This is a genomic window from Rahnella sp. NRRL B-41462, from assembly GCF_003263525.1.
GTDB classification, from domain to species: domain Bacteria; phylum Pseudomonadota; class Gammaproteobacteria; order Enterobacterales; family Enterobacteriaceae; genus Rahnella; species Rahnella aceris.
In genome coordinates, this window is record NZ_JYDF01000036.1 from 1 (window position 1) to 57671 (window position 57671).

Sequence of the window (57671 nt, forward strand, 5' to 3'; positions counted from 1 at the left end):
TAAGTGACCGGCATTACGCCATTTGGCGTCTTTTTTATGAACATCTCAGGCTGTTAATAAATAACTTTATGCCCGTAACTGGCAAGAATATTTTTCACTCTTTCCATGATCTCTTTGGTGGGCGGATTTACGCCATCCAGACCGTATTTCTCACCCATTGCCGTCCATTTATGTTTGCCCAACTCATGGTATGGCAGCAGTTCGATCTTCTCGATGTTAGTCATATCTTTGGTGAACTCACCCAGCTTATGCGCGGAGTCATCATCATCAGACCAGCCCGGCACCACGACATAACGGATCCAGGTGCGCTGATTACGTTTTGCCAGATAGCGGGCAAAGTCCAGAGTGCGGTGGTTGGACACGCCCACCAGATTCTGGTGAATGTCATCATTCATCTGCTTGAGATCAAGCATGACCAGATCAGAGACATCCAATAATTCGTCGATCACCGGATCATAACGGCGGACAAAACCGTTGGTATCCAGGCAAGTGTTGATCCCTTCTTTCTGGCAGGCGCGGAACCAGTCACGCACAAACTCTGCCTGAAGAATGGCTTCGCCACCAGAGGCTGTTACACCACCGCCGGAAGCATTCATGAAGTGACGATACGTCACGACTTCTTTCATTAAATCATCAACATTGATCTCTTTTCCGCCATGTGTATCCCAGGTATCGCGGTTGTGGCAATACATGCAACGCATCAGGCAACCCTGGAAGAAAACAATGAAACGGATACCTGGGCCGTCAACGGTGCCACAGGATTCATATGAGTGGATGCGACCTTGAACTGACATTGCGGGTTATTCTCCATAGTGACCAATAAATAGCAGTCTACATGTGCGGATGCTGGCCTGGCAGAGATAAACTGGAAACCACAGGTTTATGATACCAGACAATCAATAAGGTTGATTGTCAGCAATGGCGGTACTGCTTTGCCAGAAGTCCACAACGTATAGCGCTCTGGCAAAACAGACTGTCGTACAGACAGTGCGGGCAGGGAGGGATGAAACAAAGGCTCCACATTGTGGAGCCTTTTTTATCAGACCAGATTACAAGGTTGAATTATTACAGGGACTTGGTGAAAGTACGGGTAATAACGTCTTGTTGCTGTTCTTTAGTCAGTGAGTTGAAACGCACTGCGTAGCCAGAAACACGAATGGTCAGCTGAGGATAGTTTTCAGGATGTTCCATCGCATCTAACAGCATTTCACGGTTCATGACGTTCACGTTCAGGTGTTGACCACCTTCGATGGACGCTTCGTGGTGGAAGTAACCATCCATCAGACCCGCAAGGTTGGCTTTACGCACATCATCGTCTTTACCCAGCGCATTTGGCACGATAGAGAAGGTATAAGAAATACCATCTTTCGCGTAAGCAAACGGCAGTTTAGCAACGGAGGTCAGAGAGGCAACCGCACCTTTCTGGTCACGACCGTGCATTGGGTTAGCACCCGGCCCAAACGGAGCACCAGCACGACGACCATCTGGAGTGTTACCTGTTTTCTTACCATAAACCACGTTAGAGGTGATGGTCAGAACAGACTGAGTTGCTACAGCGCCACGGTAGGTACGCAGTTTCTGAATTTTCTTCATGAAACGTTCTACCAGGTCACAAGCGATGTCATCTACGCGAGAATCGTTGTTACCGAACTGTGGATACTCACCTTCAATTTTGAAGTCTACAGCCAGGCCGTCTTCGTCACGGATGGTGCTAACTTTTGCATATTTGATAGCAGACAGGGAGTCAGCAGCAACAGACAAACCTGCGATACCACATGCCATGGTGCGATAAACATCGCGGTCATGCAGAGCCATCAGCGATGCTTCGTAGCTGTATTTGTCATGCATGTAGTGAATGATATTCAGCGCAGTCACGTACTGTTTAGCCAACCAGTCCATGAAGTGATCCATGCGATCCATGACTTTATCAAAGGTCAGCACTTCATCCATCATTGGTGCTTCTTTAGGACCAACCTGGATTTTCATTTTTTCATCAACGCCGCCGTTGATTGCGTACAACATGGTTTTCGCCAGGTTTGCACGAGCGCCGAAGAACTGCATTTGTTTACCCACAACCATTGGGCTCACACAACAAGCGATAGCATAGTCATCGTTGTTGAAATCAGGACGCATCAGATCATCGTTCTCATACTGTACAGATGAGGTATCGATAGACACTTTCGCTGCGTACTTTTTGAAGTTCATTGGCAGCTTTTCTGACCACAGAATGGTCATATTTGGCTCTGGTGAAGGTCCCATGGTGTACAGGGTATTCAGGAAGCGGAAGCTGTTTTTGGTAACCAGAGTACGACCATCAACACCCATACCTGCCAGGGATTCTGTCGCCCAGATTGGGTCACCGGAGAACAATTCATCATATTCAGGGGTACGCAGGAAACGCACCATACGCAGTTTCATAACCAGATGGTCAATCAGTTCCTGAGCTTGTTCTTCGTTCAGTTTGCCTGCTTTGATATCACGTTCGATGTACACGTCAAGGAAAGTAGAGACGCGGCCAAAGGACATCGCAGCACCGTTCTGAGATTTAACGGCAGCCAGGTAACCGAAGTAAGTCCACTGAACAGCTTCTTGTGCAGTTGTTGCAGGACCAGAGATATCGCAGCCATATTTAGCCGCCATTTCTTTAATCTGACCCAGAGCACGGTGTTGTTCTGAGATTTCTTCACGCAACTGGATGGTCATTTCCAGGTTTACGCCATTTTCCAGGTCGTCTTGCAGAGACTGGAATTGTGTGTATTTGTCGGCCATCAGGAAGTCGATACCATACAGCGCGACGCGACGGTAGTCACCGATGATACGGCCACGACCATAGGCATCTGGCAGACCGGTCAGCACACCAGATTTGCGGCAGTTCAGGATGTCTTTAGTGTAAACATCGAAAACACCCTGGTTGTGGGTTTTGCGGTAATCAGTGAAGACTTTTTTCAGTGCCGGATCCAGTTCACGACCGTAAACTTTACATGAACCTTCCACCATTTTGATGCCGCCGAAAGGGATCAGGGCACGTTTCAATGGCGCGTCAGTTTGCAGACCAACGATGGTTTCCAATGATTTGTTGATGTAGCCGGCATCGTGAGAGGTGATGGTAGAGGCAACGTCGGTATCGAAATCTACTGGAGCCTTAGTACGGTTCTCCAGTTTGATACCATCCATTACTTTATCCCACAGGGTGGTTGTCGCTTGGGTAGCGCCAGCCAGGAAGGACTCATCACCTTCATACGGTGTGTAGTTCTTCTGAATGAAGTCACGGACGTTTACGCCATTCTGCCATTCACCAGCACTAAAACCCTGCCATGCGTTGGTCAATTTTTCATTGAGCTTGGACATTTTGCACCTACCTTCTAATTTGGATTTCTTTAAAAATCACGTGTAAAACTGTCGTAACAAGACTGCCACATTGTTTCAGTGGTGTTTCTCATCGCGAAGATATATGACCCAGTACGTTAACCCTACCAGCAAACCACCCCCAATGATGTTACCGATGGTCACAGGGATGAGATTGTCTATGATAAAGTTAGGGATATTCAGCTCTGCGAATTGTGCCGGTGTTGCCCCGACAGCCTGCCAGAATTCTGGTGTCGCAAAATTTTTCACTACGATGCCTAAAGGGATCATGAACATGTTAGCAATGCTGTGTTCAAAGCCGCTGGCGACAAACATGCCGACCGGTAAAATCATAGCGAACATTTTATCCATCAGACTGCGGCCGGAGTAACTCATCCATACCGCCAGGCAAACCATCAGGTTTGCGAGGATCCCCAGACATACGGCTTCGATAAATGTGTGATGCATTTTATGATCAGCAGTTTGCAGAACGTTCAGTCCCCACAAACCGTTATCAACCATGTATTCACCGGAGAACCAAATCAGAGCCACAAAGAATAAGCAGCCGACCAGGTTACCAATATAGACATTGACCCAGTTGCACGCCAATTGCCCCCAGGTGATTCGACCGCTGGCTTTCGCAATGACGATAAGTACAGTGGACGTGAACAGGTCCGCACCACATACGACAACCAGCATAAGACCCAGAGAGAAGCAGATGCCTCCAACCAGTTTTGCAAGGCCATAAGGGACGGTACCGGTGCCTGTAGTGGCGGTGATATAAAAAGCAAAAGCAATAGAAATAAAGACGCCAGCAGTAATGGCTAAAAAGAATGTTTTTAACGGCTGTTTGGTGGCTTTATAAACGCCAGCATCTTCAGCAATTTTCGCTGTCGCGGCGGGTAAAATGAGATCGAAGGGGTTGTCAGCTTTCACATTAACTCTCTTATTCAGGGCTATGCACTGCGCAACGAGATACTAGCAAAGCAGTATAACGTAAAAATTGACGTGGATCATATGAGGGGGTTTTTGGTGGTTTTTAATGGACTGCCAAAGGGGTGGTTTTATGGGTAATTAATTGAAAATAAACGAATAAAAAGATTTTAATTTTTGCAAATAAAGTTGAGAAAGCAAGCGTTTATTTTCAGATTTCAGTTAATACAAAGGATTCAGTGTTAATAAATATCGTTATTTTGATTTTATAAATTTCACTTTCAATTAACTTATAAAATAATTGCTATATTTTTCTCGCAAAAATGACAAGCGGGTATTATTTCGCGCGGAATTACACGTCATTTTGATGGTCGAGTCAAACTTTTGCGGACAAATACAGCAGCAGAAGCTTAGGATTTATAGTGAACTGATAGCGAATTTATAAACAAAAAAACCGACAGGAAATCCCGTCGGTTTTAATCGCTTCAAAGTGTCAGTGAATCAGGCTTTCGACCAGTGACGACGTTTGGCGACTTGCAGCTTTTCGTATGCACCAAGCAGCGCCTGATGGGCTGGCAAGGCCTTCAGCTCAGGGTCGACTGCAAACAGACTGTGGAAACGGACTTCTCCACTGATGGCCGCCGAAGCATCCTCAACTGCTTTCTGACCATACATTTTCACGAAAGCGTTGTAGTACTGGGCTGGCTCGCGATCTTCTTCCAGAGACAACTGGAGCAGGGTTTGCAGGCAACGGTAATAGTTGTTGCGCTCATCGCTGTACACCGAGGAATTGAACTCATGCGCCCATTCAGCCCAGGTCAGCGCCTGATCCAAATCACCACCGGCAAGAGCCAGCATAGATTTCAGCTCACCGACACGCAGCGTGTACCAGCCGTTGTCTTTGCCGCTGGCGATCCCCAGCAGTTCGCGAACGCGGGTAAAGTCATCCAGACCTTCATCGTCGAGTTGAGTGATCATCTCAAGATAGGTTTCTTTTGGCAGATCGCTGCCCGGCAACGCCAGCAGTTGATCACGCAAATGCGCGCCCATGCTGTTATTCGCCAGCAATAAATCTTCGGCAGGATAAATGTCAGACATGCCCGGAACGATAATGCGGCAGGCGTATACATCCAGATGTTCGTAATCGGCGATATACACTTCAGCATCTTCTTTATCAAAGATAGCCATCAGTGTCGCAAATTCTTCTTCAGTGGTACCGCTGAAACTCCAGTCTGCAAACGGATAGTCTGCGTCTTGTTTGAACATATCCCATGAAATCAGACCGCTTGAGTCGATGAAATGGGTTTCAAGGTTAGCGTGTTCAGCCACTTCTTCGTCGTCAAAAGTAGGCGCCGTGAAGACATCCAGGTCTTTCAGACTGCGGCCTTGCAACAGTTCCGTCACGGTACGTTCCAGTGCGACGCCAAAATCAGGGTGTGCACCAAAGGACGCGAAACAGGTCCCGTTCGCCGGGTTGAACAGAACCACGCAAATGACCGGATAATTGCCGCCCAGCGAGGCGTCATAAGAAAGAATAGGGAAACCTTCTTCTTCCAGTTTGGCAATGGCTTCAACCACTCCAGGATAGCGTGCCAGAACCTCAACAGGGATTTCAGGCAGGCTGATGGATTCTGCAATGATGCGGTTTTTGACATAACGCTCGAAGACTTCTGACAGCCCCTGAACCCGCGCTTCATTGGCGGTGTTACCCGCGGACATCCCGTTGGAAACGTACAGGTTGCCGATGATGTTCATCGGAATATAGACGGTTTGCAGATCGGACTGACGGGTAAATGGCAGAGCGCAGATACCACGATCAGGATTGCCTGATTGCAGGTCGATCAGATCACGGGCAACCAGTTCTTTATCGGCATCATAAAATGCGTGCAGGCGCTCATCCAGGATCCCGGCGGGCAGACTGTCGTCTTCCGGAAGCGGGAACCACTTCTCATTCGGATAATGAACGAAATCGCCATTAGCGATTTCTTTGCCCAGATAGAAATCAGCGAAGAAATAGTTAGTCGACAGGCGCTCAAAATATTCACCCAAAGCAGAAGCCAGTGCGGCTTTTTTGCTGGCGCCTTTACCGTTGGTGAAGCACAGCGGGCAGTCGCGATCGCGAATGTGCACTGACCAGACGTGGGGAACCGGATTCAGCCACGAAGCTTCTTCGATATTAAAGCCGAGATCGGTGAGTTTTTGTTGGAAGCGGGAAATGGAGTCTTCCAGCGCCGCGTCTTTACCAGGAATAAAAGTTTGGGTCATTGAGTTCACTTTTGAGCGTGCTAAAAACGTGCAATGATACGGGGTTTTGCACATTAGCTCCATGTATTCGTGTTAAGAATGTAATCGCTGTGTGAAGTCAAAGGCTTGAGTTTGAACACGCTGTTATACCGTGTGAAATTTGACGGTGCTTACACATATTATTCCGAAAAATCAGGGTTAAAAGGAGGAATGAACCTTGTGATCAACATCTCATCGCTGTTTATCAGGTCGTCATCAATAACCGTTGCAGACTGCTTGTCTCGGATGATAAAACCGTTAAATTAGTGACTACTATGTGACTGTCTCAGAGAAGTGGTGAGGGGAAATGACTCAGGTTTATAATTTTAGTGCAGGTCCGGCAATGATCCCGGCTGAAGTATTGCGTCGTGCGGAACAGGAACTTTGTAACTGGCACGGACTGGGTACATCGGTGATGGAAATCAGTCACCGTAGTAAGGAATTTATCCAGGTTGCTGAAGAATCCGAAAAGGATATCCGTGACCTGCTCAATATTCCCTCGAACTATAAAGTGCTGTTCTGCCATGGCGGCGCCCGTGCGCAATTTGCTGCTGTGCCAATGAACCTTTTGGGTGAAAAATCCTCCGCTGATTATATTGATGGTGGCTATTGGGCACACAGCGCAGTTAAAGAAGCCCAAAAATATTGCACGCCAAACGTGATTGATGTCACCACTACGATTGATGGTAAGCGTGGCATTCTGCCGATGAGCGAATGGAAACTGAGTGCAGATTCTGCCTACGTTCATTATTGCCCGAATGAAACTATCGATGGTATCGCTATTGATGAAATGCCTGATTTTGGCGACAAAATCGTGGTAGCAGATTATTCATCCTGCATTCTTTCCCGCCCGATTGACGTCAGCCGTTTTGGGGTGATTTATGCTGGCGCGCAGAAAAATATCGGTCCTGCGGGTCTGACCCTGGTTATCGTTCGTGATGATCTGCTGGGCAAAGCGCGCACTGAATTGCCTTCTATCCTCGATTATACCGTGCTGGCTGAGAACGACTCTATGTTCAATACCCCGCCGACCTTTGCATGGTATCTGTCAGGTATGGTATTCAAGTGGCTGAAAGAGCAGGGCGGTCTGCGCGAAATGGAAAAGCGCAATCGTGCAAAAGCCGAACTTTTGTATGGCGCAATCGATCGCACCGGCTTCTATCGTAACCCTGTGGTGGCGGCTAACCGTTCGTGGATGAACGTTCCTTTCCAGATGGCAGATGCCTCGCTGGATAAACTGTTCCTTGATCAGGCACAGGAAGCCGGTCTGCATGCACTAAAAGGCCACCGCGTGGCTGGCGGTATGCGCGCATCTATTTATAATGCAATGCCGATTGAAGGCGTAAAAGCCCTGACCGACTTTATGGCGGAGTTCGAAAAACGTCACGGTTAAGTGTGCTGGCTTTCAGGCTCGCAGAATGCTTCATTGAGAAGCCTTAAAAATGACCCCGGCGCAATGTCCGGGGTCATTTTATGAAAAGAAGAATTGGAGAAAGAGTGGAATCCCTGACATTACAACCCGTTGCGCTGGTTAACGGCAGCATCAATTTACCTGGCTCAAAAAGTGTTTCTAACCGCGCACTTTTACTGGCTGCTTTTGCACAGGGTACTACCCGCCTGACTAACCTGCTCGACAGCGATGATGTGCGTCATATGTTGACAGCACTGACTCAACTGGGTGTCACGCATCGTTTATCTGCATCCCGCACCGAGTGTGAAATCGATGGTCTGGGCACGGCTTTTTCCAATGCTAAAGGTCTGGAACTGTTTCTTGGGAATGCAGGAACCGCAATGCGTCCGCTGGCGGCAGCATTATGCCTGGGCGAACAGGATGTTGTACTGACCGGTGAGCCGCGCATGAAAGAGCGCCCGATCGGACATCTGGTTGATGCGCTTCGTCAGGGCGGTGCGCAGATTGATTATCTGGAGCAGGAAAACTATCCGCCTTTGCGCCTGCAGGGTGGATTTAGTGGCGGTGACGTCAGTGTTGATGGCAGTGTTTCCAGCCAGTTTCTGACAGCGTTATTGATGACAGCTCCGCTGGCAGATAACGATACAACCATTCAGATTAAAGGTGATCTGGTTTCCAAACCTTATATCGATATCACGCTGAACCTGATGAAAACCTTTGGTATTGAAGTGGAAAACCACGAGTACCAGAGATTTAGCATCAAAGGACGTCAGCATTATGTGTCTCCGGGAGCATATCTGGTCGAAGGTGATGCCTCTTCAGCATCCTATTTCCTGGCCGCTGCGGCGATCAAGGGCGGTACGGTTCGTGTGACCGGAATCGGCAAAAACAGCATGCAGGGCGATATTCGTTTTGCAGACGTGCTGGAAAAAATGGGTGCTACTATTCACTGGGCTGATGATTATATCGAATGTACCCGCGGTGAACTGAACGGCATTGACATGGACATGAACCATATTCCTGATGCAGCAATGACCATTGCTACCGCTGCCTTGTTTGCTGAAGGCCCGACAACGTTGCGTAATATTTACAACTGGCGTGTTAAAGAGACCGATCGCCTGACGGCGATGGCGACTGAGCTGCGTAAAGTCGGTGCAACAGTGGAAGAGGGCGAAGATTACATTCGTATTGATCCGCCTCAATCGCTGAAATTTGCCGAAATTGGCACCTATAATGATCACCGCATGGCGATGTGTTTCTCGCTGGTGGCGTTATCCGATACGCCGGTGACCATTCTTGATCCGAAGTGTACCGCAAAAACGTTCCCGGACTATTTTGACCGTCTGGCGGCAATCAGCACACTGGCATAGTTTTTCACTTGGTTGCCCGTGTATGAACGGACATCCCTGATGTCCGTTTTTTTGTTTTCAGGCTCAGAACCGTCCGCTTTTTAGCCAACTGAAAAATGTGGGGTAACAGTTGCAGTGAAGGCAGCGTATAATGCCGCTCCTGAATTAGTCCTGTGAGGCTAATGAAGCGGGCATACCCCACCGAAAGGAGACAAAAATGACGGCTTTAGCCCCGGTAATCACCGTTGATGGGCCAAGTGGTGCAGGTAAAGGTACGTTGTGTAAAGCGTTGGCCGAAGCCTTTAACTGGCATCTGTTGGATTCCGGCGCGATTTACCGCGTTTTGGCGCTGGCGGCTTTGCATCACCAGGTTGATATTGTCTCAGAAGAGGCGCTAGTTCCGCTTGCCGCACATCTCGACGTTCGTTTTGTGGCTCAGGATGGGCAGTTGCACGTTATTTTAGAAGGTGAGGATGTTACCCATGAAATCCGCACCGAAACGGTAGGCAATACTGCGTCTCAGGCGGCGGCATTTCCCCGAGTTCGTGAAGCATTATTGCGCCGGCAGCGCGCATTCCGTGATGCACCGGGCCTGATTGCGGATGGTCGTGACATGGGGACGGTGGTTTTCCCTGATGCACCGGTGAAGATATTTCTGGATGCCAGTTCGGAAGAACGTGCAAACAGAAGAATGCTACAGTTGCAGGAAAAAGGCTTTAGTGTTAACTTTGAACGGCTTTTAGCCGAGATCAAAGAGCGCGATGACCGTGATCGTAACAGGCCCGTCGCGCCTTTAGTGGCTGCTTCTGATGCGTTGTTGCTGGATTCAACCAGCATGTCCATCGACGAAGTCATCGAAAAAGCACTGGCTTATGCCACAGAAATTCTAGGATTGCCGCAAAAACAAACCCGGTAATCGAGCCTCACTCTGGTGCTGAAGAATATTCAGTGCCAGTTTTGGCTATAGTTTTTTTTAACCTCGCCGCAAGGATCTGTAGCGGGGCATTTGAAACAACCCCATCCAGCAGGAAGCCAGATGGACGTTAAACTTAAGAACCTAAAGATTATCAACATGACTGAATCTTTTGCTCAACTCTTTGAAGAATCCTTAAAAACAATCGAAACCCGTCCTGGTTCCATCGTTCGTGGTGTTGTTGTGTCTATCGACAAAGATATCGTACTGGTTGACGCCGGTCTGAAATCTGAGTCTGCAATCCCGGCAGAACAATTCAAAAACGCACAGGGCGAACTGGAAATCCAGGTTGGCGACGAAGTTGATGTTGCGCTGGACGCTGTTGAAGACGGCTTCGGTGAAACTCTGCTGTCCCGTGAAAAAGCTAAACGTCATGAAGCTTGGATCACGCTGGAAAAAGCTTACGAAGAATCTGCAACTGTTACCGGTGTTATCAACGGTAAAGTTAAAGGCGGTTTCACTGTTGAGCTGAACGGTATTCGTGCGTTCCTGCCAGGCTCACTGGTAGACGTTCGTCCTGTTCGCGACACGCTGCATCTCGAAGGCAAAGATCTTGAGTTCAAAGTCATCAAACTGGACCAGAAACGCAACAACGTTGTTGTTTCCCGTCGTGCAGTAATTGAGTCTGAGAACAGCGCAGAGCGCGATCAACTGCTGGAAAACCTGCAGGAAGGCATGGAAGTTAAAGGTATCGTTAAGAACCTCACTGACTACGGTGCATTCGTTGATCTGGGCGGCGTTGACGGCCTGCTGCACATCACTGACATGGCTTGGAAACGTGTTAAACACCCAAGCGAAATCGTTAATGTTGGCGATGAAATCACTGTTAAAGTTCTTAAATTTGACCGTGAGCGTACCCGTGTATCACTGGGTCTGAAACAACTGGGCGAAGATCCTTGGGTCGCTATCGCTAAACGTTACCCAGAAGGTACTAAACTGACTGGTCGCGTTACCAACCTGACTGATTACGGCTGCTTCGTAGAAATCGAAGAAGGCGTTGAAGGTCTGGTTCACGTTTCTGAAATGGATTGGACTAACAAAAACATCCACCCATCTAAAGTTGTTAACGTGGGCGATGTTGTTGAAGTTATGGTTCTGGATATCGACGAAGAACGTCGTCGTATCTCCCTGGGCCTGAAACAATGCAAAAACAACCCATGGCAGCAATTCGCAGAAACCCACAACAAGAACGACCGCGTTGAAGGTAAAATCAAGTCAATCACTGACTTCGGTATCTTCATTGGTCTGGACGGCGGCATCGACGGCCTGGTTCACCTGTCTGACATCTCCTGGAACGTTGCAGGCGAAGAAGCAGTACGTGAATACAAAAAAGGCGACGAAATCGCAGCTGTGGTACTGCAAGTTGATGCAGAACGTGAACGTATCTCCCTGGGCGTGAAGCAACTGGCTGAAGATCCATTCAATAACTACCTGTCTGTTAACAAGAAAGGTACTATTGTTACTGGTAAAGTTACAGCAGTTGACGCCAAAGGTGCTACAGTTGAATTAGCTGGCGGCGTAGAAGGTTACCTGCGCGCTTCAGAAGCTTCTCGCGACCGTATTGAAGACGCAACTCTGGTTCTGAGCGTTGGTGATGAAGTAGAAGCTAAATTCACCGGTGTTGATCGTAAGAACCGCGTAGTAAGCCTGTCCGTCCGTGCTAAGGACGAAGCAGACGAGAAAGATGCAATCGCTGTTGTTAACAACAAACCAGACGAAAGCAACTTCTCTAGTGCTATGGCTGAAGCGTTCAAAGCGGCAAAAGGCGAGTAATGACGGGGGGCGGCTCAGTCGCCCCGAAACGGTAGTTTAGCTGCAAAGCTTGGAGGTACTATGACCAAGTCTGAACTTATTGAAAGACTTGCTGGCCAGCACTCTCATATCCCGGCGAAAGCTGTTGAGGATGCAGTGAAAGAGATGCTTGAGCATATGGCTGCAACCTTGGCTGATGGTGAACGCATCGAAATCCGTGGGTTTGGCAGTTTTTCTCTTCACTACCGTGCTCCGCGTGTTGGGCGCAACCCTAAAACTGGCGATAAAGTCGAGCTGGACGGCAAGTACGTTCCTCACTTTAAGCCAGGGAAAGAGTTGCGTGATCGCGCGAATATTTACGGCTGAGGCTTTCGCCTGAACGTAAATGTCTGCCTATAGCGAACGTAAAGCGGCACCTCTCGGGGTGCCGTTTTTTTTGCTTTATGACGAATAAGTTCCCCCTCTTTCAGTTGCGATCATAAAATTTTTGCGTAACGTCACGCAGCGTTTTGCTTTCCTGGTTGCTCCTTCTTTGCATGAAAATCATACTCCGGCACGAAAACATGTCTGATGAACGTGAAGGGAGTAAAACATCAAAATTTCACTGGACGAGGCTGCTTTAGCGGTTATTGCAGGGATGTTGCCACTGCTTATTTTTTCCCAACTTCCTTCGGCTATTCATCTGGTCACGCTGTGTCTTTGCGCCTCATGCTGCTTCAGATTTCATCACAAAATATTCAGCCTGATAGCGATCGGCCTGCTGAGTTTCAGTTGGGCCTCGTTTCAGGGCGGTATTCAGCTCGATCAGATTTCAGCGCTTCAGGGCACAAAGCGTCATGTTATCGCCGTGGTAGAGAGTATTAATCTCGGGAGCACCAGCACATCTTCTGTACTCTTCAAAATAGAAAAAGCAGAAGGAAAAATAATTTTCCCGCCGGTCATGTTCCGCACTAAATGGGACAAGACAGAGGGAGAACTGTTAGCGGGCCAGCGCTGGGATATGATCGTCAGTATGCGGCCCGTCCACAGCTTGCTGAATGAAGGCGGATTTGATGCCCAGCGTTGGGCGTTGGCTCAGCATGCACCTCTGACAGCAACTGTCCGTAACAGGCAGCTATTAGATGCCAGAAGTTCGCTTCGTCAGCAATTTATTCAGCGGTTGCAGCAGAAGATGCCACCGATGGAAAATACGCCTGTACTGATTGCACTGGCTTTTGGCGAAAAAGGATTAATACAGGCTGCAGATAAGCTACTGTTACAACAGACTGGCATCGCGCATCTGGTGGCGATATCAGGCCTACATATTGGAATTGCGGCGTTATTTGGATGGTGGCTGGCGCGTGGATTGCAGTATCTGCTGCCGGTAAAACTGATTGACTACCGCTTTCCGTTATTCGTGAGCGGCGTTTTTCTGCTGTTCTATACCTGGCTTTCCGGAGGTAATGCACCTGCGCTGCGTGCAGCGTTTGCGGTGTTGATGTGGATCCTGCTGCGTCTGTTCCGTGTCCGCTGTCATCCGTGCCAGATATGGCTTTGGGTGGTGGCTATGCTTCTGCTGGTCGACCCTATGAATTTATTGTCCGACAGCTTCTGGTTGTCATGCTTCGCGGTGGGGGCTCTGGTTTTCTGGTTCCAGTGGGTGCCTCTTCCTGCAATGTTTCAGCAGGCATGGTATTGGGCATTGTTTCGCTGGGGGCATCTGCAGGTGGGAATGACACTTCTTCTGTTGCCCTTACAGGTCTGGATTTTCCACGGCGTAAACGTCTTCTCGTTTCCGGCCAATATGTGGGCAGTTCCGGTTGTTTCATTGATCACAGTCCCGCTGGTATTACTGGCCTTGTTGACGAACGCCGCGCCCTGCGCATTGATGGATAACGCACAAGCTCTGCTTTGGCAACTGGCGGATGCCACATTGAGATTGGCTTTGTGGGGGGTAAAAGCATTACCGGACGGTTGGATCCCATTGGGTGAGTCATTTCTGGCCGTGAGCCTGATGGGATGGCTGGTGCTTCTGTGCTGGCGGATTTGCCCGTTGAGATATTGCCTTTCACTGTTGCTGTCGCTTTTTGCGATCTCTTCTGTCTGGCTGAACAGAAATCCATCGGAGCGCTGGCGGGTTGATATGCTTGATATCGGACATGGCTTGTCTGTTCTTATCAGCAAAAACGGCCGGGGCATTCTTTATGATACCGGCAACCGTTGGGAAGGGGGCTCAGCCGCTGAACAAAATATTATCCCTTATTTAAATTGGAAGAATATTCAGCTGGAACAGATAATTATCAGTCATAATGACATGGATCACCGGGGCGGTTTGGCCCCGTTACAAAACCGTTATCCTGCCGCCAGCGTTCGTGAAAGTGCTTTGTCGGATCAGCATCATCTGAAATGCATAGCAGGCGAGCAATGGCGCTGGCAGGGGCTGGATTTTAACGTTTTGTGGCCGGATAAAATGTCAGAGGATGCAGGGAATAACGACAGCTGCGTTATCCGCATTGATGACGGTTCATTCAGTTTGCTCCTGACCGGAGATATTGAAACTGAAACAGAAAAAGCGTTAGTCAGGAAGTGGCGGAGCGAACTGCAAGCCACTGTACTTCAGGTTCCTCATCATGGCAGCAATACGTCATCGACACCTCCATTTTTGCGGGCAGTTAAGCCGGTTATCGCACTGGCGTCCGCATCCCGTTTTAATAAATGGCATCTGCCGGCACATAAAGTTGTTAGCAGATACAACAAAGCGCACTATGACTGGCATTCAACGTCTGAATCGGGTCAACTCAGCCTCTTCGTTTTTGATGATTATTGGACAATTAAAGGCTTACGTGAGCAATTAATCCCCCGTTGGTATCACCGCCAGTTTGGAGTATCTACAGATAATGAGTAGAATAGACCGCTATTTCTTTCGATGCTGGTTGATATTGCATGATGAACGATAAAGATCTCTCCACATGGCAGACATTTCGTCGCCTTTGGCCGATGATCACACCTTTTAAAGCCGGGCTGATCGCTGCGGCTATTGCGCTGGTCGCAAACGCTGCCAGTGATACTTTCATGCTGTCTTTGCTGAAGCCTCTGTTGGATGACGGTTTTGGTAAAGCTGACCGCTCGATCCTACTCTGGATGCCATTGGTCGTTATCGGTCTGATGGTTGTGCGTGGGGTCAGTGGCTACATTTCGAGTTACTGCATTTCATGGGTTTCGGGCAAAGTGGTGATGCATATGCGTCGTCGTCTGTTTGGTCACATGATGAGAATGCCCGTAGCATTCTTTGACCAGCAATCTACCGGTACCTTACTTTCCCGTATCACCTATGATTCCGAGCAGGTGGCGTCTTCATCATCCAGTGCGCTCGTGACCGTCGTACGTGAAGGTGCGTCAATCATTGGTCTGTTTGTCATGATGTTCTATTACAGCTGGCAGCTTTCTGTAATCCTGTTAGTAATTGCGCCGATTGTTTCTGTTGTTATCCGTGTGGTGTCTAAACGCTTCCGTAATATCAGTAAAACAATGCAAAACACCATGGGACAGGTGACGACCAGCGCGGAACAGATGCTCAAAGGTCATAAAGAAGTGTTGATCTTCGGTGGCCAGAAAGTTGAAACCGCGCGTTTTGATAAAGTGAGTAACCGTATGCGCCAGCAAGGTATGCGTATGGTTTCCGCTTCTTCAATTTCAGACCCGATTATTCAGTTGATCGCCTCTCTGGCATTGGCATTCGTGTTGTATGCGGCAAGCTTCCCGTCCGTGATGGAAACGCTCAGCGCGGGTACTATCACCGTTGTGTTCTCTTCTATGATTGCCCTGATGCGTCCGCTGAAGTCCCTGACTAACGTGAACTCCCAGTTCCAGCGCGGTATGGCCGCTTGTCAGACGCTGTTCTCAATCCTGGATATGGAACAGGAAAAAGACGAAGGGAAACTGGAAGTCAAACGCGTTAACGGAAATGTCGAATTCAAAAACGTGACCTTCACTTATCCGGGACGCGATATTCCTGCTTTGCGTGATATTTCCTTCAACCTGCCGGAGGGTAAAACTGTTGCACTGGTTGGCCGCTCAGGTTCCGGTAAATCGACTATCGCGAATTTGCTGACCCGTTTCTATGACATTCAGGAAGGTAATATCCTGATGGATGGTCATGATCTGCGGGAATATACCCTGTCGTCATTACGTGATCAGGTGGCACTCGTTTCTCAGAACGTCCACCTGTTCAATGATACCATTGCCAATAACATCGCTTACGCCCGTACGGATATGTACTCCCGCGAAGAAATCGAAAAAGCGGCGACGATGGCTTACGCGATGGACTTTATCAGCAAAATGGATCAAGGGCTGGATACGGTCATTGGTGAAAATGGCGTTCTGCTCTCTGGTGGCCAGCGTCAGCGTATCGCAATTGCGCGTGCCTTGCTGCGTGACTCGCCGGTTCTGATCCTTGATGAAGCGACATCTGCCCTTGATACTGAATCTGAGCGTGCTATTCAGGCTGCACTCGACGAACTACAGAAAAACCGCACATCCCTGGTGATCGCACACCGTTTATCCACTATTGAAAAGGCCGATGAGATTCTGGTCATTGAAGATGGTTGCGTGGTGGAACGTGGTTCACATACGAGCCTGCTCGAAGAGCGTGGTGTTTACTCACAGCTGTACCGGATGCAGTTTGGCCAATGATTGAGCGCATCTGGTCAGGGAAATCACCGCTATATCTGTTACTCCTGCCTCTTTCATGGTTGTACGGGTTAGTTTCAACTTTGATCCGTTACAGCTATAAAACGGGGCTTAAAAAAAACTGGCGGGCTTCGGTGCCTGTCGTGGTGGTCGGAAATCTGACTGCCGGAGGTAATGGTAAAACGCCGGTGGTGATCTGGCTGGTTGAAACACTCCAGCAGCATGGTTTTCGTGTTGGAGTCGTTTCGCGCGGTTATGGTGGCAGGGCTGAGCACTATCCCTTATTGCTGACGGAGGCGACGCCCACCACGCAGGCAGGTGATGAGCCAGTGCTAATATTTCAGAGAACCGGGGCACCGGTTGCGGTGTCTCCGGTTCGCTCTGATGCGGTGAAAGCATTACTTGATGGAAATGAGTTAGACGTTATCATCACGGATGACGGATTACAGCATTATGCACTTCAGCGTGATATCGAAATTGTTGTGATCGACGGAGTCCGCCGTTTTGGTAATGGTCACTGGTTACCTGCAGGACCTATGCGTGAAAGAGAATCTCGTTTGCGTTCAGTGGATGCGGTTATTACCAATGGGGGCACAGCCCGTCCTGGTGAGTTAGCGATGTTCTTGCAACCTGGCAAAGCGATAAATTTGGTCACAGGTGAACAGTGTGATGCTTCTGCATTGAAAAATGTGGTTGCGATTGCTGGCATCGGGCATCCACCGCGTTTCTTTTCCACGTTGAAACAGCTAGGGATAAATGTACAAAAGGAAGTCGCTTTTTCGGATCATCAGGCTTACACCTCCGGACAACTGTCAGCTGTGAAGGCACCAGGACAGGTCCTTCTGATGACTGAAAAGGATGCAGTAAAATGTCGTTCTTTTGCTCAGCCAGACTGGTGGTATTTACCGGTTGACGCCAAAATCGAGGGTGACCAGGCTGAGAAACTGCTCCAAAGAATAGCTGAGCTTATTTTGCAAAAGATGCATTGATACAGCAAAAACAGACCGTTTTCGCGCCTCTGATAAAAATTTACGTAAATCTAAAGTTTCAATCTCCCTGATTTTAAAGACTAATATTCACCGTTAATGTTTAACGTCAGAATAATTGCGCAACGTGACTTGCTATTGCTCTGCACTTATGAGTAAATGCTTGCAGCCTGTGTTGCAGCGCTATTTATGTATGAGTGTAGAGTAAAGCAGTTCCTCCCAGACGTTATCTCTTTCCCGATGATTCCGCTTCCAAGACGAACCTTCTAAGTCCTCCCCATAAGTAATTGTCTGAACTATTGGCTAGTATTGCCGAATGGCAGGATTTTATATTTTGTAAAAGGTTTTAAATATGTCGAAGAAAAATGGTCAGGTTAAGTGGTTCAATGAAAGCAAAGGTTTTGGTTTTATTGAGCAGGCTGATGGCGGTAAGGATGTATTCGTACATTTCTCTGCAATCGCAACCGATGGTTTCAAAACTCTGGCCGAAGGCCAGCGTGTAGAATACACCATTCAGGATAGCCCGCGTGGTCCTGCTGCTGCTAACGTTATTGCACTCTGATAAGAGACAAACGTGATGATATGAAACAACGTTAATCGCTATTCATATCAGCAGAGTAAAACCCGCCGGATGGCGGGTTTTACATACCTGAAAAGGTAAATACGGCGTTTATAAGACGTCATGAAAGTTGTAAAAGTAGTCGTTAAAACTAATTCGCTCATTAGAGGTTTTTTATAAAAAAATAACTTAGCAATGGGCAAACGCATCCGAACAATAATAAAAAAGTGTGTTCATGGATGCCCAAAAGAAAGGATAGAAATTATGATGTTAAAAATGGGTTTAGTTAAATGGTATAATCAGGCTAAAGGCTACGGTTTTATTTGCCCGCTTGATGGTTCTTCTGAAATTTATGTTCAGCGTACTTCCATCGCCAATACAGGGAATAAATCTCTGAGTGCCGGTCAGAAGGTGGAGTTCACCACTTACCGCAGCGTAACACATGGCCCTTCCGCGGCTGATGTTATTGCTTTCTGAGTCCGGTTTTGTTGTTCACCGTTGAGTTGAATTTTACGCTCCGGTAAAAATATGCTATCGGTATCCACAGTTAAATTGCTGCCACGGATACCGATATGTCTCACCCGGTTATATCTCTTGCTTCAGCCCGCACCCTGCACCTATCTGCGCAAAATCTTCTTAAACCAGTGACCCGAAAGCCTGTTGCTGCGGATGTCGTTCAGGCGATCCGTGATATGGGATTGCTGCAAATTGACACGATAAGCGTGGTTGCGCGCAGTCCTTATCTGGTGTTGTTCAGCCGCTTAGGTAATTACGACCCTCAATGGCTGGAACAAGCCCTCCCGGCAGGAAAAATATTCGAGTATTGGGCACATGAGGCCTGTTTTATTCCCAGTGAAGATTACGGACTCCTGCGCCACCGGATGCTCAATCCTCAGGGGATGGGGTGGAAATTTTCTCAGACCTGGTTTGATGAACATCAGACGGATATTGAGGCACTGCTGGGACACATTGCTGAAAATGGCCCTGTGCGTTCGGCCGATTTCAGTACAGATAAAAAGTCTGCCAGCGGCTGGTGGGACTGGAAGCCTCATAAAAAACACCTGGAAACATTGTTTACTTCCGGGAAACTGATGGTGTCTGAACGGCGTAATTTCCACCGGGTTTACGACCTTGCTGAACGGGTGATGCCTGGCTGGGACGATGCGAGCCAGACTCTTGAACAGTCTGCAGCGGAATATCAGATGCTGCGGCGTTCGGCGCAATATCTTGGCATCTTTAGACCGGAATGGCTGGCGGACTATTATCGCCTCAGGCGGGTGAATACCAAGGCTGTGATTGCACAATTACTGATGGACGAGGAAATTACACCGGTCGAAGTGGCCGGGCTTGAAGATATTTACTATGTCCACCGGAAACAGTTTCCCCTTCTGCAACAAGCCACTGAATCACGGATCGGTTCAACGGTCACCACGCTGCTTTCACCTTTTGATCCCGTGGTATGGGATCGTAAACGCGCCTCAATGTTGTTTAATTTTGAATACCGGATCGAATGCTATACGCCGGAAGCAAAACGCCAGTACGGCTATTTCACGCTACCCATACTGCAGCGGGGTGAACTGATTGGTCGGGTGGATGCAAAAATGCATCGCAAAGAAAAACTACTGGAAGTGAAAAGCCTCCATCTCGAGCCCGATGTGACGATGTCTTCACGACGTGCAAAAGATATACACGGAGCAATCAGCCGGTTTGCACAGTGGCAGGGAGCTGAAAAAGTCAAAACCTTGAAAGTACCTGAAACGTTAACGGTGTTTTGGGAAAGAGACTGGCAGATTTAATGTCACAAAATGAAACGGCTGCATCAGGCAGCCGTTATTTCACGATGATTGCAGGTGGCATCCAGCTTAGTGGCTGAAGTTAGCGAACATTGCGATGATTTTGTTAATGGTTTTCATTTTTAGTGCTCATATTGAAGGTGTTTAGTGTGACGTGCATCACAAAAAAATTGTACTCCCACGAAATCGGCAGCGCAATGCTCCTCAGGAGATATTTTTTATTTACAGAAATGTAACTTCTTTGAAGTCGTATCGGAGGATGAGTGAGGATTAACGCGGGGTGCGGCGTTATGTTATTCTCCTGAACCGCTATGTTGTGTTTCCAATGCTTTTTTACGTTACACCTTGCTGAAAATGCGGTGTATTCGCCTCCGGGAGGAATTTATGGACCACCGTTTGCTTGAAATCGTTGCGTGCCCTGTATGTAACGGGAAGCTTTACTTTAATAAAGAGTCGCAGGAATTAGTGTGTAAGGCAGACAGCCTGGCTTATCCCGTGCGTGAGGGTATCCCTGTTTTATTAGAAAACGAGGCCCGCCCGCTTTCTGTTGATGAGACACACCCATGAGTTTTGTTGCTATTATCCCGGCCCGCTTCGGGTCAAGCCGTTTGCCGGGGAAGCCGTTGGCCGATATCAACGGTAAACCTATGGTTGTGCATGTGATGGAACGTGCACGGGAGTCGGGTGCTAAACGTGTAATTGTTGCGACAGACCATCCTGACGTTGTGGCGGCGGTTGAAGCTGCGGGTGGTGAAGTTTGTCTTACCCGACCTGATCATCAGTCAGGCACTGAGCGTCTGGCAGAAGTCATCGATTTATGTCAGTTTTCCGATGATGAAATTATCGTTAATGTTCAGGGCGACGAGCCGCTGATCCCGCCTGTTATCATCCGTCAGGTGGCTGATAATCTGGCAAACAGTGAAGCAGGAATGGCAACACTGGCAGTGCCAATTGAAACAGCGGAAGAAGCGTTTAACCCGAATGCGGTCAAAGTGGTTCGGGATGCCAAAGGTTACGCCATGTATTTTTCCCGCGCTACAATTCCGTGGGAACGTGAACGTTTTGCCGTGTCGAAAGAAACGGTTGGTGATGTCTTCCTTCGTCACATCGGTATTTATGCATACCGTGCTGGTTTCATTCGCCAGTATGTGAAGTGGGAACCGACTAAACTTGAGCACATCGAATTACTCGAACAACTCCGGGTGCTGTGGTACGGTGAAAAAATCCACGTTGATGTAGCGAAGGCCATTCCTTCTGTGGGTGTCGATACCGCTGAGGATCTGGAACGTGTGCGCGTGATTTTGGGGCATAAAAATTCCTGACCACACAGAGTATAAAAAGTCATAAAAGCGGAATGTTCCGGCATTCCGTTTTGTCATCACTGTTCTCTTTTCGTTTTGCGCACTGCCTTCCTGTTTCTGCCCCGACTATCCGGTTTTTGTTTGATCTGAAACGGGGTAATCCTTTCCTGAAACTTTCATCATAAACGTTAATTTATTCGTCACTGCGAACACGTTATGGAACAGCTAAAAGCCGAATTGAGTATTGTGCTGGGCGAGCGTTTATCCCGCCTCGAATGTGTCAGTGAGCAGCCTTATGCCCATCTTTTTTCCCTTTATGATGAGCAGGGTTACGCGATGCCATTGATGGCGAAGAGTTTTACTTGCCAGGGAATTGCCGGGCAGGAGGCTTATAAATTATCAATGCTGGCGCGGGAGGGCGTGGTGAGGGTGCCGACGGTTTATGGCATGGTCACCACGCATCAGAAACCATATCAGGAAATATTGCTGATTGAACGTCTGCGCGGCGTATCGGCGGAAGCGCCAACACGCACCCCTGATCGCTGGCAAATCTTGCAGGAGCAAATTGTCGAGGCGATGCTGGCGTGGCACCGGATTGACAGCCACGGTTGCGTCGGTTCTGTTGACAGCACGCAGGAAAATCGCTGGGAAAACTGGTACCCGCAGCGGGTGGAGGTGTTGTGGGCAACGTTATCGAATTTACAGGCATCCGAACTCACACCTGACGACCGCACGCTGCTTTTCCGTTCCCGTGCCTGCATTCCTAAGCTATTTGAAGAGTTCGACGATACACCGGTACTGGTACACGGCAATCTCTCGTTGCGCAGCATGCTCAAAGATCCTCGCAGCGATCAACTGCTGGCAATGATTAATCCCGGCACCGTGTTATGGGCGCCGAGGGAGTTTGATCTTTTCAGGTTGTGGGAAAAAGGCATGAGCGAGCAATTGCTGTTCAGTTATCTGCAAAAAGCACCTGTTTCAGAAACATTCCTCGCACGGCGCTGGTTGTATCTGGTGTGGGAATCAGTCGCGCATCTGATTCATACCGGTAAGCTTGATCGCCGGCAATTCGATTATGCACGGCAACAATTGTTGCCGTGGCTTAACTGAGTTACTTCGCTGCGGGTGCCGGCAGCGTCATCCATTGCCATGCGCGCCCCAGCGTTTCATACCATGCCCGCTCGCTGTGAGACAAGAACAGTGCCTGAGGCAACGCTTTTTCCCACGGATTGAGCGGGGAATCTATCGCAAGCTGATTCGCCGGTGCCGGAATAGGGTTCAGTCCCAGTTGCCGGAAGAAAATGATTGCCCGCGGCAGATGGTTTGCCGACGTCACCAGCACAAACGGCTGCTCTCCCAGCATTTCTTTAACCTGCAAAGCTTCCTGATGTGTATCCCGTGGCCTGTCGAGCAGAATAATATCGCTCTCCGGCACCCCTAAACTCTCCGCAACTTTCCCGGCGACCGCAGCACTGCTCATCGGGTTGGTCATGGCCCGCGCACCGGTGAAGATCATTTTTGAACCGGGATTTGCCCGGTAAATGCGGATCCCTTCGGCCACGCGAGGAAGGCTGTTATTGATGAGATTAGAACTCGGTGCCCACGCCGGGTTATAGGTATAACCGCCGCCCAGTACGACAACATATTTTACCGGCACATTGCCACTGGCCTGATAAGTGGGGTAAACCGATTCAATAGGACGCAGCAGGTTATCCGCAACAGGTTGCAAGCTGAGCAGCAACAGAAGCAGCCAACTCAGTGAAAAAAACACTTTTCCGGTTTTTTGCCAGCGGGTCATCCACAGCAACACCAGTGCAATCGCCATGAAGAGCAGAATAAATGGCAGAGGTAATAGCAGGCCCCCCAGCGTCTTTTTTAGGATAAATAACATCAGAAACCGATCCTTTTGGGTGAAAAAACGACATCCGGGCGTGAATCCGCGTCAGGATGATTTATTCTATGCCAGCCTGTGCCAAAATAGCACTTCACCCGGTATCACCGCACAGCCATCATTAACAAATTGTTTTTAGAAACAGGGTTCATTTCATGCAGGATCGTAATTTCGACGATATGGCCGAGAAGTTTTCGCGCAATATCTACGGCACAACAAAGGGACGTATCCGTCAGGCTGTGCTGGGTCAGGATCTGCATGATTTACTACAGACTTTGCCTCAGCGGCCACTGCGCATCCTTGATGCGGGCGGCGGTGAAGGACAAATGGCCTGTGAACTGGCAGCTTTAGGACATAAGGTCTTGTTGTGTGATCTCTCCGGTGAGATGATCCGCCGCGCCGAGGCGGCTGCGCTGGAAAAAGGTGTGAGCGACAACATGCAATTTGTACAATGTCCGGCTCAGCATATCGCCGAACATTTGGAACAGCCGGTTGATCTGATATTGTTCCATGCGGTCATCGAATGGCTGGCCGAACCTCAACAGGCTCTGGCCGCACTGGTCGATTGTCTGACCCCCGGTGGCGCAATATCACTGATGTTTTACAATATCCACGGTCTGGTCATGCGGCACATGATCCTTGGCAATTTTGCTCATGTTGAAGCGGGTGTGCCAAAAATCAAAAAAAGCTCCCTGTTACCCGATCACCCGCTGGAGCCCGCACAGGTTTACCAGTGGCTGGAAGAACTTGGGATGCAGATCAGCGGCAAGACCGGTGTTAGAGTGTTCCACGATTATTTGCGAAACAGACAACAACATAAACAGGATTTTGATGAGCTTCTGGCGCTGGAACAGCGTTATTGTCGTCAGGAACCTTTTGTTAGTTTGGGACGTTACATCCACGTGATGGCGCACAAACCCATTCTGAAGGACGAATTATGAGTGAATTTTCCCAGACTGTACCCGAACTGGTCGCCTGGGCACGCAAAAATGATTTCTCAATTTCGCTGCCAACGGAGCGGCTGGCTTTTCTTCTGGCAATCGCCACATTAAACAGCGAGCGCCTTGATGGAGAAATGAGTGAGGGTGAACTGGTCGACGCGTTTCGTCATGTCAGCAAGGGATTTGAGCAGACAAATGAAACCATCACCGTACGTGCCAATAACGCCATCAATGACATGGTGCGTCAGCGTTTGCTCAACCGTTTTGTCAGTGAACTGGCCGACGGTAATGCCATTTATCGCCTGACGCCTTTGGCGATCGGCATTTCAGATTATTACATCCGCCAGCGTGAGTTCTCAACGTTGCGGTTGTCTATGCAGTTGTCGATCGTTGCTCAGGAACTCAAGCGTGCAGCCGATGCAGCCGAAGAGGGCGGTGATGATTTTCACTGGCATCGCAATGTTTACGCGCCACTTAAATACTCCGTAGCTGAAATTTTTGACAGTATCGACATGACCCAGCGGATCATGGACGAGCAGCAGCAGGGCGTGAAAGACGACATTGCCGCGTTGCTCAATAAAGACTGGCGTGCGGCAATTTCCAGTTGTGAAATCCTCCTGTCAGAAACTTCCGGCACGCTGCGTGAATTGCAGGATACGCTCGAGGCGGCCGGTAACCTGTTGCAGGCGCATCTTATGCGTATTCAGGATGCCACGATGGTCGAACTCGATTTGAGCTTTGTCGACAAACTGGTTTTCGACCTGCAGAACAAACTCGACCGCATTACCAGTTGGGGCCAGCAGGCTATTGACCTGTGGATTGGCTATGACCGGCATGTGCATAAATTTATCCGTACCGCCATCGACATGGATAAAAACCGGGTGTTCGCGCAGCGTCTGCGCCAGTCGGTTCAGAACTATTTTGATCAGCCATGGACGCTGACCTTCGCCAATGCTGACCGTCTGCTGGATATGCGCGATGAAGAACTGGCCTTGCGCAGCGAGGAAGTGACCGGCGAACTTCCGCCAGATCTTGAGTTTGAAGAATTTAACGAAATCCGCGAACAACTTGCGGCATTGATTGAACAGGCATTACAGGTTTATCAGCAACAAAAAACGCCGCTCAATCTGGGCATGGTAATGCGCGAATATCTTAAACAGTATCCGCGTGCCCGACATTTTGATGTCGCGCGAATTGTGGTCGACCAGGCTGTGCGCCTTGGTGTGGCTGAAGCAGATTTTTCAGGATTGCATGCCGAATGGCAGGCAATCAATGATTACGGAGCCAAGGTGCAGGCCCATGTCATCGACAAATATTGAACACATAATGCCAGCTAAGCTGGCGCAGGCACTGGCGAACTCAGTGTTTCCTGCTCTCGACAGCCAGCTGCGTTCTGGCCGTCATATCGGTATTGATGAGCTGGATAACCACGCTTTCCTGATGGACTATCAGGAAGAAATGGAACTCTTTTACAGCCGCTACAACGTGGAGTTAATCCGGGCACCTGAAGGTTTCTTCTATCTGCGTCCGCGCTCCACTACGCTTATCCCGCGTTCAGTCTTATCTGAACTGGACATGATGGTGGGTAAAATCCTTTGCTATCTGTATCTCAGCCCGGAACGTCTGGCGCATGAGGGGATTTTTACCCAGCAGGAACTGTATGACGAATTACTGAGCCTGGCGGATGAAAGCAAATTACTTAAATACGTCAACCAACGTTCAACCGGCTCAGATTTGGATCGCCAGAAATTGCAGGACAAAGTCCGCACGTCCCTGAACCGACTACGCCGGCTGGGCATGGTGTATTTCATGGGGGTTGATAGCAGCAAATTCCGTATCACTGAAGCGGTATTCCGGTTTGGTGCGGATGTCCGCAGCGGCGATGACGCGCGCGAAGCACAACTGCGGATGATCCGCGACGGTGAAGCAATGCCGGTCGACAGCGCGCTGTCACTGAATGACGAAAGTGAGGACGGCGAATCGCTGGCAGTGCAGCAAGGGCATGAGAGCGCAGAGGATGAACAGGAATGATTGAACGCGGTAAATTTCGCTCACTGACGCTGGTTAACTGGAACGGGTTCTTTGCCCGTACTTTTGACCTCGACTCACTGGTCACCACGCTTTCCGGCGGTAACGGGGCCGGTAAATCCACCACGATGGCGGCTTTCGTCACGGCGCTGATCCCCGATCTGACGTTGCTGCATTTCCGTAACACCACCGAAGCGGGCGCAACTTCCGGTTCGCGTGATAAAGGCCTGCACGGTAAATTGCGCGCGGGTGTCTGTTACTCTGTTCTGGATGTGGTGAACTCCCGTCACCAGCGTATTGTCGTGGGGGTTCGTCTGCAGCAGGTCGCTGGTCGTGACCGTAAAGTCGACATCAAACCTTTCACGATTCAGGGCTTGCCGGTTGCGGTCAATCCGACGGAAATGCTGACTGAAACGGTCGGCGAGCGTCAGGCTCGTGTGCTGTCTTTGCAGGAACTGAAAGATCGCGTGGAAGCGATGGAAGGCGTGCAGTTCAAGCAGTTCAACTCGATTACCGATTACCATGCCCTGATGTTTGATCTGGGTGTTATTCCACGTCGTTTGCGATCGGCATCCGACCGTAGCAAGTTCTATCGTCTGATTGAAGCCTCGCTTTATGGCGGTATTTCCAGTGCCATCACCCGTTCCCTGCGCGACTATTTGTTGCCGGAAAACAGTGGTGTGCGGAAAGCCTTCCAGGATATGGAAGCGGCGCTGCGTGAAAACCGTATGACGCTGGAAGCTATCCGCGTTACTCAGTCTGACCGCGACCTGTTTAAACACCTGATTTCTGAAGCGACGTCTTACGTGGCTGCAGACTATATGCGTCACGCCAATGAACGCCGTATTCATCTCGATGGTGCGCTGGTATTGCGTAATGATTTGTTCACCAGCCGCAAACAGTTGTCCGGCGAGCAATACCGTCATGTCGAAATGGCACGTGAACTGGCTGAGCAAAGTGGTGCGCAAAGCGATTTAGAAACCGATTATCAGGCTGCCAGCGATCATCTGAGTCTGGTTCAGACGGCAATGCGTCAACAGGAAAAAATCGAGCGTTATGAAAGTGATCTCGAAGAGCTGACGTATCGTCTCGAAGAACAGAACGAAGTGGTGGCTGAAGCCAGCGAGCTGCACGCTGAACATGAAGCGCGCGCTGAAGCCGCTGAACTGGAAGTGGATGAGCTGAAAAGCCAGCTGGCCGATTACCAGCAGGCGCTGGATGTTCAGCAGACCCGTGCGATTCAGTATCAGCAGGCGTTGCAGGCCATTGAGCGTGCGCGCGATTTGTGCCAGATCCCCGATCTGAGCATTCAGAACAGTGAAGCATGGCTGGAAACTTTCCAGAGTAAAGAGCAGGAAGCGACTGAAATCCTGCTGATGCTGGAACAGAAGATGAGCGTCGCTTCTGCCGCCCATAATCAGTTTGAAACGGCTTATCAGCTGGTGGTAAAAATCGCCGGTGAAGTGAGCCGCAGTGACGCCTGGCAAACGGCGCGTGAATTACTGCGCGACTGGTCTTCACAACAGCATCAGGCCGAACGTGTCGAACCGCTGCGCATGCGCTTGTCCGAACTTGAAGGCCGCCTGCGTGAACAGCAGGATGCCGAACGTCAGTTGCAGGAATTCTGCAAGCGTACGGGTCAGGATGTGCATCCCGAAGATCTGGACGAAATGCAGCGTGAGCTGGAAGTACAGATCGAAGAATTACAGGGTGTTGTGTCGCAGGCAGGTGAGCGTCGCATGGAAATGCGTCAGGAACTTGAACGTGTTCAGTCTCGCATTCGCGAACTGACCGCCCGTGCACCCGTCTGGCTGGCCGCGCAGGAAGCACTTAGCCAGTTAAGCGAGCAAAGTAAGGAACCGCTGGAAAGCAGCCAGCAGGTGACCGAATACATGCAGCAGTTGCTGGAAACGGAACGCGAAACGACGGTTGAGCGTGACGAAGTGGCTGCCCGCAAGCGTCGTATTGAAGGGCAGATAACCCGCCTCAGCCAGCCAAGTGGTGCGGAAGATTCCCGCATGATCGCGCTTGCAGAACGCTTCGGTGGCGTGTTGTTGTCGGAAATTTATGATGACGTCACCATCGACGATGCGCCTTACTTCTCTGCATTGTATGGTCCGTCCCGCCACGCGATTGTGGTGCCTGATTTATCCCTGATCCGCGATCAGCTGGATGGGTTGGATGATTGCCCGGAAGACCTCTATCTTATCGAAGGGGATCCACAGTCATTTGATGACAATGTCTTTGAAGTAGAAGAAATGCAGGGCGCGGTACTGGTCAAAACGGGTGATCGCCAGTGGCGTTATTCTCACTTCCCACAGGTGCCATTGTTTGGCCGTGCGGCGCGTGAGAACCGTCTGGAAACCTTGCATAAAGAACGCGAAAACCTGTCAGAGCGTTACGCGACATTGTCGTTTGACGTGCAGAAAATTCAGCGTGCACATCAGGCATTTAGTCGTTTCATCGGCAGTCATTTAGCCGTGGCGTTTGACGCCGACCCGGAAGCTGAAATCCGCACTCTGAGCGGGCGTCGTGGCGAACTGGAACGCGCTATCAATGCGCATGAAGGCCAGAATCAGCAACAGCGTCAGCAATACGAGCAGGCGAAAGACGCTATCGGCATGCTCAATAAATTGCAGCCACGTGTCGGCTTGCTGTGTGATGAAACGCTGATTGATCGCGTTGAAGAAATCCGCGAAGAAATGGAAGAGGCACAGGATTCCGCCCGTTTCATTCAGCAACACGGTGTGTCACTGAGCAAGCTGGAACCGCTGGTATCGGTGCTGCAAAGCGACCCGGAACAGCATGAGCAACTGAAAGAAGATTACGCACAGGCGCAGCATGCACAGCGTCTGGCGAAGCAACAGGCATTCGCTCTGACGGAAGTGGTTCAGCGCCGTGCTCACTTCAGCTATACCGACTCCGCCGGCATGCTGAATGAAAACAGTGATCTGAATGACAAACTGCGTCAGCGTCTGGAACATGCGGAAGCGGAACGTACGCGTGCCCGTGAACAAATGCGTCAGCATCAGACACAACTGACGCAGTACAGTCAGGTTCTGGCCTCGCTGAAAAGTTCGTTCGATGCCAAACGCGATATGCTCAAAGAACTTAGCCAGGAATTGCAGGATATCGGTGTTCAGGCTGATGCAAATGCTGAAGCACGTGCTAAAACCCGCCGTGACGAACTGCACACCGCGCTCAGCACCAACCGGGCACGCTGTAATCAGCTCGAAAAACAAATCACCTTCTGCGAAGCAGAAATGGATAACCTGCAGAAGAAATTGCGCAAACTTGAGCGTGATTATCATCAGAGCCGCGAACAGGTAGTGACCTCGAAAGCGGGCTGGTGTGCGGTGATGCGTCTGGTGAAAGACAATGGCGTTGAACGTCGTTTGCACCGTCGTGAGCTGGCGTATATGGATGGCGACGAACTGCGTTCCATGTCGGATAAATCCCTTGGCGCGCTGCGTCTGGCGGTCTCTGATAACGAACATCTGCGCGATGTACTGCGTCTGTCCGAAGATCCAAAACGCCCTGAACGTAAAATCCAGTTCTACATTGCTGTATACCAGCATCTGCGCGAACGTATCCGTCAGGATATTATTCGTACCGATGATCCGGTTGAAGCGATTGAACAGATGGAAATCGAACTGGGCCGTCTGACCGAAGAACTGACAGCCCGTGAGCAGCAACTGGCTATCAGTTCGAAAAGTGTGGCGAATATCATCCGTAAAACCATTCAGCGCGAACAGAACCGTATCCGCCAGCTGAACCAGGGCCTGCAGGCTGTGGCCTTTGGTCAGGTGAAAAGTGTACGTTTGAACGTGAATGTACGCGAAGCGCACGCGGGACTGCTGGATGTGCTGTCTGAACAGCAGGAACAGCATCAGGATCTCTTCAGCAGTAACCGTCTGACCTTCTCGGAAGCGCTGGCGAAACTCTATCAGCGTCTGAACCCGCAAATTGATATGGGTCAGCGCACACCGCAAACTATTGGTGAAGAACTGCTGGATTACCGCAACTATCTCGAAATGGAAGTGGAAGTGAACCGTGGTTCTGACGGCTGGTTACGCGCAGAAAGCGGGGCGCTGTCAACGGGTGAAGCGATCGGTACCGGTATGTCGATTCTGGTGATGGTGGTTCAGAGCTGGGAAGACGAATCGAGCCGTATGCGCGGGAAGGATATTTCGCCTTGTCGTCTGCTGTTCCTTGATGAAGCCGCACGTCTGGATGCTAAATCTATCGCCACGCTGTTCGAGCTTTGCGACCGTCTGGAAATGCAGCTGATTATTGCGGCACCGGAAAACATCAGCCCTGAAAAAGGCACGACCTATAAACTGGTACGTAAAGTGTTCGGCAATAATGAACATGTACACGTGGTCGGTTTACGTGGATTCGCACCTGAACTTCCGGCACTGGTCAATACGGAAGCTGACGTTTCCTGAGTGTTTTCAGATAAATAAGATGTCTGATTTTTAAAAGCCCCGGCCTGAGCGCTGGGGCTTTTTATTGAAATTGCATCCATTTCACTTATATTTCTTTAAAAAGTTGTGGTGAACTAAATAGTTTGTAAGCCAACGCTAAGGTGCTGCGCAATTTATAGACGAATGCCTGAAAACAGCACATAAACACGTAAGGGAAGACTTTATTTAAACTGACAGCTGGCTTAGAGTCTTTACGTTACACGCGGGCTCTATTTCATTGAGTTCCTACGCAAAAAAAGAATTCTCTTTATATACTTATTCCAAGAGCTGTTGGCTCAATTTTGGGGATGAGATTGAGCACCTTATCGGGAGGCAAGGGAAGATGTTAATGAATCAAAGGTCTCTCAGGTTTTTAGTCGCCAGCTGTCTGCTGGCGAGCGGTCTCTCGCCGTGGTTTGCTGCATGGGCTACCGTGCCCGCGCTGCCATTAGGAAAAACCACGCTATCAAGCGTACAGAGCATGAGCCAGTTGCAGGCAGAGTTATTGCCAAGGGGCATCAGGCCGTTGTATCTGTCATCTCTGTCATCGCTTTATGCTGCAAATCATATGCAGCCCATGTGGAACGATCGTGAAACAGTTCAGTTATTCCAGCAGCAACTCGCCGAGCTGGCCATATCGGGGATCCAGCCTCAGTTCACGCAATGGGTGAAATGGCTGACGGATCCGCAAGTTACCGGCATGGCCCGTGATGTGGTGTTGTCAGATGCAATGCTGGGCTATTTGCAGTTTACGAGCAGCGTGGAAGCCAATGGAGATAAGTGGTTATACAGCGCCACACCGTACAAAATGACGACGCCGTCGCTGACTGTGATTAATCAGTGGCAACTGGCTGTGCGTCAGGGCAATACGTCACACTATTTGTCGACTCTCGCACCACAGCACCCTTATTACACCAAAATGCATGATGCATTGAAAATCATGCTGACGGACAATCGACCATGGCCCGTGATGACAGGATCAGCCAGTTTGCGTCCGGACCAGATCAGTGACGATGTCCCGGCCTTGCGGGAGATCCTGACCCGAACTGGTATGATGGTCGCCTCGCCTGAAGAGAATAAGGTGGCTAAACCGACAGATGAAACTATCGCCCCGAACACGCCGGGAAGCGCGGCAAATGACGATCTGTCTGTTGATGAAACCGCTGATAAGGCCCAGCAATCGACCCCGGCTGTCAGCCCTTCCGCAACATCAGTACAAGATGTCCTGCCAACGGTTCAGTCGACAGAAGTGCCAGCGACACCCGCGCCAGTGGCTGTCGCTGATAATCAGTACACACCGGATTTAGTGGAAGCTGTTAAGCGTTTTCAAAAATGGCAGGGGCTGGAAGCGGACGGTATTATTGGCGGACGTACCCGTCAGTGGCTGAATGCCTCTCCGCAATTGCGTGCTACCTTGCTGGCGCTGAATATTCAGCGTCTGCGCATTCTTCCAGGCAATGTGAACACCGGAATCATGGTGAACATTCCAAACTATCAGCTCACCTATTATCTCAATGGCAATGAAGTGTTGTCGTCACGGGTAATTGTCGGTCGTCCAAGCCGTAAAACGCCGTTAATGAGCAGTGCGTTGAATAATGTGGTGGTCAATCCACCGTGGAATGTGCCCACAACGTTAGTGCGTGAAGATATCGTGCCTAAAGCCATGAACAATCCCGGTTACTTCCAGCAACATGGCTATCAGGTATTGTCTGGCTGGAGTAACGATGCTGAAATCATCGATCCTTCAATGATCGACTGGGCAATGATATCACCCAACCATTTCCCCTATCGCATCCGTCAGGCGCCGGGCGTAAGCAACTCTCTGGGGCGGTATAAATTTAATATGCCGAGTTCTGATGCTATTTATCTGCATGACACGCCAAACCATAACTTGTTCAGCAAAGACATTCGTGCGCTGAGTTCTGGCTGTGTGAGGGTGAATAAGGCTTCTGAATTAGCCAATATGCTGTTACAGGATGCAGGCTGGAATGACACGCGAATATCCTCTGCATTGCAGGGCGGCAATACCACGTATGTGGCAATACGCCATCATATACCGGTAAAACTGTTTTATCTGACGGCATGGGTCGCGGATGACGGTAAGCCGCAATTCAGAACAGATATTTACAATTATGATTCAACGGTGAGATCCGGTGCACAAATTCTGCCTCAGGCGGAAATTTTGCTTCAATAAATGCAGTAAAACTAATCTGATAAGGGTCAGAGTATTTGGCCATCGAACGAGCGTGAGCCACTGGCACGCTCGTTTTGCTTATATGGGTTCCCTTGACTCGCAGAAAATTGGCAGTTAAGGTTCAAAACGGCTCAGATCAGAGCTTATTTTTGACTCTCTTACCGGATAGTAAACTGTTCATGAATGAAATCGACAAACATCGCCGTAAATGGCTGGCATTAGGCAGTGCCGCTATGGGGATTGCATTACTTCCAGGTCGTGCATTCGCCACTCTTTCCACACCTCGCCCGCGTATTTTAGTCGTTAACAATATCAATACCGGCGAAACCCTCAAAACCGAGTTTTTTGATGGAAAGCGTTACAACAAGGATGAGTTGGCCCGGTTGAATCATCTGTTCAGGGACTATCGTGCGGAAAAAGTAAAATCTATCGATCCCGCGTTGTTCGATCACCTCTATCGTTTGCAGGTGATGCTTGGCGGAACGAATAAACCAGTCCAGCTGATTTCGGGTTACCGCTCACTGGCGACAAACAACAGCATGCGTGAACCCGGAAGCGGGGTAGCGAAGCACAGCTATCACACGCTTGGGCAGGCAATGGATTTCCACATTCAGGGCATCGAACTGAGCAATATCCGCAAAGCAGCATTAAAAATGCGGATGGGTGGTGTAGGATATTATCCACGAAGTAACTTTGTGCACATCGATACCGGTCCCGCGCGGACCTGGTGATGTGTGTAATTAATGGCCTGCCGGAATGTGCAGGCCATTTTGTGGAGCTCTATGAAAACCCATCTTATTACCGTCACGGCGTTCAGCCAAAACTGCTCACTGATTTGGTGTGCTAAAACCAATCAGGCCGCCATTGTTGATCCGGGCGGTGAAGCCGCCAGGATCATCCAGGAAGTTTCTGCCAAAGGTGTATTGGTTACGCAAATTTTGCTGACTCACGGACATCTTGATCACGTTGGTGCCGCAGCAGAACTGGCTGCGCACTATCAGGTACCGGTTATCGGACCACAAAAAGAAGATGAATTCCTGCTGGATGCGTTACCGACCCAAAGCCAGATGTTTGGCCTCGACCATTGTGACCCGCTGACGCCGGATACCTGGCTGGAAGAAGGGGATTCAGTGAGTGTTGGTGAAGAAATCTTATCCGTGTTGCATTGCCCAGGCCATACGCCGGGGCATATTGTCTTCATCAATGATAAAGCGCGAATTGCCGTTTCTGGTGATGTGATTTTCAAGGGTGGCGTAGGCCGCAGTGATTTCCCGCGTGGTGACCATCAGGCGCTGATTCATTCCATCAAAACGAAATTATTACCGCTCGGCGATGACATGGTCTTTATTCCCGGTCATGGCCCGATGTCAGACTTTGGTTATGAGCGTAAAACGAACCCGTTCCTGCAGGATGAAATGCCGGTCTGGTAATTACGTTTGCTGTTTATCAGCAAAAAACAAAAAGCCCGTCAGGATACCTGACGGGCTTTTTTAATTGAGCAACACTGCTTATCTTTTACAGTACGGCGACGATGGCTTCACACAGCGGTGCCATATTTTCGAGCGTGATGCCGGCAACGTTGATACGGCCGGAGTTCACCGCGTACACGCCGAATTCATCACGTAAACGCAATACCTGATCTTTGGTCAGGCCGCTGAAAGAGAACATCCCGTTCTGGTTAATAATAAAGCTGAAATCCTGTTGAGCGCCTTTTTCCTGCAAGGTGCTGACGAATAGCTGGCGCATACGATGGATACGCAGGCGCATATCGCTTAGTTCCTGCTCCCACAGCGTGCGCAAAGCTTCGTTACCCAGTATGGTGGCTACAACCGCAGCACCGTGTGACGGCGGGTTGGAGTAGTTTGCACGGATAACCGATTTCATTTGGCTGAAAGCGCGACCGGCAGTTTCTTCATCGGCTGCGACTAACGTACAAGCACCTACGCGTTCATTGTATAAGCCGAAGTTCTTCGAGTAAGAACTGGCGACCAGCAATTCCTTATGTTTTGCCACGAACAGGCGCAGACCCGCCGCATCTTCTTCCAGACCTTTTGCAAAGCCCTGATAGGCGAAGTCGAACAACGGTAACCAGCCGTTGCTCACCGACAATTCTGCCAGCTGTGCCCATTGTTCTTCCGTAGGATCGATACCGGTTGGATTGTGACAGCAGCCATGGAACAGCACCACGTCGCCTGCTTTCGCTTCGCTCAGGCTTTTCAGCATGCCATCGAAATCAAGGCTGTGATTTGCAGCGTCATAGTAATTGTATTCCACAACTTCCAGACCGGAAGCAGAGAACACACCTTTATGGTTCGGCCAGCTCGGATTACTGACCCACACGCGTCTGGCGCTGGTTTGCGTAGCGATGAAATCTGCTGCGATACGCAGAGCGCCAGTGCCGCCCGGAGTCTGTGCGGTGCGTGCCCGTTTATCAGCAATAACCGTGCTGTCTTTGCCAAACAGCAGTTCCTGTGTACAACGGGCAAAATCAGGCAACCCGTCGATACTCAGATAGGTTTTAGTGGTTTCATTTTCCAACAGGAACTGTTCGGCTTTTTTCACGCTGGCCAGAACCGGCGTTTTACCTGTTTCGTCTTTATAAACACCAATCCCCAGATTGATTTTATTAGAGCGGTCGTCAGCGCGGAAAAGATCGGTAAGACCCAGGATAGGGTCAGCAGGTGCTGCAGTGATTTTTTCAAACATGTCGGAAAATTCCATAGCCTGATATTACGAAAGAGGTCATCAGGGTAACGCCAGCGCCCCCTTTTGCCAACCGTTTGCGGCAAAAAGAAAACAGAGTTGTGAGAAGGCGTGGGAGATTAAAATATTTTATAGGCGAGGGTGGAAAAGCGGTATTTTCAAGACTCAGAAATGCAAAAGGCAGAGCCGAAGCTCTGCCTTGATATCCACTTTGCTGCGCCCGTAAGCGCATCGTTAAGTGATATTAGAACTGGTATTGCAGACCAACACCCACGATGTCGTCAGTGCTGCGACCCGCTGCTTTGGTGTAGCTGTTGTCGTCCAGCAGGTTGATTTTGTAGTCAACATAGGTAGACATGTTTTTGTTGAAGTAGTAGTAAGTACCAACTTCCACATATTTAACCAGGTCAGCATCGCCGCCAGCGTAGGTAGAACCGTTGTTGGTGAAACCGTTCAGGCTCTTACCTTTAGACTGCAGGTATGCGATAGATGGGCGCAGACCGAAATCGAACTGGTACTGAGCAACAACTTCGAAGTTCTGAGTTTTGTTAGCAATTGCATCCGGGTTACCGTAATCGGTGGTGTTACGTGATTCACCGTAGAAGGTTGCCAGGTACAGGTTGTTAGCGTCGTATTTAGCGCCGAATGCGTATGCGTCAGCTTTGTCGCCAGTGCCGTCTTGTTTCTGAGTAACAGTACGGTTAGAAGAGAAGTAAGCACCAGTAATGCTAACACCTGAGTTGCCGATAGCGTAAGCGGCAGAAGTACCCCAGCCGTCGCCATTGGAATCAACTGCGCCACGACCATCACGACCTTCGTCGTTTTTGCCCTGGTACTGTACAGCGAAGCTCAGGCCATCAACCAGACCGAAGAAGTTGCTGTTACGGTAAGTTGCCACACCGTTAGCACGACCAACCATGAAGTTGTCGTTGTTCTGGTACATGGTGTCATCGCCATAGATTGGCAATTGGTCGGTGTAGGACATTACGTCGTAGATTACGCCGTAGTTACGACCGTAGTCGAAAGAACCTGCATCACCAAATTTCAGACCTGCGAAGCCCAGACGAGTTTTGTTGCCTTCATCGCCAGCACTTTCTGCATGGTTAGCCTGAACGTTGTATTCCCACTGGCCGTAACCGGTCAGTTGGTCAGTAATTTGAGTTTCGCCTTTGAAGCCGAAACGGACATAGGTCTGGTCGCCATCGTCGCCAGCATTGTCAGAGAAGGTGTGACGTGCGTCAACTTTACCGTACAGATCCAGTTTGTTGCCATCTTTGTTATAGATCTCAGCTGCATTAGCTGCACCAGCAACTAACAGAGCAGGGATTACCACTGCAAGAATATTGCGCTTCATCATTATTATTACCCTCATTGGTTTTATTTGGACACCTGCCACTGCCTAAATAATTCTTTACGGAACTATTCACGAAAGTTTGGTGTCTCCTGTGTCTGAACGCACTATTCCATCCGTGGTGAGCTTAATCCACAGCGAAAATGCTACTAAATTACTAAATATGTTTCAGCAGGAAAGAATGTATTTCAAAATGTGTATTTTACGGAACTTTGTGACAGGGATCTATCTTTGAAAATGACTAAGGCCAGCAAAGCTGGCCTTAGTTTTGTAACTATTATGTTAATTAAAAATAGTTTAATTAATTAGAAGGTTGCACTACGTGGTGTACGTGGGAACGGGATCACGTCACGAACGTTTTGAACACCGGTCACATAGGCGACTAAACGTTCAAAGCCAAGGCCGAAGCCTGAATGCGGGACTGTGCCGTAACGACGAAGATCGCGATACCACCAATAATCTTCTTTATTTAGCCCCATTTCAGCCATACGGGCGTCCAGTACGTCCAGACGTTCCTCACGCTGAGAGCCACCGATAATCTCACCAATGCCCGGTGCCAGAACATCCATTGCCGCGACGGTTTTACCATCGTCATTCATACGCATGTAGAAGGCTTTGATATCTTTCGGATAGTTTTTAACCACCACCGGCGCTTTGAAATGCTGTTCCGCGAGATAACGTTCATGCTCAGAAGAAAGGTCGACACCCCATGAAACCGGGTTTTCGAATTTCTGATCACAATTCATTAATATTTCTACTGCATCGGTGTAGTCTACCTGGGCGAAATCGGATGTTACAAATCGCTCAAGGCGTGCAACAGCATCTTTGTCTACACGGTCAGCAAAAAAGGCCATATCGTCTGCGCGTTCGTCTAAAACGGCTTTGAAAACATATTTAAGCATGTTTTCAGCCAGTGCTGCGATGTCATCCAGTGTCGCAAATGCGACTTCCGGTTCTACCATCCAGAATTCCGCAAGGTGACGGCTGGTGTTGGAATTCTCTGCACGGAAAGTCGGACCGAAGGTGTAAACCTTAGACAGCGCACAGGCATACGTTTCGCCGTTCAGCTGGCCGGAAACCGTCAGGAACGCTTCTTTGCCGAAGAAATCTTCGCTGAAGTCGATTTCGCCTTTGTCTGTACGCGGCAGATTTTGCAGATCCAGTGTCGATACGCGGAACATCTCACCCGCGCCTTCAGTATCGGAGGCAGTGATCAGCGGTGTGGACACCCAGAAATACCCGTTTTCATGATAGAAACGGTGAATGGCCTGAGAGAGGGTGTTGCGCACACGGGCGACAGCACCAATCAGATTGGTGCGCGGGCGAAGGTGAGCCACTTCACGCAGGTATTCGATGCTGTGGCGTTTTGCCGCCATCGGATAAGTATCAGGGTCATCCACCCAGCCAACAACGTTGACGGTCGTTGCCTGCAGCTCAAAACTCTGGCCTTCGCCAGGTGAGGCGACAACAATACCGGTCACTTCTACTGAACAACCCGTCGTCAGACGCAATACGTCTTCCTGATAATTGGGCAGAGAATTATTGATGACGGCCTGTAAAGGATTAAAGCAGGAGCCGTCATAAACGGCGACGAATGAGATACCAGCTTTAGAATCTCTCCGGGTACGTACCCAACCGCGTACGGTGACTTCACTGTCAACCGCAGCACGGCCTTGCAGTACGTCGACTACAGGCACAACGCTCATAGATTTCTCTCTTTCTTTATATATGTTGACTAAGAAATATTGGACACCCTGTAAATAGGGATTTTGCTATGTTACTTAGGCTTTCTCAGGACACAAGCAGAAATCGTCGTCAGCGGACAAGAATTGTGGCGCGAATGAAGAGAGTTGTGGGGAAATATTGAGAGAGTGAATAAAAGCCGAGCAGAATTAGATCGCAAGTATATAAAGGAAAGAAAATCTGAATAAAGCGCCGGATTGATTTCCGGCACTTTAGGGAGAGTCAGGACGCTTTTTTCACCAGCGGCAGATCGAAAGCTTTGCGCAGGGCTTTAACAAAAGCTTTGTCCTGGCAAATCGTTTTGCCTGGGCTGTCAGAGAGTTTCGCGACAGGTTTGCCATTGCACTGTACCAATTTAATGACAATATTCAGCGGCTTCACGCCCGGAATATTACATGTCAGACGCGTACCAATCCCGAATATCAGATTCACCCGTTGATGGAAATGGCGATACAGGTGTAACGCTTTGTCCAGATCCAGATTGTCGGAAAAGACCAGCGTTTTGGTCATCGGGTCGATATCCAGCGCATGATAATGCGTTATCGCTTTCTCACCCCATTCAAACGGATCCCCGGAATCATGACGCAGTCCCTGATAGGCATTGGCGAATTTGCTGCCGAAATCACGCAGGAAAGCATCCATCGTAATGCAGTCAGTGAGAGCGATCCCCAGCTGATCCGGATATTCGTCCAGCCAGGCCTGCAACGCCGCGCGCTGGCTGTTAGCCAGAACCGGGCTGATTTGCTGATGTGCCTGGAACCATTCGTGGGCTTGCGTGCCGACCGGTGCCAGCTGCAATTTATGCGCTAAATCGTAGTTACTGGTGCCGACCAGATAAGGGAATTCATTTTTCAGTGTGCTGACGATGGCTTCCTGAACTTCACCGGAGAAACGACGACGGGTACCGAAATCCATCAGACGGAAGGCACCGAGATCGATATCTGCGGCCTGTTCTTTAAAACTGGCGAGATTTTTACGCAGGTGCTCCACTGCCATTTGCGCCGTCACTTGTGGAGAACGCTGGCGATGGACAACTTCACTGATGACCGCGAGCAGCGGCACTTCCCACATAATCACTTCACGCCACGGGCCCTCGATGCGCACATACAAATGTCCGTTGCGATCGGAAACCATTACATGTTCAGGATTGTAGCGGAAGGTTTTTAGCCAGTTCAGGTAATCCTGCGTGAAGAACGGCAGCCCGGAAAGGTAGGTGAACTCGTCGTCCGTCAGCGCCAGTTGACTCATCATCTGGATTTGCTGGCGGACCTCGCTGGCGTATTCGCCCAGCAGTTCATCACCACGGCAACGGAACTCTGCCACGACGCTGATGTTGTGGTAGCGATGGTAGACTGCTTGCTGCATATGAAGCTTGTAGGCATCGGTATCTAACAGCGAAGTCAAAATCGGGGAGGCGTATGGAGTCATAGCGCGTTTACAGCATCCTCGTCAGAAACTGAGTGTTTGAACACAAACAACCGTTCCGTAAAAAAAACGTTCTGGATAAAACAGCAAAGTCTGTGAAGTATACCGTATTATCCCGTCAAAGAACCCTCATCACATCATAATTGTCGGGGAATGGTCGAGGTCTAAATGTGCTTAAATGTAGGAAATATGGGCAAGCTGGCGATTTTCCGGCGTAAAAAAAGCACGAATTGATTACATAAATTTAATCAATCTGACATTAAGGAAGAAAAAATTGGGGGCGATTAAACCCCGGTTTTCTTATGTTCATTTCGCTACGTTTGTTCACGATAGTAAACGAACTGATGTTTTCGAGAGTGATTCAGGTTTTTTTTGCCCCAAATACCGATCACCCGCATCACGACCAGTATGTGAATACCATGAAGCCATACGACAAGCTGTCCGTGACGGTTGTGTTTTTGCCGGATGCGCCAAACCCGCTGTTTTACAGAAATTTCTGTGTTTTGGTTGAAAGGTGCGCATACGCACTCACAAACTGGCAACAATCTGGGATTTCCTGATGCCTGTGGTAGAGTTTAAAGATAAAAAGTATGAAGGTCGTCCGGTGTGCTGTGCAGCGATTCGCTGACTTGCAAAACCTGCTTCATCAATCAATATCGCCATCACTACTAACCACCAACACGTCAAAAGGTTTTTTATGACTCAACTGCCACAAGCCAAGTTCCGCCACGATTATCGTGCGCCGGACTATACCATCACGGACATTGACCTTAATTTCGAGCTTGATGCACAGAAGACCCTTGTGACTGCGGTCAGTCAGATTAAACGACAGGGCGCAGAGGGCGTGCCGCTGGTGCTCAACGGCGAAGACCTGACCCTTATTAGCCTGAAGGTTAACGGCCAGGACTGGCCAAAATATCAGTTAAAAGAAGGCGCACTGGAAATTACCGGTGTGCCGGAAGCCTTTGAACTGGCGATTGTTAATGAAATTCATCCGGCAAAAAACACTGCGCTCGAAGGATTGTATCTTTCCGGTGAAGCGCTTTGTACGCAGTGTGAAGCCGAGGGTTTCCGCCATATTACGTATTATCTGGATCGTCCGGATGTGCTGGCGCGTTTCACGACCCGCATTGTGGCGGATAAAGCCCGCTATCCGTATCTGTTGTCAAACGGTAACCGTATTGATCAGGGTGAGCTGGAAGGCGGTAAACACTGGATCAAATGGCAGGACCCGTTCCCGAAACCTTGCTACCTGTTTGCGCTGGTCGCGGGTGATTTTGATGTGTTGCGCGATTCCTTCAAAACCCGTTCCGGCCGGGATGTGGCGCTCGAACTGTTTGTCGATCGTGGCAATCTGGATCGTGCAGGCTGGGCGATGGAATCCCTGAAGCAGTCCATGAAATGGGACGAAACCCGTTTTAATCTGGAATACGACCTCGACATCTTTATGATTGTCGCCGTTGATTTCTTCAACATGGGTGCGATGGAGAACAAAGGCCTGAATGTCTTTAACTCCAAATACGTGCTGGCGAAAGCCGAAACCGCCACCGATAAAGATTATCTTGGTATCGAAGCGGTGATCGGCCATGAATACTTCCATAACTGGACCGGCAACCGAGTGACCTGCCGCGACTGGTTCCAGCTGAGCCTGAAAGAAGGCCTGACCGTATTCCGCGATCAGGAATTCAGCTCTGATCTGGGCTCGCGTTCAGTTAACCGCATCGATAACGTACGTGTCATGCGTGGTGCGCAGTTCTCTGAAGATGCCAACCCGATGGCGCACCCGATCCGTCCGGAAAAAGTCATTGAAATGAATAACTTCTACACCCTGACGGTGTACGAGAAAGGTTCAGAAGTTATTCGCATGCTGCACACTTTGCTGGGTGAAGAGAAATTCCAGGCTGGCATGCAGTTGTATTTCGAGCGTCATGATGGCAGCGCGGCAACCTGTGACGATTTTGTACAGGCGATGGAAGATGCCTCAAACGTCGATCTTTCTCTGTTCCGCCGCTGGTACAGCCAGTCTGGTACACCAGTGCTGACCGTGCGCGACGACTATGACGTGGAAAAACAGCAATACACCCTGACTGTCAGCCAGAAAACCCCGCCGACGCCTGATCAGACTGAAAAGCTGCCACTGCATATCCCGCTGGATATTGAACTGTATGACCCGCAGGGCAATGTGATTGCGCTGAAACAACAGGGTAAGACGGTCAGTAACGTGCTGAACGTGACTGAAGCTGAGCAGACGTTTGTGTTTGACGACGTGGAATATCCGCCGGTGCCTTCCTTACTACGTGAATTCTCCGCACCGGTGAAACTCGATTACAAATGGGGCGATCATCAGCTGACTTTCCTGATGAAGTACGCGCGTAATGATTTCGCCCGCTGGGATGCGGCACAAAGCCTGCTGGCAATTTACATCAAACTGAACGTAGCGCGTCATCAGCAGAAATTGCCATTGTCCCTGCCGTTGCATGTGGCAGATGCGTTCCGCGCGGTATTGCTGGATGAGAATATTGATCCGGCGCTGGCGTCGCAGATTCTGACTCTGCCGTCTGAAAATGAAATTGCTGAACTGTTCGATATTATCGATCCTGAAGCGATCAGCGCTGTTCACGATGCGATCACCCGTTGTCTGGCAACCGAAATGGCGGATGAATTCCTGGCGGTTTACAACGCTAACCGTCTGCCTGCATACCGTGTCGTGCATGAAGATATCGGTAAACGTTCGCTGCGTAACACCTGCCTGCATTATCTGGCCTTTGCCGATGTGACGCTGGCAGATCAACTTGTCAGAGCGCAGTTTGAGCAGGCTGATAACATGACGGATTCTCTGGCGGCGATGTCTGCGGCGGTTTCCGCGCAACTGCCTTGCCGTGAATCCCTGATGGCGGCTTACGATGAGCGCTGGCATCACGACGGTCTGGTGATGGATAAATGGTTTATCCAGCAGGCGACCAGCCCGGCAGCCGATGTATTGCAGAAAGTCCGCTCACTGCTGAACCACCGTTCATTCAGCATGGGCAACCCGAACCGGGTCCGTTCATTAATCGGTGCTTTTGCGTCTGCCAATCCTTCTGCATTCCATGCCGCAGATGGCAGCGGTTATCAGTTCCTGACTGAAATGCTCACCGATCTTAACACCCGTAACCCGCAGGTAGCGGCGCGTATGATCGAGCCGTTGATCCGCCTGAAACGCTATGACCAGAACCGTCAGGCGCTGATGCGTCAGGCGCTGCAACAGCTGAAAGGGCTGGAAAATTTGTCCGGTGATTTGTTCGAGAAAATTACCAAAGCGTTAGATGCGTAATCGCAATTAACCGCAAAGCAAAAGGGCGATGGAAACATCGCCCTTTTTTCGTTTTGTATTCGCTGAACAGAGAGATCAGTTTTGCGCGCGTTTTGCTTCCTGCGCCACCGTGTGTGGAGGCTGTGGCGTCAGCACGCGTTCCAGCACTTCGGCTTCCAGCTCCGCCAGTCGCGCAGAACCTTTACGACGCGGACGTGGCAAATCAACCGTTAAATCCATGCCAATCTGCCCCTGATCGATAAGGATCACACGGTCAGCGACGGTCACCGCTTCACTGACATCGTGCGTCACCAGCAGCACGGTGAAATCATGCTGCTGCCACAAACGCTCGATCAGGCTTTGCATCTCGATGCGCGTCAGGGCATCCAGTGCGCCCAGCGGTTCATCCAGTAACAGCAGGCGAGGGCGGTGGATTAATGCACGCGCCAGTGCCACGCGTTGTTTCTGTCCGCCGGATAATGCTGACGGCCAGTCGTCGGCACGATCTGCCAGCCCGACTTCTTCCAGTGCAGCTTGTGCGGCTTCACGCCACTGGCCTTTCAGGCCCAATCCCACGTTATCAATCACCTTTTTCCATGGCAGCAGTCGGTCATCCTGAAACATGAGACGCGTATCTTCGCGCACCTGACTCAGCGGTGCGCTGGCGCTGAGCAGTTCGCCCTGAGTGGTTTTTTCCAGCCCGGCCAGCAAACGCAGCAGGGTACTTTTGCCACAACCGCTGCGCCCGACGACGGCTACAAACTGGCCGGGCGGAATGCGCAGATTGATATCGTTCAGCACGGCGCGGTTACCGTATTTTTTGGTGATGCCGGACAGTGTCACCGGCGTGCCTTGCGGAATACGTGCGGGGGCGTTCATGCGGCATCTCCTTGTTTTTTCTGATATGCAGGGTGCCAGCGCAGCCAGACACTTTCCAGCAGGCGGGCAAGGACATCGGCCAGTTTGCCAAGAATGGCGTAAAGCACGATAGCGACAACCACGACGTCAGTTTGTAAAAACTCGCGGGCATTCATCGCCAGATAACCAATCCCGGAGTTGGCGGAAATGGTTTCGGCCACAATCAACGTCAGCCACATGAACCCCAGCGCAAATCGTACGCCGACCATAATTGATGGCAACGCGCCCGGTAATACCACCTGAATAAACAGCGGGAAACCGGAAAGCCCGTAACTGCGCGACATTTCAAGCAGACCGCGGTCGATATTGCGGATGCCGTGGTAGGTGTTGAGATAAATCGGGAACAACGTTCCCAACGCCACCAGGAAGATCTTGGCGGATTCATCAATGCCGAACCACAGGATCACCAGCGGGATCAGCGCCAGATGCGGAATGTTTCGTAGCATTTGCAGAGAACTGTCGAGCAGACGTTCGCCCCAGCGGGAAAGCCCGGTAATAAAGCCGAGAAGCAAGCCGAGACTGCGCCGATAGCGAAACCAATCAGAGCGCGGAAGGTACTGATTTTCAGGTTCTGCCACAGCTCGCCACTCTTCGCCAGTGTCCAGAAGGCTTCCACCACTGCGCTGGGAGCGGGCAGAATGCGGTTGGATAACCAGCCCGCTTCGACAGCCAGCTGCCAGCCACCGATCAGAACCACCGGCACTACCCAGGGAGCAGCGCGGTTCAGCCAGCGTTGTGTCGTTGTCATCGGTATTCTCCTCAGTGCTGACTGGCGGTGCGTTTGGTCGCAAAGTCATGAGCGACCAGCTCGCCACGCGGCAAAATGGCTTTCTTCACAGTATTGTCATCTTCCGGTTTCGCCAGTTCCAGATGCGGGAACAGCAGTTCGCTGACGCGGTACGCTTCTTCCAGATGCGGATAACCGGAGAAAATAAAGGTATCGATGCCCAGATCAGCATATTCCTGCATACGCGCGGCGACAGTCGGGCTATCGCCCACCAGCGCCGTCCCGGCTCCGGTGCGTACCAGACCAATGCCGGCCCAGAGATTCGGGCTGATTTCCAGCTTGTTGCGGTCGCCGCCGTGCAATGCCGCCATACGATGCTGGCCGACAGAGTCGGTTTTAGCGAAAGCCGCCTGCGCGCGTTGAATAGTTTCATCATCCACGTTGGCGATAAGTTTGTCGGCAGCACGCCAGGCTTCCTCGGTGGTTTCACGCACAATCACGTGCAGACGAATGCCGAAACGCACGGTGCGGCCTTGCGCGGCAGCTTTGGCACGCACTTGTTCAATTTTCTCTTTCACTAACGCCGGAGGTTCGCCCCAGGTCAGATAAAGTTCCACCTGCTCGGCGGCGAGATCCTGTGCTTCGTCGGAAGAACCACCGAAATACAGCGGCGGGCGGGGGTATTGAACTGGTGGGTGCATCAGGCTCGCGCCTTTGACCTGAATGTGTTTGCCTTCGTAATCGACGGTTTCACCTTCCAGAACACGACGCCAGATACGCGTAAATTCCGCCGACGCTTCATAACGTTCTTTATGATTGAGGTGTAAACCTTCAGCCGCCAGTTCAGCCGGATCGCCACCGGTCACCAGATTAAACAGTGCACGACCGCCGGAAAGCCGGTCGAGTGTTGCCGCCTGACGGGCTGCCAGTGTCGGAGAAATAATGCCGGGACGCAGCGCCACCAGGAATTTCAGACGTTGTGTGACAGAAATCAGGGAAGCCGCTACCAGCCATGAGTCCTCGCATGAACGACCCGTTGGCAGTAGCACGCCGCCAAAACCTAAACGGTCAGCCGCTTGCGCGATCTGCTGAAGGTAGCCGTGATCGACCACGCGGGCACCTTCTTCTGTGCCTAAATAGCGGCCGTCGCCGTGGGTAGGTAAAAACCAGAATACGTTCAGACTCATCGTTGTGTTCCTCTCAAAGTGTGCGATTCGTTACCGCTCAGCGGCGGCTAAATGGATGTTCAGTTAGCTTGTACGGCTGGTTTCCAGATGCGGTCTTTAATTTCAACCGGCTTTGGCAAAATATGGTTCTGATAGAACAAATCGGCGGTTTGCTGCTGGCGCTTTTCTGTTTCCGCACTGACCGGCGTGATAGGCATATCCGGCAGATGATCCAGATAAGAGGCGACCACTTTTTCCGGTAACCCCATCGACTGAGAAAGCAGTTTGATACTTTGTTCACGGTCAGTTTTGGTCAGCGCATTCGCCTGCGTTAACACTTCCAGAACCTGACTGATGAACTGAGGATTGGCCTCGGTGTATTTTTTCGGTGCCAGATAGAAGGAGCCCGTCTGGTGGAGCGTCGAGCCGTCGGTCAGAACGCGCACATCACCCTGAACTTGCGCGGCCGAATAATACGGATCCCAGATAGCCCAGGCATCCACATCATGTTGCTGGAATGCGGCCCGTGCATCGGCAGGGGTCAGATAGACCGGCTGGATATCGCTGAATTTCAGGCCCGCCTGTTGCAGGGCACGCAACAGCAGGTTGTGCGAACTGGAGCCTTTCTGGAAAGCGACTTTATGACCTTTGAGATCTGCGACGGTTTTGATCGGACTCTTGCTGTCGACCAGAATCACTTCTGCTTTCGGTTTCGGGGGTTCAGAGCCGATATACAACAAATCTGCCCCCGCTGCCTGCGCGAACAACGGCGGCAAATCACCGGTACCGCCCAGATCAATACTTCCGACGTTCAGCGCTTCAAGAATTTGCGGCCCGGCAGGGAATTCTACCCAGCTTATTTTTGTGTCCGGGAAACGTTTTTCCAGTAACTGGTGTGATTTCGCCAGCACCAGTCCGACAGATCCTTTCTGATAGGCAATACGTAATTGCGCCGGATCCTTTTCCTGAGCCGTTGCGGTGCCGCTCAGGAAAAGGCTGGTCAGCAGGCTGGCCACAACCGGGATACGGCGTAATAAAGAGAAAGAAGCAGGCATGATTAATTCCTTTTAAAGTCAGACACGCAGTGCTTGCGCAGAAAGGGATGCAACAGACGGAAGCTGCGGACGGCGGCGGCTCAGCGCCAGGTAGAAGTTTTCCAGAGATTCGATCAAACGCTCTTCCAGTGCGGGGGCCAGCTTCGCAGGGAACGTCTGATAATCGGTGATCAGGCTGTCATCTGCGAAAACGCCCTGCAAAACTTCCTGTGCTTTCAGCGAGGCGAGTACCGGTTTTAGGGCGTAATCGACGGCCAGCATATGGCCGATAGATCCGGCTGTAGCCAGTGGCAACACCACTTTATGGTCGAGCGCGCGTTCTGGCAGTAAATCGAGCAGGGTTTTCAGTGCGCCGGAAAAAGACGCCTTATACACTGGTGTGGCGACGATCAGGCCATCAGCACTCGCCAGTTCAGCATTCAGTTGCTTGAGTTGCGGGCTGCCAAAATTAGCGAAAAGCAGATCGTCTGCTGAAAAATCCTGAATATTGTAGGTAAAGACTTCAACGCCACGGCTCGCCAGCCACTGGTGGCTGAGTGCCAGCAGGGAAGAGGAGCGGGAGGGTTGTCGCGGACTGCCTGCCAGAGTCACTACACGCATTTGCTTATTCCTTATAACAATCTGTTATAGAACTATCATTTTTCTTAACGAAGTGAGGTAAACCTAGCAGGCAGAGGCGGCGCAGCGGAAATCTCAATTTTGGCTATGGAAAGTTTCAAATCAGATAAAGCACGTGTCGGGTGTGCTGTGGGGCGATGGGGGGAAAGGAAATAAAAGTGAATTAAAGGTAACAAAAAGGTAATCGTTTGCGCAGCGAAGCAATTATTTGGCCAATATGCCGGTTATCATTTCCAATTGTCCGGCGCTTAGTCAATAATACCGCCCCGTCTAGCCACCGGGAATCCAGGAGTCTCCATGTATTATCCTCTTGTCAGGAAAGCACTGTTTCAGCTCGATCCAGAGCGCGCCCACGAGTTAACCTTTCGTCAGTTGAGCCGCATTTCCGGCACCCCGTTTGAATTCTTGATCCGCCAGTCAGTGCCCACCAAACCGGTAAACTGCATGGGATTATCCTTTAAGAACCCTTTGGGACTGGCCGCAGGCCTGGATAAAGACGGCGAATGTATTGATGCGCTGGGCGCAATGGGCTTTGGATTTATTGAAGTCGGTACTGTGACCCCGCGTGCGCAGGCCGGTAATGATAAGCCGCGTTTATTCCGTATTGTGGAAGCTGAAGGCCTGATTAACCGCATGGGTTTCAATAACCATGGCGTGGATAATCTGGTGAATAATGTCAAAAAATCACATTTTGGCGGCATTCTGGGGATTAATATTGGCAAGAATAAAGATACGCCTGTTGAGCACGGCGCAGACGATTATCTGACCTGTATGGAAAAGGTATATCCGTACGCCGGTTATATCGCGGTGAATATTTCATCACCTAACACGCCGGGATTACGTTCACTGCAATACGGTGAAGCGCTGGATGATTTGCTGGCAGCGATTAAGAATAAGCAGCTTGAGTTACAGCAACGCCATCAGAAATATGTGCCTGTTGCGGTGAAGATCGCACCGGATCTTTCTGAGGAAGAATTGATCCAAATAGCCGACAGTTTAGTGCGCCATAATATGGATGGCGTGATTGCGACCAATACCACACTCGATCGTAAACTGGTTCAGGGGCTAAATTATTGCGAACAGGTTGGTGGTCTGAGCGGGCGCCCGTTGCAGCTGCGCAGCACAGAAATTATCCGTATGCTCTCTCATGAATTACAAGGGCGTCTGCCGGTTATTGGTGTTGGCGGTATTGATTCATTAACGGCGGCCCGTGAGAAAATGGCCGCAGGCGCTTCCTTAATTCAAATCTATTCCGGCTTTATCTTTAAAGGTCCGGGTCTGATCAAAGATATTGTTACCCATATCTAATATTTTTCATCCTGAAGACGAGTCAGGGGTTTATTTATTAACCCGGCTCGTCTATATTTTGTCCACTGACCGTAATTCAGGCTCAGGATTTGTCTGATATCGTTTCGTTACTGAAAAATCTATTCTTACAGATTAGCCGGTAATGAAGTCAGGCAGAGGGCATGAGGGTAAACAGGATGACGAAATGAAAATTAAACCAGATGATAATTGGCGTTGGTATTTTGATACAGAACATGACCGGCTTATGCTGGACCTCGCCAATGGCATGATTTTCCGTTCCCGTTTTCCCGCCAAAATGTTAACTCCTGATGCTTTCGGAAATATGTCATTTTGTGTCGATGATGCGGCGCTGTATTTTGATTTTGAAGAACAGTGCAAACATATTCGTCTCGCAGCTGAACAACGCGCTGAATTAGTTCTGAATGCCTTAGTCGCTTATCGTTTTTTAAAACCGTTGATGCCGAAGAGCTGGCATTTCAGTCAGCAGATGCGTCCTTACCAGCCTGCGAATGGTCAGCTTGCTCAGGTGCAGGTGATGGAAAGCGGTGAACAGGCGACATTACTGGTGGTGGAATCCGGTGATAATGCCAGTCTGTGCCTGCTGGCGCAGGAACGGCTGACGGTCGCAGGGCGCGGCATGGTGCTGGGGGATGCTATTAAAGTGATGCATGACCGGCTAATGCCAGCAGCATTCCGCGTTGACAGGGATGATGTTTACGATCAGGCAGTTTAGTTTCCTGCCTGATCCTCATTAAATACACCTCTAGCCGAGCACGATATCCGTAGCCGGAATACAACTACACGCTAATATCGTTCCATCTTTTCCCACTGCACTCTCTTTCAGCGGTGCCACTTTTCCTTCTTTCAATATCATCCTGCACGCGCCACAAATTCCTGCACGACAGGAATAGGGGATACGTAATCCCTGCAATTCCAGCTGCTCGAGCAAAATCTGCTGATTGTTGCCGGTAAACTGCGTTCCCTGATAATTAATGCTGACGTCCTGCGCGGTGCTTTTTGGCGCTTCCACATTTTCAATGATATCGCCCGCGCAGTAAGGCCGTGGTGGCCTGGTTGCCAGCACCTGAACGCTGTCGCCTGCGCGGATCACGCCGCTGTTGCGGGCAATCATGTTCTGACCGAAATCGACATCGCCGTCGCTGGCGGTACGATAGCCCTGCAATGTTTTCAACGGTTCGCCACGCGGATGTTTGCGACCTTTTTCGATACTGACTGTGGTAAAAATACAGCGGCTGCAAGGTTTCACCAGATCGAAAATCACTTCCCCGATGCGGATCGTCTGCCAACTGTCTTCGGCATAGGCTTGTGCGCCGCTGACCACGATGTTCGGCCTGAATTGCTCAATCCTGACACCGCCCGGACAGCGGCGCTGTAAATCCTGCATTGAGGCTTCATTGATCAGCAGATACGGGAATCCGTCAGCAAACGACAGCGGCACTTCCGGATGTTTTTTTACCCGGCGCGTCGGTTCATCGCCAACCCAGCGCAGTTGAACGTCACGCTTTAAATAGCCACTTAACCAGCGATTTACGGGTTCCGGCGCGATGAGTGAGGTAAACTGATTGCCCCAGACTTCCGTCGGCGAGTGAACGCCTGCGAAATCACGAAATTTGACTGTGATGCTTTCGCCTTCGGGCGCGGAGATCATCAGACCATCGGGCAACAAAACCGGCGTGAACAGAACGAGGTTCGGATACTGGCGGGCTGTAATGAACATGCCTTGCGGATCGGTAATCATAAACTGGCGATCGAACGCCAGGCCGGTTGCTGTCACCAGCGAGTATGAAACCTGCAGGCCGCGCATGGATTTGACCGGGTGAACAAATAAACGTGAAAGAATGGGCACTGAAGACTGCCTCTCAGAGTGTAAAGTCTTAAGAAGAACCAGAGACTTTATGACAAGAGGCGGGGATTAGCTATAATGCGCAACAATTTTATTTTTGGTGATATGTCGATATGAACTCTTTGTTTGCCAGCACGGCGCGTGGACTGGAAGAACTGTTAAAAAGCGAACTGGAAACGCTGGGTGCGCAAGCCTGTAAAGTTGTGCAGGGAGGGGTGCATTTTGAAGGTGACGATCGCCTGCTGTACCGCAGCTTATTGTGGAGCCGTCTGGCTTCGCGCATCCTGTTGCCGCTGAACGAATTCAAAGTTCACAGCGATCTGGATCTTTATCTTGGCGTGATGGCGATCGACTGGCCGGCCGTTTTTGGCGTGGAAAAAACCTTCGCTGTGCATTTCAGCGGCCTGAATGACGAAATCCGTAACAGCCAGTACGGTGCACTGAAAGTGAAGGACGCCATCGTCGACAGCTTTACCCGCAAAATGGACGAACGCCCGAATGTGGCGAAACAGCAGCCCGACATCCGCGTAAACGTCTTCCTGCAACGTGATACCGCCAGCGTCGCGCTGGATCTCAGCGGCGAAGGCCTGCATCAGCGCGGCTACCGCGATCTGACCGGTCAGGCGCCGCTGAAAGAAAACCTGGCAGCAGCGATTGTAATGCGCTCCGGCTGGCAGGCGGGCACACCGATGGTCGATCCGATGTGTGGTTCCGGGACATTGCTGATTGAAGCGGCAATGATCGCTGCCGATCGCGCGCCTGGCTTACATCGTCAGCACTGGGGCTTTACCGGCTGGAATAAATTTGACGCTGAACTGTGGCGCGAACTGACCGCAGAAGCGCAGGTTCGTACCCGCCGTGCGGTGCAGGAAACCACGTCCCGTTTCTTCGGTTCTGATATCGACCGTCGCGTGATTGAGATGGCGCGTGCGAACGCCCGTCGCGCTGGTGTTGCGGAACTGATCAGCTTTGAAGCCTCAGAAGTTGGGAAACTGGTGAATCCGCTGCCGGAAGGCCCGGTGGGTACGGTCATCAGCAACCCGCCATACGGCGAGCGTCTGGAAAGCGAACCGGCATTGATTGCGCTGCATAACATGCTCGGCCGCATCATGAAGACCAAATTTGGTGGCTGGCAGTTGTCGCTGTTCAGTGCGTCACCTGAATTGCTGAGCTGCCTGCAACTGCGTGCTGAGCGCCAGTTCAAAGCTAAAAACGGCCCGCTGGAATGTGTGCAGAAAAACTATCAGCTGGCAGAAAACCCGACGGGTGCGGCCGGTACGCAAATGGCGGAAGATTACGCTAACCGCCTGCGTAAAAACGTCAAAAAACTGGAAAAATGGGCCAAACAGCAGGGCATTGAATGCTATCGCCTGTATGATGCCGATTTGCCGGATTATAACGTTGCGGTTGACCGCTATGGCAGCAAAGTGGTGGTGCAGGAATATGCGCCGCCAAAAACGGTTGATGCACAAAAAGCCCGTCAGCGCTTGTTTGACGTGATAAACGCCACCCTGTCTGTACTGGATATTTCATCCAGCCAGTTGATCCTGAAAACCCGTGAGCGCCAGAAAGGCACCAGTCAGTACGAGAAACTGGCGCAGAAAGGTGAGTTCCTGCTGGTTGAGGAATTCAACGCTAAACTGTGGGTTAACCTGACGGATTATCTCGATACCGGCTTGTTCCTTGATCACCGTATCGCTCGCAAAATGCTGGGTGAAATGAGCAAAGGTAAAGACTTCCTTAACCTGTTTGCTTACACCGGTACCGCCAGTGTTCATGCTGGCCTGGGCGGCGCGCGCAGCACGACCACGGTAGATATGTCCCGCACATATCTGGAATGGGCGGAAAAGAACCTGCGTGCCAACGATCTGACCGGCCGCCAGCATCGACTTATCCAGGCGGATTGCCTGTCTTATCTGGGCATGTGTGACGAACAGTTTGATGTGATCTTTATCGATCCACCGACGTTCTCCAACTCGAAACGTATGGCCGAAAGTTTTGACGTACAGCGTGATCATCTGGCTCTGATGAAAGATCTGAAACGCATTTTACGTCGCAACGGCACCATTATGTTCTCCAACAACAAGCGCGGTTTCCAGATGGATCTCGACGGACTGAGTAAACTGGGGCTGAGCGCGAAAGAAATCACCAGCCAAACCCTGTCACAGGATTTCGCCCGTAATCGTCAGATTCATAACTGCTGGCTGCTGTCCCATGCCGGCGAGGAAAAATAAAGTTTATGTCGTTAATTAGTATGTCAGGTGCCTGGCTGTCATTCAGTGACTCGCCGCTGTTGGATAACACCGAATTACACATCGAGCCGAATGAGCGTGTCTGTCTGGTTGGCCGTAACGGTGCCGGTAAATCGACGCTGATGAAGATCCTGAACCGCGAAGTGCCGCTCGATGACGGGCGTATCGTGTATGAGCAGGATTTGATTGTTGCGCGTCTGCAACAGGATCCGCCGCGCAATGTCGAAGGTACGGTGTTTGATTTCGTCTCCGAAGGTGTGTTCGAGCAGGCTGAACATCTGAAGGCGTATCACGCGATTTCGCATCTGGTTGAAACCGACCCGAGCGAAAAGAACATGAACAAACTGGCTCAGGTGATGGAGATCCTCGATCATCAGGGCCTGTGGCAGCTCGACAGCCGTATCAACGAAGTATTGCTGAAGCTGGGTCTGGATGCAGATACAGAGCTGAAATCCCTGTCCGGCGGCTGGCTGCGTAAAGCGGCGCTGGGCCGTGCTCTGGTCAGCGCGCCTCATATTCTGCTGCTCGATGAACCGACGAACCATCTGGATATCGAAAGTATCGCGTGGCTGGAAGATTTCCTGAAGGAATTCCAGGGCAGCATTATCTTCATTTCCCATGACCGTTCTTTCATCCGCAATATGGCGACGCGCATTGTCGATCTTGATCGCGGCAAACTGGTGTCTTATCCAGGTAATTACGAAGCCTATCTGCTGGCAAAAGAAGAAGCCTTACGCGTTGAAGAACTGCAGAACGCCGAGTTTGATAAAAAACTGGCGCAGGAAGAAGTGTGGATCCGTCAGGGTATCAAAGCCCGCCGTACCCGCAACGAAGGCCGCGTACGCGCTCTGAAAGCCCTGCGTAAAGAGCGTTCCGATCGCCGGGAAGTGATGGGCACCGCCAAAATGCAGGTGGTCGAAGCCGCGAGTTCAGGCAAGATTGTCTTTGAAATGGAAGACGTTTATTACAGCATTGCCGGAAAACAACTGGTGAGCAACTTCTCTGCGCAAGTCATGCGTGGTGATAAAATTGCGCTGATTGGCCCGAACGGTTGTGGTAAAACGACGTTGCTGAAACTGATGTTAAGTAAGATTCAGGCAGACAGCGGCCGTGTTCACTGCGGTACTAAACTGGAAGTGGCGTACTTCGACCAGCACCGTGCTGAGCTGGATCCTGAGCGTACGGTGATGGATAACCTGGCCGAAGGTAAGCAGGAAGTGATGGTCAATGGCCGTGCACGCCATGTACTGGGCTACCTGCAGGATTTCCTGTTCCACCCGAAACGTGCCATGACACCGGTGAAAGCGCTGTCAGGTGGCGAACGTAACCGCCTTCTGCTGGCAAAATTATTCCTGCGCCCAAGCAACCTGTTGATCCTCGATGAACCGACCAACGACCTGGATGTGGAAACTCTTGAACTCCTGGAAGAGATGATCGACAGCTATCAGGGCACGGTACTGCTGGTGAGTCATGATCGTGAATTCGTTGATAACTCGGCAACCGAATGCTGGATTTATGAAGGCGATGGCGTGATCAACAGCTATGTCGGTGGTTACCATGATGCACAGCATCAGCGCCGCAACCAGAAGCCAATCCGTCAGGCGGTGACCACGGAAAATAAACCCGCTGCACAACCTAAAGCAGAACCGGCCAAACGCACCGCGAATAAGCTCAGCTATAATCAGCAACGTGAGCTGGAACAATTGCCTTCGCAAATCAGCACTCTGGAAGAAAAAATCAGTGCCTTGCAACAGCAAATGAGCGATGCAAATTTCTTCACCCTTCCTCATGAAGAAACGCAGCAGGTGCTCACCGCTTTCGCTGCCGCAGAGCTTGAGTTAGAGCAGGCGTTTGAACGTTGGGAAGCGCTGGAAGCGCAGAAGAACGCTTAACACTGCCTCATGATTGGCAACCGGATAAAGGGAAGGCCGGTTGCCGATATTCGTAGTCTTTCCGCTGTTGAGGAGTCGATAGTGTGTTCTGACGCCCATGATCATGACCCGCACATATTATGTCCCCAATGCGATATGCTGGTGGCAATACCCGGCCTGCACATCGGGCAAAAAGCGGTGTGTCCCCGTTGCCACACTACGCTAACCTCCCGCTGGAATGAGCCTCGAAGACGTCCTGTCGGTTATGCCATCAGTGCGTTGTTCATGCTGTTGCTGGCCAATCTCTTTCCTTTCGTCAATATGAATGTTGCCGGGCTGAGCAGCGAAGTCACGCTGGTGCAAATCCCTCAGGTTCTGGTTTCAGAAGACTATGCCAGCATGGCGTCGTTATTCATGATCGTGGTGCAACTGCTCCCGGCCATCTGCATGCTGTCCATTATCATCCTCTGCCAGAGTTTCAATATTCCCGTTCGCTGGAAAGTTGTCATTGCCCGGACCTTATTCCAACTGAAAGCCTGGTGTATGGTCGAGATTTTCCTTGCCGGGGTACTGGTCAGCTTCGTGAAACTCATGGCTTATGGCGACGTGGGCGTGGGCAGCAGTTTTTATCCCTATGTCCTGTTTTGCCTTCTGCAATTGCGTGCCTTTCAATGCACGGACCGTCTTTGGATATGGCAGCACATCGAACCTGCTCCGGCGGTAAATCAGCCACTGCGCATGGGAGAAAGCGGACTGCGTCAGGGTCTGCGATCCTGTCATTGCTGCATGGCGATTTTACCGGTTGATCAAAAAGAATGCGGCCGTTGCAAAACCCATGGTCATGCACGGCGTAAAAATAGTCTGCAATGGACAATGGCTCTGCTGGTGACCTCCGTTCTGCTGTATATCCCGGCAAATCTGTTGCCTATCATGATCACTCAGGTACTGGGTAATCCGATACCGTCTACGATTATGGCCGGGGTGGCGCTGTTATGGAGCGAAGGTTCCTATCCCGTGGCTCTGGTTATTTTGATCGCCAGTATTATGGTACCGACGCTCAAAATGATCGCTATTGGCTGGCTATGCTGGGATGCGAACAGTAATAAAGAGATCGACAGGGAACGATTACATGTCATTTACGAGGTGGTTGAGTTCGTTGGCCGCTGGTCAATGATCGACGTGTTTGTTATTGCGGTACTGGCGGCGCTGGTGAGAATGGGGCAACTGATGAGTATTTATCCGGATATTGGCGCGCTGCTGTTCGCCGGCGTAGTTATCCTCACCATGTTTGCCGCAACGACATTTGACCCAAGGCTCATTTGGGATCGTGCTGGAATGAAGTCTACAAAGGAGCCACAAGATGGCGGGAAATAACATGGCAGAGCATGACGGAACTGCCAAAGTAGAGAAAATTAAACGCTGGTCGCCAGTGTGGATCGTACCGATCGTCACTGCGCTGATTGGCGCGTGGATCCTGTTTTATCACTACAGCCATCAGGGCCCGGAAGTCACGCTGATCACTACCACTGCTGAGGGTATCGAAGGTGGCAAAACCACCATCAAAAGCCGTAACGTCGATGTCGGTAAAGTAGAGTCCGTTACGCTTAGCGATGATTTACAACAAGTTATCATCAAAGCACGACTGAACACCGGCATGGAAAAAATGCTGCGCGGGGACTCTGTTTTTTGGGTAGTGAAACCGCAAATCGGACGTGAAGGCATCTCCGGTCTGGGCACATTATTGTCCGGCGCTTATATTCAGCTGCAGCCGGGTAACAAGGGGGGAGAAAAATCAGAATATAAACTGGATGACTCCCCCCCGCTGGCTTCACCTGATGCGAAAGGGATCCGCGTGAGTCTGGAAAGTGAGCGTTCCGGTCAGCTGAGTCCAGGCGACCCGGTGTTGTTCCGGGGTTTCCAGGTCGGTACGGTGGAAACCAGTCACTTTGATCCGAAAGCACGTAACATCAAATACCAGCTTTTCATCCGTGCGCCTTACGACACACTGGTGACTGATAACGTGCGTTTCTGGAAAGACAGCGGCGTGAACTTCGATATGTCTGCCGCCGGTATGCGTGTCGAAATGGGGTCACTGACCACGTTATTTAGTGGTGGTGTCAGCTTTGATATTCCGAATGGCTGGACGCAGGGCAACGAAGCCAAAAATGGTGACAGTTATAAGCTCTTTGATGATCAGAAAAGCATTCAGGAATCGCTGTATACCCGTCACACGGATTACGTGATGTTCTTCTCGGATTCTATTCGCGGTCTGCAACCTGGCGCACCTGTTGAATTCCGTGGTATTCGTCTGGGTACTGTGGCCGAAGTGCCTTATCCGATGAATGTGGTGAAACAGCAGATGTCGGACGATTATCGTATTCCTGTGCTGATCCGCATTGAACCCGATCGCTTCGTTCAACTGCTGGGCAGTAATTTCAATATTGAAGATCATATCCGTGACGGTATTGCTCAGGGTCTGCGTGCTTCGATGAAATCCGCCAACCT

Annotated in this window: 42 protein-coding genes and 1 pseudogene (1 of these 43 running past the window's edge); 28 read left to right on the forward strand and 15 right to left on the reverse strand. The window is 50.5% G+C overall.

Features of this window, described 5'->3' with window-relative positions; genetic code table 11:
* Window positions 1–53: 53 nt before the first annotated feature.
* The 4 genes from pflA to ycaO form a co-directional block, all read right to left on the reverse strand.
* Window positions 54–794 carry a pyruvate formate lyase 1-activating protein gene (gene pflA, locus UC14_RS09840; RefSeq protein WP_015689580.1) on the reverse strand — a complete coding sequence of 247 codons (741 nt, stop codon included), beginning with the start codon at window positions 792–794 and terminating at the stop codon, window positions 54–56.
* Window positions 795–1065: 271 nt separating this feature from the next.
* Complete coding sequence (pflB, locus tag UC14_RS09845; protein ID WP_112197628.1) at window positions 1066–3348, reverse strand: formate C-acetyltransferase; 2283 nt, start codon at window positions 3346–3348, stop codon at window positions 1066–1068.
* A 75-nt stretch (window positions 3349–3423) separates the two neighbouring features.
* Window positions 3424–4281 (reverse strand): formate transporter FocA, encoded by an 858-nt coding sequence (gene focA / locus UC14_RS09850; protein ID WP_013574829.1) that lies wholly within the window; start codon window positions 4279–4281, stop codon window positions 3424–3426.
* Between the two features lie 498 nt (window positions 4282–4779).
* Complete coding sequence (gene ycaO / locus UC14_RS09855; protein ID WP_112197640.1) at window positions 4780–6543, reverse strand: 30S ribosomal protein S12 methylthiotransferase accessory factor YcaO; 1764 nt, start codon at window positions 6541–6543, stop codon at window positions 4780–4782.
* Window positions 6544–6868: 325 nt separating this feature from the next.
* On the opposite strand from ycaO, the gene serC reads away from it, so the two are divergent.
* The 14 genes from serC (at window position 6869) to UC14_RS09925 (ending at window position 22463) form a co-directional block, all read left to right on the forward strand.
* A complete protein-coding gene (serC, locus tag UC14_RS09860; RefSeq protein WP_037036024.1) occupies window positions 6869–7954 on the forward strand; it encodes a 3-phosphoserine/phosphohydroxythreonine transaminase in 1086 nt (361 codons plus the stop codon).
* Between the two features lie 104 nt (window positions 7955–8058).
* On the forward strand, window positions 8059–9342 hold the full coding sequence (gene aroA, locus UC14_RS09865) for a 3-phosphoshikimate 1-carboxyvinyltransferase (RefSeq protein ID WP_112151115.1): 1284 nt from the start codon (window positions 8059–8061) through the stop codon (window positions 9340–9342).
* A 196-nt stretch (window positions 9343–9538) separates the two neighbouring features.
* The gene (gene cmk, locus UC14_RS09870) at window positions 9539–10237 is read left to right on the forward strand and encodes a (d)CMP kinase (protein ID WP_013574833.1); all 699 of its coding nucleotides are present in this window, start codon (window positions 9539–9541) and stop codon (window positions 10235–10237) included.
* A gap of 156 nt (window positions 10238–10393) precedes the next feature.
* Window positions 10394–12067, forward strand: a complete 1674-nt coding sequence (gene rpsA / locus UC14_RS09875; RefSeq protein WP_015689619.1) for a 30S ribosomal protein S1 — start codon at window positions 10394–10396, stop codon at window positions 12065–12067.
* Window positions 12068–12127: 60 nt separating this feature from the next.
* Window positions 12128–12412 (forward strand): integration host factor subunit beta, encoded by a 285-nt coding sequence (gene ihfB, locus UC14_RS09880; protein WP_013574835.1) that lies wholly within the window; start codon window positions 12128–12130, stop codon window positions 12410–12412.
* Window positions 12413–12650: 238 nt separating this feature from the next.
* Window positions 12651–14930 (forward strand): ComEC family protein, encoded by a 2280-nt coding sequence (locus tag UC14_RS09885; RefSeq protein WP_225444904.1) that lies wholly within the window; start codon window positions 12651–12653, stop codon window positions 14928–14930.
* 38 nt (window positions 14931–14968) lie between these two features.
* Window positions 14969–16717: a lipid A ABC transporter ATP-binding protein/permease MsbA gene (msbA, locus tag UC14_RS09890; protein ID WP_013574837.1), complete on the forward strand. Its 1749-nt coding sequence runs from the start codon at window positions 14969–14971 to the stop codon at window positions 16715–16717.
* Window positions 16714–17703 carry a tetraacyldisaccharide 4'-kinase gene (gene lpxK / locus UC14_RS09895; protein ID WP_112197630.1) on the forward strand — a complete coding sequence of 330 codons (990 nt, stop codon included), beginning with the start codon at window positions 16714–16716 and terminating at the stop codon, window positions 17701–17703. Before msbA ends, lpxK begins: the two co-directional genes overlap by 4 nt.
* A 349-nt stretch (window positions 17704–18052) precedes the next feature.
* Window positions 18053–18262 carry a cold shock domain-containing protein gene (locus tag UC14_RS09900; RefSeq protein ID WP_013574839.1) on the forward strand — a complete coding sequence of 70 codons (210 nt, stop codon included), beginning with the start codon at window positions 18053–18055 and terminating at the stop codon, window positions 18260–18262.
* Window positions 18263–18523: 261 nt separating this feature from the next.
* Window positions 18524–18736 carry a cold-shock protein gene (locus UC14_RS09905; protein ID WP_013574840.1) on the forward strand — a complete coding sequence of 71 codons (213 nt, stop codon included), beginning with the start codon at window positions 18524–18526 and terminating at the stop codon, window positions 18734–18736.
* A 95-nt stretch (window positions 18737–18831) separates the two neighbouring features.
* Window positions 18832–20055: a winged helix-turn-helix domain-containing protein gene (locus UC14_RS09910; RefSeq protein WP_112197631.1), complete on the forward strand. Its 1224-nt coding sequence runs from the start codon at window positions 18832–18834 to the stop codon at window positions 20053–20055.
* Window positions 20056–20436: 381 nt separating this feature from the next.
* Window positions 20437–20619: a Trm112 family protein gene (locus tag UC14_RS09915; RefSeq protein WP_013574842.1), complete on the forward strand. Its 183-nt coding sequence runs from the start codon at window positions 20437–20439 to the stop codon at window positions 20617–20619.
* Complete coding sequence (gene kdsB, locus UC14_RS09920) at window positions 20616–21374, forward strand: 3-deoxy-manno-octulosonate cytidylyltransferase (protein ID WP_013574843.1); 759 nt, start codon at window positions 20616–20618, stop codon at window positions 21372–21374. Before UC14_RS09915 ends, kdsB begins: the two co-directional genes overlap by 4 nt.
* Before the next feature lie 195 nt (window positions 21375–21569).
* Window positions 21570–22463, forward strand: coding sequence for a YcbJ family phosphotransferase (locus UC14_RS09925; RefSeq protein ID WP_112197632.1), 894 nt, complete (start codon window positions 21570–21572; stop codon window positions 22461–22463).
* 1 nt (window position 22464) lies between these two features.
* On the opposite strand, the gene elyC is transcribed toward UC14_RS09925, so the two are convergent.
* On the reverse strand, window positions 22465–23244 hold the full coding sequence (elyC, locus tag UC14_RS09930; RefSeq protein WP_013574845.1) for an envelope biogenesis factor ElyC: 780 nt from the start codon (window positions 23242–23244) through the stop codon (window positions 22465–22467).
* A 155-nt stretch (window positions 23245–23399) separates the two neighbouring features.
* Here elyC and cmoM point away from each other — a divergent pair, with 155 nt between their 5' ends.
* The 7 genes from cmoM (at window position 23400) to UC14_RS09965 (ending at window position 34303) form a co-directional block, all read left to right on the forward strand.
* Window positions 23400–24185, forward strand: coding sequence for a tRNA uridine 5-oxyacetic acid(34) methyltransferase CmoM (gene cmoM / locus UC14_RS09935; RefSeq protein WP_013574846.1), 786 nt, complete (start codon window positions 23400–23402; stop codon window positions 24183–24185).
* Window positions 24182–25504, forward strand: coding sequence for a chromosome partition protein MukF (mukF, locus tag UC14_RS09940; RefSeq protein ID WP_013574847.1), 1323 nt, complete (start codon window positions 24182–24184; stop codon window positions 25502–25504). The genes cmoM and mukF overlap by 4 nt, the downstream gene beginning before the upstream one ends.
* The gene (mukE, locus tag UC14_RS09945) at window positions 25485–26216 is read left to right on the forward strand and encodes a chromosome partition protein MukE (protein ID WP_013574848.1); all 732 of its coding nucleotides are present in this window, start codon (window positions 25485–25487) and stop codon (window positions 26214–26216) included. Before mukF ends, mukE begins: the two co-directional genes overlap by 20 nt.
* Window positions 26213–30661, forward strand: a complete 4449-nt coding sequence (mukB, locus tag UC14_RS09950) for a chromosome partition protein MukB (RefSeq protein ID WP_013574849.1) — start codon at window positions 26213–26215, stop codon at window positions 30659–30661. Before mukE ends, mukB begins: the two co-directional genes overlap by 4 nt.
* Before the next feature lie 361 nt (window positions 30662–31022).
* Window positions 31023–32873 carry a L,D-transpeptidase gene (ldtD, locus tag UC14_RS09955; protein ID WP_037036014.1) on the forward strand — a complete coding sequence of 617 codons (1851 nt, stop codon included), beginning with the start codon at window positions 31023–31025 and terminating at the stop codon, window positions 32871–32873.
* A gap of 179 nt (window positions 32874–33052) precedes the next feature.
* Window positions 33053–33604, forward strand: coding sequence for a YcbK family protein (locus UC14_RS09960; protein ID WP_013574851.1), 552 nt, complete (start codon window positions 33053–33055; stop codon window positions 33602–33604).
* Window positions 33605–33655: 51 nt separating this feature from the next.
* Window positions 33656–34303 carry an MBL fold metallo-hydrolase gene (locus tag UC14_RS09965; protein ID WP_013574852.1) on the forward strand — a complete coding sequence of 216 codons (648 nt, stop codon included), beginning with the start codon at window positions 33656–33658 and terminating at the stop codon, window positions 34301–34303.
* An 85-nt stretch (window positions 34304–34388) separates the two neighbouring features.
* On the opposite strand, the gene UC14_RS09970 is transcribed toward UC14_RS09965, so the two are convergent.
* From UC14_RS09970 to pncB, 4 genes are all read right to left on the reverse strand, one after another.
* Window positions 34389–35579, reverse strand: a complete 1191-nt coding sequence (locus UC14_RS09970) for an amino acid aminotransferase (protein ID WP_013574853.1) — start codon at window positions 35577–35579, stop codon at window positions 34389–34391.
* A 241-nt stretch (window positions 35580–35820) separates the two neighbouring features.
* Window positions 35821–36933 carry a porin OmpC gene (gene ompC / locus UC14_RS09975; RefSeq protein WP_013574854.1) on the reverse strand — a complete coding sequence of 371 codons (1113 nt, stop codon included), beginning with the start codon at window positions 36931–36933 and terminating at the stop codon, window positions 35821–35823.
* A gap of 299 nt (window positions 36934–37232) precedes the next feature.
* Complete coding sequence (asnS, locus tag UC14_RS09980) at window positions 37233–38633, reverse strand: asparagine--tRNA ligase (protein ID WP_013574855.1); 1401 nt, start codon at window positions 38631–38633, stop codon at window positions 37233–37235.
* A gap of 259 nt (window positions 38634–38892) precedes the next feature.
* Window positions 38893–40098, reverse strand: a complete 1206-nt coding sequence (gene pncB / locus UC14_RS09985; RefSeq protein ID WP_112197633.1) for a nicotinate phosphoribosyltransferase — start codon at window positions 40096–40098, stop codon at window positions 38893–38895.
* Window positions 40099–40792: 694 nt separating this feature from the next.
* Here pncB and pepN point away from each other — a divergent pair.
* Entirely contained in the window at window positions 40793–43408 is a 2616-nt protein-coding gene (gene pepN / locus UC14_RS09995; protein ID WP_112197634.1) for an aminopeptidase N, read from the forward strand.
* Window positions 43409–43483: 75 nt separating this feature from the next.
* Here pepN and ssuB read toward each other — a convergent pair whose 3' ends face one another.
* The 5 genes and pseudogenes from ssuB to ssuE all read right to left on the reverse strand — a co-directional run bounded on the left by ssuB (window position 43484) and on the right by ssuE (window position 47853).
* On the reverse strand, window positions 43484–44266 hold the full coding sequence (gene ssuB, locus UC14_RS10000; protein WP_013574858.1) for an aliphatic sulfonates ABC transporter ATP-binding protein: 783 nt from the start codon (window positions 44264–44266) through the stop codon (window positions 43484–43486).
* A pseudogene (ssuC, locus tag UC14_RS10005) lies at window positions 44263–45053 on the reverse strand (aliphatic sulfonate ABC transporter permease SsuC). Before ssuC ends, ssuB begins: the two are co-directional and overlap by 4 nt.
* 11 nt (window positions 45054–45064) lie before the next feature.
* A complete protein-coding gene (ssuD, locus tag UC14_RS10010) occupies window positions 45065–46219 on the reverse strand; it encodes an FMNH2-dependent alkanesulfonate monooxygenase (RefSeq protein WP_112197635.1) in 1155 nt (384 codons plus the stop codon).
* Window positions 46220–46278: 59 nt separating this feature from the next.
* Complete coding sequence (locus tag UC14_RS10015) at window positions 46279–47253, reverse strand: sulfonate ABC transporter substrate-binding protein (RefSeq protein ID WP_013574861.1); 975 nt, start codon at window positions 47251–47253, stop codon at window positions 46279–46281.
* Window positions 47254–47271: 18 nt separating this feature from the next.
* Window positions 47272–47853: an NADPH-dependent FMN reductase gene (gene ssuE / locus UC14_RS10020; RefSeq protein ID WP_013574862.1), complete on the reverse strand. Its 582-nt coding sequence runs from the start codon at window positions 47851–47853 to the stop codon at window positions 47272–47274.
* Window positions 47854–48168: 315 nt separating this feature from the next.
* Here ssuE and pyrD point away from each other — a divergent pair, with 315 nt between their 5' ends.
* Together pyrD and UC14_RS10030 are read left to right on the forward strand one after the other, a co-directional pair.
* The gene (gene pyrD, locus UC14_RS10025; RefSeq protein ID WP_013574863.1) at window positions 48169–49179 is read left to right on the forward strand and encodes a quinone-dependent dihydroorotate dehydrogenase; all 1011 of its coding nucleotides are present in this window, start codon (window positions 48169–48171) and stop codon (window positions 49177–49179) included.
* Between the two features lie 184 nt (window positions 49180–49363).
* Window positions 49364–49912 (forward strand): cell division protein ZapC, encoded by a 549-nt coding sequence (locus UC14_RS10030; RefSeq protein WP_112197636.1) that lies wholly within the window; start codon window positions 49364–49366, stop codon window positions 49910–49912.
* Window positions 49913–49942: 30 nt separating this feature from the next.
* Here the strand turns inward: UC14_RS10030 and UC14_RS10035 are convergent, their stop codons facing one another.
* The gene (locus UC14_RS10035; protein ID WP_112197637.1) at window positions 49943–51046 is read right to left on the reverse strand and encodes a YcbX family protein; all 1104 of its coding nucleotides are present in this window, start codon (window positions 51044–51046) and stop codon (window positions 49943–49945) included.
* Between the two features lie 110 nt (window positions 51047–51156).
* Here UC14_RS10035 and rlmKL point away from each other — a divergent pair, with 110 nt between their 5' ends.
* The 4 genes from rlmKL to pqiB all read left to right on the forward strand — a co-directional run.
* Entirely contained in the window at window positions 51157–53277 is a 2121-nt protein-coding gene (rlmKL, locus tag UC14_RS10040) for a bifunctional 23S rRNA (guanine(2069)-N(7))-methyltransferase RlmK/23S rRNA (guanine(2445)-N(2))-methyltransferase RlmL (RefSeq protein WP_013574866.1), read from the forward strand.
* Window positions 53278–53282: 5 nt separating this feature from the next.
* A complete protein-coding gene (locus tag UC14_RS10045) occupies window positions 53283–55187 on the forward strand; it encodes an ABC transporter ATP-binding protein (RefSeq protein ID WP_013574867.1) in 1905 nt (634 codons plus the stop codon).
* A gap of 78 nt (window positions 55188–55265) precedes the next feature.
* Entirely contained in the window at window positions 55266–56540 is a 1275-nt protein-coding gene (pqiA, locus tag UC14_RS10050) for a membrane integrity-associated transporter subunit PqiA (protein WP_370447461.1), read from the forward strand.
* Window positions 56527–57671, forward strand: partial view of an intermembrane transport protein PqiB gene (pqiB, locus tag UC14_RS10055; protein WP_112197638.1) — the 5' portion only. 508 nt of this gene lie beyond the right edge of the window; 1145 of the gene's 1653 nt are visible here — the first part of the coding sequence; it begins with the start codon at window positions 56527–56529; its stop codon lies beyond the right edge, outside the window. Before pqiA ends, pqiB begins: the two co-directional genes overlap by 14 nt.

What these genes read in the sequence shown, in the direction of transcription:
- pflA (WP_015689580.1), bottom strand. Translation starts at nt 794, where the DNA reads ATGTCAGTTCAAGGTCGCATCCACTCATATGAATCCTGTGGCACCGTT.
- pflB (WP_112197628.1), bottom strand. Translation starts at nt 3,348, where the DNA reads ATGTCCAAGCTCAATGAAAAATTGACCAACGCATGGCAGGGTTTTAGT.
- ycaO (WP_112197640.1), bottom strand. Translation starts at nt 6,543, where the DNA reads ATGACCCAAACTTTTATTCCTGGTAAAGACGCGGCGCTGGAAGACTCC.
- serC (WP_037036024.1), top strand. Translation starts at nt 6,869, where the DNA reads ATGACTCAGGTTTATAATTTTAGTGCAGGTCCGGCAATGATCCCGGCT.
- cmk (WP_013574833.1), top strand. Translation starts at nt 9,539, where the DNA reads ATGACGGCTTTAGCCCCGGTAATCACCGTTGATGGGCCAAGTGGTGCA.
- rpsA (WP_015689619.1), top strand. Translation starts at nt 10,394, where the DNA reads ATGACTGAATCTTTTGCTCAACTCTTTGAAGAATCCTTAAAAACAATC.
- ihfB (WP_013574835.1), top strand. Translation starts at nt 12,128, where the DNA reads ATGACCAAGTCTGAACTTATTGAAAGACTTGCTGGCCAGCACTCTCAT.
- msbA (WP_013574837.1), top strand. Translation starts at nt 14,969, where the DNA reads ATGATGAACGATAAAGATCTCTCCACATGGCAGACATTTCGTCGCCTT.
- lpxK (WP_112197630.1), top strand. Translation starts at nt 16,714, where the DNA reads ATGATTGAGCGCATCTGGTCAGGGAAATCACCGCTATATCTGTTACTC.
- UC14_RS09900 (WP_013574839.1), top strand. Translation starts at nt 18,053, where the DNA reads ATGTCGAAGAAAAATGGTCAGGTTAAGTGGTTCAATGAAAGCAAAGGT.
- UC14_RS09905 (WP_013574840.1), top strand. Translation starts at nt 18,524, where the DNA reads ATGATGTTAAAAATGGGTTTAGTTAAATGGTATAATCAGGCTAAAGGC.
- UC14_RS09910 (WP_112197631.1), top strand. Translation starts at nt 18,832, where the DNA reads ATGTCTCACCCGGTTATATCTCTTGCTTCAGCCCGCACCCTGCACCTA.
- UC14_RS09915 (WP_013574842.1), top strand. Translation starts at nt 20,437, where the DNA reads ATGGACCACCGTTTGCTTGAAATCGTTGCGTGCCCTGTATGTAACGGG.
- kdsB (WP_013574843.1), top strand. Translation starts at nt 20,616, where the DNA reads ATGAGTTTTGTTGCTATTATCCCGGCCCGCTTCGGGTCAAGCCGTTTG.
- UC14_RS09925 (WP_112197632.1), top strand. Translation starts at nt 21,570, where the DNA reads ATGGAACAGCTAAAAGCCGAATTGAGTATTGTGCTGGGCGAGCGTTTA.
- elyC (WP_013574845.1), bottom strand. Translation starts at nt 23,244, where the DNA reads ATGTTATTTATCCTAAAAAAGACGCTGGGGGGCCTGCTATTACCTCTG.
- cmoM (WP_013574846.1), top strand. Translation starts at nt 23,400, where the DNA reads ATGCAGGATCGTAATTTCGACGATATGGCCGAGAAGTTTTCGCGCAAT.
- mukF (WP_013574847.1), top strand. Translation starts at nt 24,182, where the DNA reads ATGAGTGAATTTTCCCAGACTGTACCCGAACTGGTCGCCTGGGCACGC.
- mukE (WP_013574848.1), top strand. Translation starts at nt 25,485, where the DNA reads ATGTCATCGACAAATATTGAACACATAATGCCAGCTAAGCTGGCGCAG.
- mukB (WP_013574849.1), top strand. Translation starts at nt 26,213, where the DNA reads ATGATTGAACGCGGTAAATTTCGCTCACTGACGCTGGTTAACTGGAAC.
- ldtD (WP_037036014.1), top strand. Translation starts at nt 31,023, where the DNA reads ATGTTAATGAATCAAAGGTCTCTCAGGTTTTTAGTCGCCAGCTGTCTG.
- UC14_RS09960 (WP_013574851.1), top strand. Translation starts at nt 33,053, where the DNA reads ATGAATGAAATCGACAAACATCGCCGTAAATGGCTGGCATTAGGCAGT.
- UC14_RS09965 (WP_013574852.1), top strand. Translation starts at nt 33,656, where the DNA reads ATGAAAACCCATCTTATTACCGTCACGGCGTTCAGCCAAAACTGCTCA.
- UC14_RS09970 (WP_013574853.1), bottom strand. Translation starts at nt 35,579, where the DNA reads ATGTTTGAAAAAATCACTGCAGCACCTGCTGACCCTATCCTGGGTCTT.
- ompC (WP_013574854.1), bottom strand. Translation starts at nt 36,933, where the DNA reads ATGATGAAGCGCAATATTCTTGCAGTGGTAATCCCTGCTCTGTTAGTT.
- asnS (WP_013574855.1), bottom strand. Translation starts at nt 38,633, where the DNA reads ATGAGCGTTGTGCCTGTAGTCGACGTACTGCAAGGCCGTGCTGCGGTT.
- pncB (WP_112197633.1), bottom strand. Translation starts at nt 40,098, where the DNA reads ATGACTCCATACGCCTCCCCGATTTTGACTTCGCTGTTAGATACCGAT.
- pepN (WP_112197634.1), top strand. Translation starts at nt 40,793, where the DNA reads ATGACTCAACTGCCACAAGCCAAGTTCCGCCACGATTATCGTGCGCCG.
- ssuB (WP_013574858.1), bottom strand. Translation starts at nt 44,266, where the DNA reads ATGAACGCCCCCGCACGTATTCCGCAAGGCACGCCGGTGACACTGTCC.
- ssuD (WP_112197635.1), bottom strand. Translation starts at nt 46,219, where the DNA reads ATGAGTCTGAACGTATTCTGGTTTTTACCTACCCACGGCGACGGCCGC.
- UC14_RS10015 (WP_013574861.1), bottom strand. Translation starts at nt 47,253, where the DNA reads ATGCCTGCTTCTTTCTCTTTATTACGCCGTATCCCGGTTGTGGCCAGC.
- ssuE (WP_013574862.1), bottom strand. Translation starts at nt 47,853, where the DNA reads ATGCGTGTAGTGACTCTGGCAGGCAGTCCGCGACAACCCTCCCGCTCC.
- pyrD (WP_013574863.1), top strand. Translation starts at nt 48,169, where the DNA reads ATGTATTATCCTCTTGTCAGGAAAGCACTGTTTCAGCTCGATCCAGAG.
- UC14_RS10030 (WP_112197636.1), top strand. Translation starts at nt 49,364, where the DNA reads ATGAAAATTAAACCAGATGATAATTGGCGTTGGTATTTTGATACAGAA.
- rlmKL (WP_013574866.1), top strand. Translation starts at nt 51,157, where the DNA reads ATGAACTCTTTGTTTGCCAGCACGGCGCGTGGACTGGAAGAACTGTTA.
- UC14_RS10045 (WP_013574867.1), top strand. Translation starts at nt 53,283, where the DNA reads ATGTCGTTAATTAGTATGTCAGGTGCCTGGCTGTCATTCAGTGACTCG.